This window comes from Nitrobacter sp. CN101 (assembly GCF_055390255.1).
Map to the genome: position 1 here is coordinate 3314556 of NZ_AP038833.1, position 57671 is coordinate 3372226.

General features: G+C 61.3%; 43 protein-coding genes (2 of these 43 cut by a window edge). 14 read left to right on the forward strand and 29 right to left on the reverse strand.

The window, feature by feature from the left end:
• Together ACZ5IL_RS16690 and ACZ5IL_RS16695 are read left to right on the forward strand one after the other, a co-directional pair.
• Window positions 1–547, forward strand: the 3' end of a protein-coding gene (locus ACZ5IL_RS16690) for an SGNH/GDSL hydrolase family protein (RefSeq protein WP_464593218.1). It extends 1493 nt beyond the left edge of the window; the window shows 547 of its 2040 coding nt (coding positions 1494–2040); the start codon falls outside the window, past its left edge; its stop codon occupies window positions 545–547.
• Between the two features lie 229 nt (window positions 548–776).
• Window positions 777–2135 (forward strand): hypothetical protein, encoded by a 1359-nt coding sequence (locus ACZ5IL_RS16695; protein WP_464593220.1) that lies wholly within the window; start codon window positions 777–779, stop codon window positions 2133–2135.
• 375 nt (window positions 2136–2510) lie between these two features.
• On the opposite strand, the gene ACZ5IL_RS16700 is transcribed toward ACZ5IL_RS16695, so the two are convergent.
• The 3 genes from ACZ5IL_RS16700 to ACZ5IL_RS16710 all read right to left on the reverse strand — a co-directional run bounded on the left by ACZ5IL_RS16700 (window position 2511) and on the right by ACZ5IL_RS16710 (window position 4592).
• A complete protein-coding gene (locus ACZ5IL_RS16700; RefSeq protein ID WP_464593222.1) occupies window positions 2511–3539 on the reverse strand; it encodes an NAD(P)/FAD-dependent oxidoreductase in 1029 nt (342 codons plus the stop codon).
• 231 nt (window positions 3540–3770) lie between these two features.
• The gene (locus ACZ5IL_RS16705) at window positions 3771–4091 is read right to left on the reverse strand and encodes a 2Fe-2S iron-sulfur cluster-binding protein (protein ID WP_079446138.1); all 321 of its coding nucleotides are present in this window, start codon (window positions 4089–4091) and stop codon (window positions 3771–3773) included.
• Window positions 4092–4214: 123 nt separating this feature from the next.
• On the reverse strand, window positions 4215–4592 hold the full coding sequence (locus ACZ5IL_RS16710) for an Hpt domain-containing protein (protein WP_464593224.1): 378 nt from the start codon (window positions 4590–4592) through the stop codon (window positions 4215–4217).
• 378 nt (window positions 4593–4970) lie between these two features.
• Here ACZ5IL_RS16710 and ACZ5IL_RS16715 point away from each other — a divergent pair, with 378 nt between their 5' ends.
• From ACZ5IL_RS16715 to ACZ5IL_RS16725, 3 genes are all read left to right on the forward strand, one after another.
• Window positions 4971–10367, forward strand: a complete 5397-nt coding sequence (locus ACZ5IL_RS16715) for an apolipoprotein A-IV repeat region-like domain-containing protein (RefSeq protein WP_464593226.1) — start codon at window positions 4971–4973, stop codon at window positions 10365–10367.
• 382 nt (window positions 10368–10749) lie between these two features.
• Window positions 10750–11745 (forward strand): N-acetyl-D-Glu racemase DgcA, encoded by a 996-nt coding sequence (gene dgcA / locus ACZ5IL_RS16720; RefSeq protein ID WP_464593228.1) that lies wholly within the window; start codon window positions 10750–10752, stop codon window positions 11743–11745.
• A gap of 191 nt (window positions 11746–11936) precedes the next feature.
• Window positions 11937–13028: a hypothetical protein gene (locus ACZ5IL_RS16725; protein WP_464593230.1), complete on the forward strand. Its 1092-nt coding sequence runs from the start codon at window positions 11937–11939 to the stop codon at window positions 13026–13028.
• Window positions 13029–13058: 30 nt separating this feature from the next.
• On the opposite strand, the gene ACZ5IL_RS16730 is transcribed toward ACZ5IL_RS16725, so the two are convergent.
• From ACZ5IL_RS16730 to thiD, 3 genes are all read right to left on the reverse strand, one after another.
• The gene (locus ACZ5IL_RS16730) at window positions 13059–14108 is read right to left on the reverse strand and encodes a glycosyltransferase family 4 protein (RefSeq protein WP_464593232.1); all 1050 of its coding nucleotides are present in this window, start codon (window positions 14106–14108) and stop codon (window positions 13059–13061) included.
• Window positions 14109–14921: a UDP-2,3-diacylglucosamine diphosphatase gene (locus ACZ5IL_RS16735; protein ID WP_464593234.1), complete on the reverse strand. Its 813-nt coding sequence runs from the start codon at window positions 14919–14921 to the stop codon at window positions 14109–14111. It abuts the gene before it with no gap.
• A gap of 63 nt (window positions 14922–14984) precedes the next feature.
• The gene (gene thiD, locus ACZ5IL_RS16740) at window positions 14985–15791 is read right to left on the reverse strand and encodes a bifunctional hydroxymethylpyrimidine kinase/phosphomethylpyrimidine kinase (protein WP_464593236.1); all 807 of its coding nucleotides are present in this window, start codon (window positions 15789–15791) and stop codon (window positions 14985–14987) included.
• Between the two features lie 171 nt (window positions 15792–15962).
• Here thiD and ACZ5IL_RS16745 point away from each other — a divergent pair, with 171 nt between their 5' ends.
• Window positions 15963–16208: an Lrp/AsnC ligand binding domain-containing protein gene (locus ACZ5IL_RS16745; protein WP_464593238.1), complete on the forward strand. Its 246-nt coding sequence runs from the start codon at window positions 15963–15965 to the stop codon at window positions 16206–16208.
• A 79-nt stretch (window positions 16209–16287) separates the two neighbouring features.
• A complete protein-coding gene (locus tag ACZ5IL_RS16750) occupies window positions 16288–16713 on the forward strand; it encodes a CHRD domain-containing protein (RefSeq protein ID WP_464593240.1) in 426 nt (141 codons plus the stop codon).
• Window positions 16714–16732: 19 nt separating this feature from the next.
• Here ACZ5IL_RS16750 and ACZ5IL_RS16755 read toward each other — a convergent pair whose 3' ends face one another.
• The 6 genes from ACZ5IL_RS16755 to ACZ5IL_RS16780 form a co-directional block, all read right to left on the reverse strand.
• The gene (locus ACZ5IL_RS16755) at window positions 16733–19024 is read right to left on the reverse strand and encodes a xanthine dehydrogenase family protein molybdopterin-binding subunit (protein WP_464593242.1); all 2292 of its coding nucleotides are present in this window, start codon (window positions 19022–19024) and stop codon (window positions 16733–16735) included.
• An 88-nt stretch (window positions 19025–19112) separates the two neighbouring features.
• On the reverse strand, window positions 19113–20639 hold the full coding sequence (murJ, locus tag ACZ5IL_RS16760) for a murein biosynthesis integral membrane protein MurJ (RefSeq protein WP_464593244.1): 1527 nt from the start codon (window positions 20637–20639) through the stop codon (window positions 19113–19115).
• A 43-nt stretch (window positions 20640–20682) separates the two neighbouring features.
• A complete protein-coding gene (locus tag ACZ5IL_RS16765; protein WP_464593246.1) occupies window positions 20683–21831 on the reverse strand; it encodes a DegT/DnrJ/EryC1/StrS family aminotransferase in 1149 nt (382 codons plus the stop codon).
• Between the two features lie 16 nt (window positions 21832–21847).
• A complete protein-coding gene (locus ACZ5IL_RS16770) occupies window positions 21848–22915 on the reverse strand; it encodes a Gfo/Idh/MocA family oxidoreductase (protein ID WP_464593248.1) in 1068 nt (355 codons plus the stop codon).
• Between the two features lie 231 nt (window positions 22916–23146).
• Window positions 23147–24589: a mannose-1-phosphate guanylyltransferase/mannose-6-phosphate isomerase gene (locus tag ACZ5IL_RS16775; protein WP_464593250.1), complete on the reverse strand. Its 1443-nt coding sequence runs from the start codon at window positions 24587–24589 to the stop codon at window positions 23147–23149.
• Between the two features lie 219 nt (window positions 24590–24808).
• A complete protein-coding gene (locus ACZ5IL_RS16780) occupies window positions 24809–25828 on the reverse strand; it encodes an NAD-dependent epimerase (RefSeq protein WP_464593252.1) in 1020 nt (339 codons plus the stop codon).
• 191 nt (window positions 25829–26019) lie between these two features.
• Between ACZ5IL_RS16780 and ACZ5IL_RS16785 the strand changes: the two genes are divergently transcribed.
• Complete coding sequence (locus ACZ5IL_RS16785; RefSeq protein WP_464593254.1) at window positions 26020–26979, forward strand: lysylphosphatidylglycerol synthase transmembrane domain-containing protein; 960 nt, start codon at window positions 26020–26022, stop codon at window positions 26977–26979.
• A 9-nt stretch (window positions 26980–26988) separates the two neighbouring features.
• On the opposite strand, the gene ACZ5IL_RS16790 is transcribed toward ACZ5IL_RS16785, so the two are convergent.
• From ACZ5IL_RS16790 to rfaD, 3 genes are all read right to left on the reverse strand, one after another.
• Window positions 26989–28932, reverse strand: coding sequence for an SDR family NAD(P)-dependent oxidoreductase (locus ACZ5IL_RS16790; RefSeq protein WP_464593256.1), 1944 nt, complete (start codon window positions 28930–28932; stop codon window positions 26989–26991).
• Window positions 28933–29091: 159 nt separating this feature from the next.
• Entirely contained in the window at window positions 29092–30561 is a 1470-nt protein-coding gene (gene rfaE1, locus ACZ5IL_RS16795; protein ID WP_464593258.1) for a D-glycero-beta-D-manno-heptose-7-phosphate kinase, read from the reverse strand.
• A 124-nt stretch (window positions 30562–30685) separates the two neighbouring features.
• Complete coding sequence (gene rfaD, locus ACZ5IL_RS16800) at window positions 30686–31666, reverse strand: ADP-glyceromanno-heptose 6-epimerase (RefSeq protein WP_464593260.1); 981 nt, start codon at window positions 31664–31666, stop codon at window positions 30686–30688.
• Between the two features lie 346 nt (window positions 31667–32012).
• Between rfaD and waaF the strand changes: the two genes are divergently transcribed.
• The 3 genes from waaF to ACZ5IL_RS16815 all read left to right on the forward strand — a co-directional run bounded on the left by waaF (window position 32013) and on the right by ACZ5IL_RS16815 (window position 34405).
• Window positions 32013–33083 (forward strand): lipopolysaccharide heptosyltransferase II, encoded by a 1071-nt coding sequence (gene waaF / locus ACZ5IL_RS16805; protein WP_464593262.1) that lies wholly within the window; start codon window positions 32013–32015, stop codon window positions 33081–33083.
• Between the two features lie 177 nt (window positions 33084–33260).
• Window positions 33261–33854 (forward strand): D-sedoheptulose 7-phosphate isomerase, encoded by a 594-nt coding sequence (locus tag ACZ5IL_RS16810; protein ID WP_464593264.1) that lies wholly within the window; start codon window positions 33261–33263, stop codon window positions 33852–33854.
• Complete coding sequence (locus ACZ5IL_RS16815) at window positions 33851–34405, forward strand: D-glycero-alpha-D-manno-heptose-1,7-bisphosphate 7-phosphatase (protein WP_464593266.1); 555 nt, start codon at window positions 33851–33853, stop codon at window positions 34403–34405. Before ACZ5IL_RS16810 ends, ACZ5IL_RS16815 begins: the two co-directional genes overlap by 4 nt.
• On the opposite strand, the gene waaC is transcribed toward ACZ5IL_RS16815, so the two are convergent.
• Window positions 34402–35346 (reverse strand): lipopolysaccharide heptosyltransferase I, encoded by a 945-nt coding sequence (waaC, locus tag ACZ5IL_RS16820; RefSeq protein WP_464593268.1) that lies wholly within the window; start codon window positions 35344–35346, stop codon window positions 34402–34404. The two genes, ACZ5IL_RS16815 and waaC, sit on opposite strands and share 4 nt — an antisense overlap.
• Before the next feature lie 190 nt (window positions 35347–35536).
• Between waaC and galE the strand changes: the two genes are divergently transcribed.
• The 3 genes from galE (at window position 35537) to ACZ5IL_RS16835 (ending at window position 39245) form a co-directional block, all read left to right on the forward strand.
• Window positions 35537–36547: a UDP-glucose 4-epimerase GalE gene (gene galE, locus ACZ5IL_RS16825; RefSeq protein WP_464596925.1), complete on the forward strand. Its 1011-nt coding sequence runs from the start codon at window positions 35537–35539 to the stop codon at window positions 36545–36547.
• 120 nt (window positions 36548–36667) lie between these two features.
• Window positions 36668–38476 (forward strand): ABC transporter ATP-binding protein, encoded by a 1809-nt coding sequence (locus ACZ5IL_RS16830; protein WP_464593270.1) that lies wholly within the window; start codon window positions 36668–36670, stop codon window positions 38474–38476.
• Window positions 38477–38540: 64 nt separating this feature from the next.
• Entirely contained in the window at window positions 38541–39245 is a 705-nt protein-coding gene (locus ACZ5IL_RS16835; protein ID WP_464593272.1) for a fumarylacetoacetate hydrolase family protein, read from the forward strand.
• Between the two features lie 38 nt (window positions 39246–39283).
• On the opposite strand, the gene ligA is transcribed toward ACZ5IL_RS16835, so the two are convergent.
• The 13 genes from ligA to murD all read right to left on the reverse strand — a co-directional run.
• Complete coding sequence (gene ligA / locus ACZ5IL_RS16840; RefSeq protein ID WP_464593274.1) at window positions 39284–41434, reverse strand: NAD-dependent DNA ligase LigA; 2151 nt, start codon at window positions 41432–41434, stop codon at window positions 39284–39286.
• Window positions 41435–41440: 6 nt separating this feature from the next.
• Window positions 41441–43126, reverse strand: a complete 1686-nt coding sequence (recN, locus tag ACZ5IL_RS16845) for a DNA repair protein RecN (RefSeq protein ID WP_464593276.1) — start codon at window positions 43124–43126, stop codon at window positions 41441–41443.
• Window positions 43127–43299: 173 nt separating this feature from the next.
• Window positions 43300–44196: an outer membrane protein assembly factor BamD gene (locus ACZ5IL_RS16850; protein WP_464596926.1), complete on the reverse strand. Its 897-nt coding sequence runs from the start codon at window positions 44194–44196 to the stop codon at window positions 43300–43302.
• Between the two features lie 354 nt (window positions 44197–44550).
• The gene (gene lpxC / locus ACZ5IL_RS16855; protein ID WP_464593278.1) at window positions 44551–45507 is read right to left on the reverse strand and encodes a UDP-3-O-acyl-N-acetylglucosamine deacetylase; all 957 of its coding nucleotides are present in this window, start codon (window positions 45505–45507) and stop codon (window positions 44551–44553) included.
• A 338-nt stretch (window positions 45508–45845) separates the two neighbouring features.
• Window positions 45846–47636, reverse strand: a complete 1791-nt coding sequence (gene ftsZ, locus ACZ5IL_RS16860) for a cell division protein FtsZ (RefSeq protein WP_464593280.1) — start codon at window positions 47634–47636, stop codon at window positions 45846–45848.
• Between the two features lie 91 nt (window positions 47637–47727).
• On the reverse strand, window positions 47728–49050 hold the full coding sequence (gene ftsA / locus ACZ5IL_RS16865; protein ID WP_079446112.1) for a cell division protein FtsA: 1323 nt from the start codon (window positions 49048–49050) through the stop codon (window positions 47728–47730).
• Window positions 49047–50051, reverse strand: coding sequence for a cell division protein FtsQ/DivIB (locus ACZ5IL_RS16870; protein ID WP_464593282.1), 1005 nt, complete (start codon window positions 50049–50051; stop codon window positions 49047–49049). The genes ftsA and ACZ5IL_RS16870 overlap by 4 nt, the downstream gene beginning before the upstream one ends.
• A 357-nt stretch (window positions 50052–50408) precedes the next feature.
• Window positions 50409–51398, reverse strand: a complete 990-nt coding sequence (locus ACZ5IL_RS16875; protein WP_464593284.1) for a D-alanine--D-alanine ligase family protein — start codon at window positions 51396–51398, stop codon at window positions 50409–50411.
• 103 nt (window positions 51399–51501) lie between these two features.
• A complete protein-coding gene (murB, locus tag ACZ5IL_RS16880) occupies window positions 51502–52422 on the reverse strand; it encodes a UDP-N-acetylmuramate dehydrogenase (RefSeq protein ID WP_464593286.1) in 921 nt (306 codons plus the stop codon).
• Between the two features lie 88 nt (window positions 52423–52510).
• The gene (gene murC, locus ACZ5IL_RS16885; RefSeq protein ID WP_464593288.1) at window positions 52511–53914 is read right to left on the reverse strand and encodes a UDP-N-acetylmuramate--L-alanine ligase; all 1404 of its coding nucleotides are present in this window, start codon (window positions 53912–53914) and stop codon (window positions 52511–52513) included.
• Between the two features lie 153 nt (window positions 53915–54067).
• Window positions 54068–55180, reverse strand: a complete 1113-nt coding sequence (gene murG / locus ACZ5IL_RS16890) for an undecaprenyldiphospho-muramoylpentapeptide beta-N-acetylglucosaminyltransferase (protein WP_464593290.1) — start codon at window positions 55178–55180, stop codon at window positions 54068–54070.
• Between the two features lie 69 nt (window positions 55181–55249).
• A complete protein-coding gene (gene ftsW, locus ACZ5IL_RS16895) occupies window positions 55250–56398 on the reverse strand; it encodes a putative lipid II flippase FtsW (protein WP_464593292.1) in 1149 nt (382 codons plus the stop codon).
• Window positions 56399–56607: 209 nt separating this feature from the next.
• Window positions 56608–57671: the 3' portion of a UDP-N-acetylmuramoyl-L-alanine--D-glutamate ligase gene (murD, locus tag ACZ5IL_RS16900; protein ID WP_464593294.1), read on the reverse strand. The gene runs 337 nt beyond the window's last position; only the last 1064 of its 1401 coding nucleotides appear in the window; its start codon lies beyond the right edge, outside the window; its stop codon occupies window positions 56608–56610.

Sequence of the window (57671 nt, forward strand, 5' to 3'; positions counted from 1 at the left end):
ATCCGGCGTGATCTGTCGTGATCCCGCCGGCGACCGCATGACCTTCGTCGAGGCGCATCAGGCGGCTTTCGCCGATCACGGATTTTGCGCGCGCGCTGGCAGCGATCCCGAATTCGACCGCGAATGTTTCTCGCCTCAAGGCAACAGCTTCGTCAGCAACATCGTCGAGGCGCCGCAGCAGCCTCTCGCCTGCGGCCGTGAGGCAAGCGCGTTCCGCGCCTATCTGCCCCGCGCGCGCTGGATACGCGACGCCAACGACAGCTACTTCACCGCGATGACCTACCCGCAAGCGCAGTCTTCATCGATGCAGCCCTCCGACATCCATGACGCGACATGGGGACTGCTCTCCGCGGTGTACGGCGGCGCGATCCATCCAACCGCCGAGGGTCATGCCGCGATGGCGGACGCCACGCTGCCGGCGGCCGAGGCGCAACTGCATCTCAACGCCGCCGATGGAAGCAATGTGACAGGCGAACCGCTGCCGCCGTTGGCGTTGCCAACGTCGCCAGCACCCACCCCGCCAGCGCCGATGCAACCGGATCAATAGCACGTGGACAAGATGGCCCAGGGTGCTTCGCATCATCGGAATGAGGGCGACATCTTCCTTCGCGATGACGATTCCGGTTGTGCTCGTGCCACTACATTTTTTTAATCCTAGTGCTCACTGTAGGTAAGCTAGTCAGCATGCTGTCGTCCAGTGTCCGACAGAAGAATGCGGCTCTGCGCCGGGCTTCTCGCTTCGGCGCAGAGGACAATTAGACGACATAGAGGGAGCAATGCATTCGCTTTTCGACCGAAAGGCGTGGACCGAAAGACTGCAGCGGTTGAACTTTTATCGCATTGTGGTTGTCGTCCTCATGCCACTCGTTTGGCTGTCATTTTTCGCGATTGGACGGCGTCAGTCGTATTTCCAGCGTATTCTTTCGAACTGCGAAGTTGCCTGTTTTATCGAATGCTGGACTGTTGCCGCCAAGGGCAAACTAATTGACACGGAATCGCCGCTCGCCAGCGAGATTAACAACGCAACCGACTACTATCTCAGACGAGCGGTTTATGAGCGCGGCGAGTTTGGCAAGTGCGAACTGCTGATCCTCCGCATTCCGCATGCATACTGGTTTACGCGCAACGTCAACAAAGCCGACGAGCGGCGCGCACTAGACTTTGCAGGAGAGCACCACCTCGCACCGATACTTGAGAAGTATGCAAACCTCTACAACTATGTGTGCTTCGCAGCGTCGAAGGAAATTGAAAAGATGGAGGTTCGGACGAAAGAACCTGCCAGCGTGAACTACTGGCGGTCTAAAGTTCGCTTCGACCGATTGCCGAAACCATTGAATGATAAAACCAAGGCGAGAGCCATTCAGAAGTTCTTGGCCGAATGGGTTAGAGAACTCAAACTTAGCTTTGCGCGAGCAAGCTACATTAAAATCGACTTCGCGCTTTCCGACTTGACCTCTTTGGCCACGCTCTGTGGCGCTCTTCTGCTATTCTTAGGATACACTCGAATTTTCATTCTTGGAGCCTATTTTGGCTTTCCCTTCCAGAATTACTTCGGCATTGCCGACTACCTGACGACCAGCCTCAACCTAACAGGACAAGTTATGGTCGGAGGTATTCTATCTGCAATTTTAACTTATGGTTTAGTCGCCACGGCGAACTCGTATTCGGTTCAGCAAACGGAGTTGCAAACAAATTCTTCTCAAGCAAAGCGACTGAGATTTATCTACCATTTCACAGGCATTTCGGCGCTTGTTGCCGCAGTAATCACATACGTTCGGCTCGGCTACATCGACGACACTGCCGCGCTTGGCGCGCTCGTCTACGTCGGCGTGTTCGCAATAGCCAGAGCGAGCGTTGCTATATTTGAGAATCCTTTGAAAGCCTATATGGCGCTGGGCTTCGTCTACTTCAGCTTTGTCTCTACGCTGACCGGTGCAGTTCGCGAAATTCAGCGCCTAAATCAACCTCCCACCGGCTCGCCCACGAGGACATTGCAGTTCGAGGATGCGCGGTACGACGAAAAGGAATGGCAACTAGTCGCGATCACGACCGATTACGTGATCATTCGGAATAGGCAAACCAAGCAGCTACTTGTCCGGTCGCGAAATGAGTTAAAGTCGATAGAGGCCATTTAGCAAAGTCGAGCAACGCACAATAATTCCTTGGTCTCAATTCACTCGCCGCAACGGCAGGCTCGGCAAGTCGACGACCTTGTTGCCGCTACTGCTCCAGATGCGGCGATCCGTCACCGGGGAAAACTATCCCCGTGTTGCCTAGCAAGTTCGTGTCGCCGCCTGCCGCAGAGCCATGTCAGTCGCGGCGAAATCTAGGAATATTTGCGCATAAGCGCGGCGTTTTGGCGACGGCGCGTCTGCCGCGTTTCCGCCACCGCGAAACCGCCGTCCGGTCGCAACGAATGAGGCGAAAACGCCGTTGCCCTGGGTTTGCCGCAAGAGTTCTCGCGAACAATCCGGAGGCTTTCGGCGTCGCGCGTTGGCGAGCCGACGCCCTCAATTCACCCCGAGCTTCTTCTGCAGGCTCGACGACGACGTCGTGTATTGGAACACCAGCCGCTTGTCCGGATAGACGTAGCGATGTGCCTTCTGCGCCATCAGCGCGCCCTCGTGGAAGCCCGAGAGGATCAGCTTCAGCTTGCCGGGATAGGTGTTGATGTCGCCGATCGCGAAGATGCCCGGAACGTTAGTCTCGAACGACGCGGTCTCCACCGGTAGGAGGTTGTTCTCAAGGTGAAGGCCCCAGTTGGCGACCGGGCCGAGCTTCATGGTCAGACCGAAGAACGGCAGCATGGTATCGCAACTGACAGTCGACATCGCATTGTCGCTGCCCTTCACCTGCGCGCCGGAGAGTTTTCCGTCCGCGCCTTCCAGCGCCGTGACCTGGCCGATCTTCAAATCCATCTTGCCGTCGGCGACCAGCTTGCGCATCTGCTCGACGCTATGAGGAGCCGCGCGAAAATCGTCGCGCCGATGCAGTAGCGTCATGCGCTTCGCCAGCGGGTGCAGGTTGAGCGTCCAGTCGAGCGCGGAGTCGCCGCCGCCGACGATCAGAATCTCCTTGTCGCGGAACTGCTCCATCTTGCGCACCGCATAGAACACGGAAGTGTTTTCATAAGCCTCGATGCCGGGCACCGGCGGCCGTTTCGGCTGGAACGAGCCGCCACCCGCGGACACCACGACGACCTTGCACTCGAACACCTGGCCAGCGTCGGTGGTGACGCGGAATCCGGGATCGCCGATTTTCTCGATGCTCTCCACCATCTCGTTGAGATGGAACGTCGGGTTGAACGGCTTGATCTGCTCCAGCAGGGCTTCGGTGAGCCCTTGACCGGTCACCAACGGAATACCGGGAATGTCGTAGATCGGCTTCTCCGGATAAAGCTCGGCGCACTGCCCGCCGATCTTGTCGAGGATGTCGACAAGATGCACCTTCATGTCGAGCAGCCCCAGTTCGAACACGGCAAACAGTCCGCAGGGGCCCGCACCGATAATCAGCACATCCGTCTTGATCGCTTCGCTCATGTCAGCTTCTTTTTCCGTTGAAATCTTTGCGCGGGCCAGCACGACGGCCGCGCCGCTGCCTGGATATTCCTGACGCGTTTCTTCCCGCGAACGCTTATCAAATTCGCTTCGCTATAACCAACCGGCCGGTTTGAGGAAAGCCATAAACTGTCGCGGCGCCTGCACCGCGTCCGGCCAGCGTCACGCCAGATGCGGCTTTGTGGGCGGGCGTCAGTCGGCCATGCGACGCGCTTAAGCCTGCCGTTCCGGTACCGTAACCACAAGGCCTTCGAGTTCGTCGCTTACCTTGATCTGGCAGGACAATCGCGAATTCGGCCGCACATCGTAGCCGAAGTCGAGCATATCCTCTTCCATCGGCGTCGGTTTGCCGACCTTCTCGGCCCACGCGTCGTCGATATAGACGTGACAGGTGGCGCAGGCGCAGGCGCCGCCGCATTCGGCCTCAATGCCGGGAACGGCGTTACGGATTGCAGCTTCCATGACGGTCGCGCCGTTATCGACGTCAACAGTGCGGGTTTCGCCGGAATGGTCGACAAAGTTGATCTTGGTCATAGGGTGCCGTGTTGCCGAACAGATTACTGGTAATGAGGAAGTTCGGCTGTCCTATAACGAAACGATCGGGCCAACGCCAGCGGTCGGCGCAAAAAGGCGACTCGCAGGGATCCGCCGGTGGCCTCAGGAGCGCCGCAGGATCGCATCAATTGCCTGGCAAACCTGATTGACGGTTTCATTCAGCGTAACCCGCGGCTCGGCCGAATCGGCACCCTTGCGAAGCGCGGTTTCCAGGTCGGCGGCGGCAGCGGCGACGTGAATGGCGCCTATCGCCCGCGCGGAGCCTTTCAGTTTGTGCGCCAGGATCGCGGCATTCGGCGGAAGTTGCGCCAGCGAGGCGGCCAGCTCGGCGGCCTGACCGGCGAACATTGCCAAAACCTCCCGTTCAAGACTGTCATCGCCAAGTGTCATGCGATGGAGATGGTCGAAATCGATCGGCCCATCCTCCGGAACCAACGGTGGCGACGGCATCCAGTCGACCTGTCCAAGAGAAAACGACATTGCTGCTATCCGGGCATCCGCTGCGACGGCGAGGTTCCCCCGCAGAATCCGACCCTACCAATCATGGAACTGGTTAATGGAACGTTTCAGGTACGAAACTGACCTTCCGTATGTTTGGAGACCAATTTCGACCTACCGCCCCATGACTTTCGAGCCGCGCGAGCGGTCGGCGCCGCCAGCCGTTAACGATGATTAAGATTGTGTTAATCACGACCATTTCATTCGAGACGCCAAGCCAATAGGATGTTGGGGGGAAGTGACCGACAACGGGCGGTGGCGATTGCCGCGCCTGGGACCGGCTTGGGGCTCGGGTCGGCGACCGGACTTGCAGCGGCGACGCGAACTTGCGGTTTGCGTAACACGAGGGCGTGGACTGAGATGGCGAACAATCCCAAGAAAATCAAAGATCCGACAGAGGTCGCTCTCTCCGCCATACAGGAGGCGCTGAGCATCGGTGAGGCATCCGCAGCAGACCTTGATCAGGCTGTGGCCCGTCACGATGTCGCCCCGCCGGTCCCACCCGCTGGCCATGGCGAGGAGTGGCCCGGCATCCATGCAGATCGATCGATTCTTGAAGCCGCTGAAGGACCGCACTTCACGCGACGCCCTGCCAACGACGACCGTGAAACGATCGGGCAAATCCTTCAGTCACTCCAAAAGAGCGGTCCTTCCCGCAACATCTACACGCTGGCGACGCTGTTCGCCGGTATCTGGATTCTCGGCGCCGGTCTTCTGACGATCAGCTTTTTGCCGTCGCTTCAGGCTGCCCTTGGTCAGGGTAGCGGCGGCACGCTCGCCCTCACCGGTCTGATTGCCGTGTTTTTCGCCCCTGTGCTGCTGTTCTACTTTTTGGCCAATATGGCGTGGCGCGGACAGGAATTGCGCATGATCGCGCAGTCGATGGCCCAGGTGGCGATCCGGTTCTCCGAGCCGGAAGGCTTGGCGAGCGATTCGGTGGTGACTGTGGGACAGGCGATCCGGCGCGAAGTCGCCGCGATGGGCGACGGCGTCGAGCGTGCCATCGCCCGAGCCGGCGAACTGGAAGCCTTGGTCGCCAACGAGGTCGCCGCGCTGGAACGTGCCTATTCTGATAACGAGGTGCGGATTCGCGCCTTGCTTCAGGATATCGCGCATCAGCGGGACAACCTCGTCGGCCAGGCCGAGCAGGTCCGCAATGCGATCTCGGGTGTCCAGATAGACCTGCGGCATGACATCGCGCTGATCAGTGATGCCATCGCCTCGCGCGTCGACGATGTCGCAAAAGGCATCACCGGTACGTTGGAAGAGCGCGGCGAGCACATCACAACGGCTCTTAGTAATGCCGGAGACAACATGATTTTTGCGCTCGGCGAACGGGGCGGCGACTTGCTCGACCGCCTTGAGGAAGCCAGCGCCCAGACCGCACGCGCCGTTCTCGACGCCAGCGAACGCTTGACCAGCAGCCTTAATTTCAAGACCGGTCACGTCCACGATGAATTCGTCGATCTGGCCGACCGCGTCCATGACATGCTGAACGATCGGATCGACCGGATTACGGGCGACTTCGAGCAAAAATCGGCATCCATCGTCGAAGGCATTTCGGACCGCACCGAACAAGTCCACGACGCTCTGAAAAACTCCAGCGATTCCTTGCTGGTGGAACTCGAGCTTCGCGGCGGCGACCTTGCCAGCAAGATCGATGAGGCCGGCAACCGGCTGGCAAGCCGGATTCTATCGTGCGGTGACAAGGCGAGCGAAGCACTCGACGTCACAGTCAACACACTGGTGGCCAACGTTGTCACTCAAACCGAAACCGCGCACGACACGCTTAGCCTTCAGATGAACGCGTTCGATCAACTGGTGAAAGACCAAGGCTCCGAACTCGCAGAGAAATTCGCACGCGACAGCGGCACGCTCGGCGCTCTGATCACTCGCCACATCTCGGAGTTTGATCGCACGGTGAAGACCTTCGGCGCTGAGATCGTCGATCGCCTTGGCCAGCGCACCGAAGATATCGCACAGAGTATGAGGAACTATGTCGATACCTTCGATACACGGCTGACTTCCAATGGAGGCGAGATCAGCGCCGCGCTGGATCAGCATCTGGCGAGATTCGAAACCTCGCTCCAGTCGCGCGTCACCAATCTCGATGCTTCGTTTGACGCTAAAATCAAGTCGTTCGACGAATCCGTCAACGGCCGCCTGAAAACACTGGAGCAAATCTTCGATACGCGTGCAAAATCAGTCACGGAGACAATCGACAGCCGGCTCGGCACCCTCACCTCGTCGCTATCCGATGGCGCCGCTCATGCGATCGGCTCGATCGAAAGTCGCCTCTCCCTCCTGACAACATCGCTGGCTGAAGGCGCGACGCAGGCCGTCGTGGCCCTTGAAGGGCGCATCTCGGGGGTAACTGAAGCCATCGACGACCGCAGCGCTTACCTCGCGGATACGATCACAGCGCGGTTCCAGGAAATCCATCAAGGTCTCGACGAACGTGTGGGCTTTGTCGCGACCGCGATCGACACACGGGTCGCGCAATTCGAGGATCTGCTCGGATCGCGAATTGAAGCCGTGGCAGGCCGCTTCGAATTGAGCGGGCGCGAGGCCAGCGATACACTGTTGGCACGCGCCGAGGAGCTGTCGCTCGGTATCAAGTCGCATGTCGAGGATGCGGAGCGCTCGCTGACCAATCTGATCGTCAATACAAGCGAAACCATTCAGACGGGCGCTCGCTCTGCCAAACAGTCCCTGCTTTCGATTTCAACCGATGTGGGTGCCCAGCTTCAGCTGACGTCGACGGAGGTCGAGCGCGCCTTGACCACCGCCGGAACGACGGCTGCCAGCTCCATCCTCAACAGCGCCCGCGAGGCGCAGACGACGCTGATCAACTCATCCGCAGAGACTGCAAGTCAGGCGAAATCCCTGTCAGCCGATATCGAGCGGACGCTGACTGCCGCTGGCGCCAACACGGCAGATTCAGTTCTCGCCGGCGCGCGCGCGGCGCAGACCACGCTGGTCGCCGCGTCATCGGACGCCGCAAATCAAGTGAAATCGCTCGCGAGCGATATCGAACGCACGCTCACGACTGTCGGGTCCGACGTTGAGCGCATGCTGTCCGCCACCGGCACGTCGGCCGCGGACGCTGTCCTGTCGAGTGCGAGGGAGGCCCAAACCACACTCGTCAACGCTTCGGCCGACGCCGCAAATCAGGTCAAATCGCTCGGAAGCGACATAGAGCGAGCATTGACAGCAGCGAGCGTTGATACCGCCGCCGCCATACTCAACAGCGCACGCGAAGCCCAGAGCACCCTCACCACCACGTCGGCAGAGGCCGTAAGTCAGGTCAAGTTGCTTGCAAGCGACATCGAGCAGACATTGACGACAGTGAGCGCCGGCACCGCCGCCGCCATTCTCAACAGCGCACGCGAAGCCCAGAGCACCCTCACCACCACGTCGGCCGATACCGCAAGCCAGGTCAAATCGCTCGCAAGCGACATCGAGCGGACATTGACGACAGTAAGCGCCGATACCGCCGCCGCCATTCTCAACAGCGCACGCGAAGCCCATAACACCCTCACCACCACATCGGCCGATACCGTAAGCCAGGTCAAATCGCTTACGAACGAGATCGAACAGACGCTGACGACGGTAGGCGCTGAGACCACCGCCGCGCTTCTCGGCAGTGCACGTCAGGCCCAGAGCACGCTGACCACCGCTTCCGCCGACTCGGCCAATCAGATCAAAGTGATCTCGTCGGATATCGAACGCACCCTCCACGCAGCCGCGGCAAATACCACCGAGATAATTCAGGCGAGTGCGCAAAATGCGCAAACCGCCCTTGTCTCGGCGTCGAACGAAGTCAGCATGAAGGTCAAGTCGGCCTCGACCGACGCCGAGCGCTTGATCTTCTCGGCCAGCGGCGGCTTCGGCGCGATGATCACCGGTAAAACGGACGAAATCGTCAATTACGTTCAGCAGCAGACGGATCGTCTCTCACAGGTTCTCGACACCAAACGGGGATCTCTGATCGAAGCTCTCGGGAGCAAGGCCGATCAACTCAACTCCGATATCGGCCGCGTTACCGGCGACGCCCTCAAGTCGATCGAAGCCAGAGGCCAGGCATTCTCGCAATCGATCGCGGCGAATGGCTCTGACGTGGTCCGCACAATCACCAACGCGGGCGAGCTAGCAACGGCCGCGGTCAGCAAATCATTGAAGGATCTCGAGGAGGCATCCCACTCCGCCATCGATCAGTCCCGGCAAGCATCCATCGCGGCCGTCACCGAGATGCAGGAGACCAGCAAGATATTGCGCACGGATACAGTTGCGCTGTTTGAGCGGCTGCGAGAGGGCAATATTCTTCTTCAGGAGGTCCTCACCGGAGCGCACGAAAATCTCAATTCGCTGGAGCGCACGCTCGTCACACGCGTCGCCGATTTCGTTACTACGATGAGGGATGTCACCTCGCAGAGCGGCCTCGCGACTCAGACACTTGAAGATCAACTGACGTTGTTCAACACCAAAACCTCGAAGGCTCTCGATGATCTTGGCGGCTTGTCCGCCGAGTTTGAGAATCACGGAAAAATTTTGGTCGAAGCTACAGCGCGAGTCGAACAGAGCAACCGAAGCGCCACCTCCTCCGTCGAGGAGCGTAAGTCGGCGCTGGAATCACTCGTGACAACAATCGACTTGCGGACGACCGACTTCGATCAACGGCTGACGCGTTTTACGAGCTTGCTCGATGAATCGCTCGCCGCCGCCGAAGAGCGCGCCCGCGATATCGCGCGGGTGGTGGCCGAAACCGCCGGCGCAGGATCTGCCGCGATCAACCGTCAGTTTGAAGCCGTTCGGGCTACGGCCGAGGAAGAACGCCGACTGACGTCGGAATCGATGAGCGAGATTTGCAAGAAGGCGAGCCAGGAATCTGAGTCGATGCTCAGGCAGTCCGCCGACCGCTTCGCGGCGTTGGTGCAGAGCATGAAGCAGATGTCGGCCGAGATGCATTCCGAGCTGGAGGCGACGCGCGGCGAGCTTCGTCGCGGCGTGCTTGAGATGCCACAGGAGGCGGCGGAGAGCACCGCTCAGATGCGCAAAGTGATTGTGGATCAGATCGAAGCGCTTGCCGAACTCAACCGGATCGTCGCACGCCATGGCCATGGGTTCGACGTCGTCAGCAGCGGAAGTTCGCAGCGCGAGGAAGAGCCGGTGATGGCGGCCGCTGCCAGTCGGAGCGCGGCAACGGCACGCCCTGTGGCACGTATGCGTGACAACGGCAGTGCATCGAACCTGCCGACACCGGACCTTGGCATTCAGTCAGCTCGCCGCACCGATCAGCCAGCCAAACCGCCAGGCGCTGACGATGAGGGTGACGGTTGGCTTTCGGATTTGCTGAACCGCGCCGATACCGGAAGCGGCGACATTCCACGCGGACGACCAGCGCCGCCGACGGCGCCCGTAAATCCGCTGGATTCACTGTCGCTCGATATCGGCCGCCTGATGGACCGCAAGCTTGTCGGCGAGATGTGGGACCGCTATCAGCGTGGCGAACGCAAGGCCTTCACTAAGCGGCTCTACACGCCAGGCGGTCAAAAGGCCTTTGACGAGGTGGCCCGCAAATACCGTACGGACCGCACTTTCAAACAGACGGCGGATCGCTACATTGCCGAATTTGAACGGTTGCTGGACGAGGTCGCACGCGACGAGCGAGAACCCTCGGCAATAAGCGACCATCTGACATCAGAGACCGGGTTGGTCTATACCTTGCTCGCGCATGCGGCGGGGCGGCTCGCATAGCGCTTCACCGGCTGAAAAACGGAGGTTTAAACCTCCGTTTCTTGGCTTTTGATACCGACGAAGACCAGATCGCACCCGGAATATCGCAGCCCTTTCAATTCAAGGGGTCGCAGCGGGCACAAGATCGCGCTACGCAGCATGCTCCTTCCGCCCCTTTAGAAGGCCAGCCGACAACGCGGGAGCCGTGCGTTGCCGCCAACGTTTGGCCAGCGCCAGACCGGTCGCCTTGCGCAACCGGGTTCAGTGTGGGATCGTTGGCCGACATTCCGCGCAGTGGTCTCTGCCGACATGAAGCGGAACGTCAACACGGGGACGCTGGCTCGCGGATTTATCCCTCCTAACGTGACCGGCTTGCGTTGCATTCGGACCTGTCAATTTGGAAATGTTGTCGAACGACGCAATCACGCTTCGGTGCCGCATCGAACGCTGGCCGATCGCCGGGAGTTTCACGATCAGCCGCGGCGCCAAAACCGAAGCCGTCGTGGTCGTCGCCGAAATCAGCCGGAGTGGCCACACCGGACGCGGGGAATGCGTTCCATACGCTCGTTATGGGGAGACGCCGGAAGGGGTTCTCGCTGCCATCCTCGGAATGCAGAAGCCTCTCGCAGCAGGCCTGGATCGCCAATCACTCGCGTCCGCCATGCCAGCTGGCGCGGCGCGGAACGCACTGGACTGCGCGCTCTGGGATCTCGAGGCTAAATGCAACGGCCGGCGGATATGGACATTACTGGATCGTCCGACGCCCTCTCCTCGCTCCACGGCCTACACAATCTCACTCGGCTCGCCTGAGGCGATGGCGGCAGCGACCGCCAAAGCCGCGCATCGGCCCCTCCTCAAGATCAAACTTGGTGGCGACGGCGATCCTCAGCGCATAGCCGCTGTGCGCAAGCAGGCTCGCGAATCGGAACTGATCGTCGACGCCAACGAAGCCTGGACGCTTCATAATCTCGAGCGGAACCTGGCGGCTTGCGAGGCCGCCGGCGTCACACTCGTCGAGCAACCCCTCCCCGCAGGGAGCGACGACGCGCTGGCACGCATTCGCAGACCCATTGCTGTCTGCGCCGATGAAAGCGTTCATGACCGGGCATCGCTCGACGGCCTTCGCGAACGCTACGACGCCATCAACATCAAGCTCGATAAGACCGGCGGTCTGACCGAAGCGCTGGCCATGGCGGATGCGGCTCGCGCGTTGCGTTTCGAAATCATGATCGGGTGCATGGTCGCAACTTCGCTGTCGATGGCGCCCGCCATGCTGATCGCGCAGCAAGCCCGCTTCGTCGACCTCGATGGTCCGCTGTTGCTGGCAGACGACCGTGACAACGGTCTTCGCTACGACGGCAGCACGGTCTATCCGCCGGACGCGGCGCTCTGGGGCTGATCCCGCAGGCTCTCACGGAACGTTCTCAGGGATGGTGCGCCGGCAAGCTCACGGGCGACCGCGAACCACCTGCTCTCCAGAACGCGGCGAATGGGGATTTCCGATTCGGATTGCGTCAATTCAATTGCGATTCGGGCTGAATCGTGTTGATCGTTACAGCAACGCGCAATGATTTACGCGACGAGTTTGCCATGGCCGATGAAGCTTTTGCCCTGTCGCCGATTTCCGCCAGCGCTGCGCCTCTCAGCGAGACCGACTTCGACGCCATTCGTGAAGCCTTTATGGAGACGTCGAGAGGCCGGTGGTTTCTTGCCGAGTACGCCAAGCGCAACCGCAGCGCCGACACTGCGATGGTGCTCGATGCCGTTGCGCGCATCGAGCAAACTATCGCGACTCAACAACAGGCAGCGCCCGCCGACACATTGCCCAACGCGCTCACCGCGATCAGGAGAAGTCTCGTTGAAGCCAGAACCGCCACAATGGCGGCATTCGACAAGCGGGTCATAAACGATGCACTCGTCCCGATTCAGAATGGCGTACGCATCATTCGTGAAATCTCGTGGCGTTGGCGCGAGATCGGCGGGGACAGCCGTATTTGCGATATCCTCGAGTCGCAGGCCGGCGCGATCGAGAAAGCTCATTCACAGCTTGCCGCCAGAGACGACGTGGCGACGCTGCATTCAGCGTTCAGTCTGATCGAGACAACACTCGACGGGTTGTGGGACTCGCCGAGCTCGAAGGCTTCTCCGTCCCCACTCAAAACCGAATCCCCGACGACGAGCGACGAAGCCGTCACCCTACCCGAAGAAGCGGCATCTCACGAGCAGGCAATGGCGGAAGCTGCTGTCGTTGAGCCAGAAACGGTCACCGCTACTGTGCGCGACGCGCCGATCGCAGCCGCCGATGGAGTGACGACGGCAAACCATATCGAACGCGAACCCGCCGCCGAAGTGAGTGAACAGGACATAGCGCACGACGACGCGGTGCTCGACATGATCGCGCTCGAAATGGGAGCGCCTGATTTCGAAGAACCCACGACGGACGATGCTAATATTGACAGACCGGAAACCGTCGAGCTAGCGCCAACTGCCGAGCCGATCGCAGACCACTCTGACGCGCGTATTGATTCTGAGACCGAGTCAACGCCCGAAATTGCCGCGCCACCTTCACTCGGCGTCTCGCTGCTGGAGAGCGGAATCGTCCCGCGAATCACGCCGCGTTCCGATCCGATGGCTCCGTTCAGGCGCATGACTCAAGCGGAAAAGATCGCGTTCTTTTCCTGATCATCCGTCTCCCATTGCAGCTTTGCAAGATCAGGCGACGAAACGCGGGTTGGCGATGTGAGAACTTGCCGTTCTCGTCTCAGCTGCGCAAGCCTCAACTATATTGGTGACGAAAGCGCGGGCTGACTTCTCCCATGTCCGGCTAGCGGCAAACTCAAGGCAGGCCTCGGGCGCGATTTTCAGCGCCGCCAGGGACGCCAATCGTAAATCCTCATCGAGGACGCCGACGGGAGTATCACCGATGACATCGCGCGGGCCGGCCGCAGGGAAGGCCGCGACCGGAACACCGCTCGCCAGCGCTTCGAGAAGAACGAGGCCGAACGTATCGGTGCGACTCGGGAACACAAACACGTCGGCGGCGGCATATGTTGCTGCCAGTTGTTCGCCTGCTCGCGCGCCGAGAAAGACCGCGTCCGGATAGGTCCGCTCGAGCGTTGCGCGAGCCGGTCCATCGCCGACGACAACCTTGGTGCCGGGTAGATCGAGGCCGAGAAACGCATCGAGATTTTTCTCGACCGCAATGCGTCCGACCGACAGAAAAATCGGGCGCGGCAGGCGGAGATCGGTCTCTCGCGGATGAAACAAGCCGACGTCGACGCCCCGCGGCCACAGCACCACATTGCGGAAGCCACGCTGGCGCAACTCGTCCGCAAGCGCTGGGGTTGCTGCCATAACCGCTCGGCTAGCACTATGAAACCAGCGTAGCGCGGCCCATATCCAGGCTTCGGGGATCGGCGCGCGCGCCGAAATGTAATCCGGAAAACGGGTATGGAAGCTCGTCGTGAACGGCCTTACATGCTTGCGACAATAGCGACGCACCAAAAGGCCGATCGGCCCCTCGGTCGCGATGTGAATGCTGTCGGGATTGGCCTCTGCGATCAGCGCGGCGATCCTGGTCGGCTCGGGCAGTGCGACGCGAATTCCAGGATAACCCGGCAGCGCAACAGTCCGGAACGACTCCGGGGTCAGAAAGCGGATATCGACGCCAAACGGCTTGGCGGCGGCGGCAGTCATCGTCAGTGTCCGCACTACGCCATTGATCTGCGGATGCCAGGCGTCGGTAGCGATCAGTATACGCATCTACGCCGCACGCGCGCTTATAGGCACCACAGACGGCGAATGGCGCAACGGATCGGCCCATGTGATGATCTCAAATCGACCGTCCTCATGTTCGGCAAGCGCGGTGCAACTCTCCACCCAATCGCCGCAGTTCATGTAGCGGATGCCCTGCTCGTCGCGGATCGTGGCGTGGTGAATATGGCCGCAGATCACGCCGTCGGCGCCGTGACGACGCGCCTCGCCGGCCAGCGTCTGCTCGAACGCGCCGATGTAGTTCACTGCGTTCTTGACCTTGAATTTCGCCCATTTCGATAGCGACCAGTACGGGAATCCGAACGAGCGGCGGAACGCGTTGACGATGCGATTGGCCCGGATGGCGAAGTCATAGGCTTTGTCGCCGAGGTGGGCGAGCCACCGTGCGTTCTGAACCACCAGGTCGAAGATATCGCCATGGATAACGAGATAGCTCCGCCCGTCTGCGCCGTTATGAATCGCGTTCTCGACGACCTCGATCCCACCGAAATGCGTTCCGTAATAGGACCGAAGGAACTCGTCGTGGTTGCCGGGCACGTAAATGACTGTCGTGCCTTTGCGCGCCTTGCGCAGCATTTTCTGGACGAGGTCGTTATGCGATTGCGGCCAGTACCAGCTCGACTTCAGCGCCCAGCCATCGATGATATCGCCGACGAGATAAATCGTCTCTGCATCGTGATACTTGAGGAAGTCCAGCAGCTGGCCGGCCTGAGAGCCGCCCGCACCCAGATGGACGTCGGAGATGAACAGAGCCCGGAAACGGCGATCTGGATTGCCTTCATTCATCACGTCGCTGCCCATGGTAGCGCAGCTACCATGCCGTCATGACAGAGCAATGACGGACACAATCCGACGGCGACACCATCAGCCGCGATCGAACCCGTGAAAATGATGAACAGGTCCATGGCCGCGACCGACGTTTAGCCGGTCGGCGGCTGCGATCGCCGCCGTGATGTAATCTTTCGCTTTGCGCACAGCGGTTTCCATACCGTCGCCCTTGGCCAGACCTGCAGCGATAGCCGACGACAGCGAACAGCCAGTGCCGTGGGTATTTTTCGTGGTGGCACGCGGAGCGGCCAGCTGAAGCGTTCCTTGGCGGGTGACAAGATAATCGACGCTTTCGGGACCATGCATGTGCCCGCCTTTGATCAAGACCGCAGCACAGCCTAGCTCCAGCAACCGCTGGCCCTGCCGCACGATATCGCTTTCGCTCTCCGCAACGGGTTCGTCGAGCAGCATTGCGGCCTCCGGCAGGTTTGGCGTCATCAGTTGCGCTCGCGGAGCAAGTGTTCTCCGTAATGCCTCAACCGCATCAAACTCCAATAGGCGGCCCCCTGAAGTCGCAACCATCACCGGATCGAGCACCACATGCGCGGGCGTCCAGCGCAGCAGGCCGGCGACGATGGCATCGATCGCGGCGGCTTGAGCGACCATCCCGATCTTAAGGGCTCCGACATCGAGATCGCTGAACACCGCGTCGATCTGCGCGGTCACGAAATGGGCCGGAACGTGGTGGATTCCCATGACGCCTTGCGTGTTCTGCGCAGTCAGCGCCGTAATGACCGACGCTCCATAGACGCCAAGCGCGGCGAATGTCTTGAGATCGGCCTGGATTCCCGCGCCGCCGCTGGAGTCCGAGCCAGCGATGGTCAAGGCGATAGGGACTGTCATCGTCTTCTCACGTAAGCCATCAAATCAAGCCAGCATAGTCAGCGCGGCCCGGCAGGGATAGGCGGCAGGATTGGCAAGCAGGCGCTGTCGCGGCGTGCTTTCTCAAGCGTGACCGGTGTTCTCCCGACCTGAAATCGTTATATTGGAGCTTCGTCCTTCCGGAGATACGCGATGGTCCCCTTCTTCGTCCAATTCAAGTGCAAGCTCGGCCAATCCTATGCCGTCGCCAACACTCTCGCCGAAGCCGAGATCGCCTCCGAGATTTATTCCACCGCCGGCGACTACGACCTGCTGGCGAAGTTCTATGTCGATAACGACACCGATATCGGTCACTTCATCAACGAAAAGGTACAGGTCATTCCCGGCATTCAGGACACCCACACCATTATTACTTTCAAGGCGTTCGGATCGAAGTAGCTGCTGCCGGTATCGGGAACAAACTGCGGTAAGCCTCGTTTGAATTTGCACCAACTCTGAACACGATGAGGAGAAAACGATGAAAACCGCCGGGATTTCTCTCGCCGCCCTCACCCTCGCCGCTGCTATCACGTTCGCGGGTCAAGCCTCCGCTGAAAAACTGAAAGCAACCCTGAACGGCGCATCCGAAGTGCCCGCCAATACCAGCAAGGGCACCGGAACGGTCGATGCGAATTACGATCCCGCGTCCAAAAAACTGACATGGAAACTGACCTATTCGGGTCTCACCGGTCCGGTGACGGCCGCCCATTTCCATGGCCCGGCAGCCGCCGGCGAGAATGCGGGCATTGCAGTTCCGATCTCCGATGCGACGTCCAGCCCGGCCGACGGCAGCACCACGCTGACCGACGCGCAAGCCGCCGATCTCCTTGCCGGCAAGTACTATGTCAACGTCCACACCGCAGCCCATCCTGGCGGCGAAATCCGGGGTCAGGTCACCAAGTAGGATTCCGACTCGACCGTCTTCACCGGCCCCGCTGAGCGTTCCGGATCGCCGTCCAAACTCGCTCGGGCGTCGTTGGCATGTCGATGTGGTCGATCCCGTACTCCCGCCACAGGCCATCGATGATGGCATTGACCACCGCTGGGCAGGAGCCGATGGCGCCTGCTTCACCCGCTCCCTTGATCCCGAGAGGATTGGTGGCGCAGGGAACATTGTGGGTCTCGAAGGTGATCGAGACGCCGTCGGCGGCGCGCGGCAGCGCGTAATCCATCAACGTCCCGGTGACGAGCTGTCCGTCCTCACTATAGACCGCATGCTCCATCAGCGCCTGGCCGATGCCCTGCATGGTGCCGCCATGGACCTGCCCCGCAAGCAGCAGCGGATTCAACGTCACGCCGAAGTCGTCGACGACCACGTAATTCACAAGTTCGATCTTTCCGGTCGCCGGATCGATCTCGACTTCGACGAGATGGGTACCGTTCGGGTAAGTGCCGTCGGCGCTGCTGAAACTCTCGTCGGCCGTAAGCTTCGATGGGTCGGCGCGCTTTGCAAGATCGGCCAAGGAGACGGAGCGGTCCGTACCAGCGATACGGATCGAACCGTCGCTGATCTCGAGGTCGGTCGCGCTGGTTTCGAGCGCCTCGGAGGCGATCTCGCGGAGCTGCGCGCCGAGCTTGCGGGTCGCCCGCTCGACGCTGACGCCGCCGGACGGAATCGAACTCGACCCTCCGGTGCCGAGACCGGTAGCGACCACATCGGTGTCGCCCTGCATCAGGTGAACCCGTTCGGGAGGTATCCCAAACTGATCGGCAATGATCTGCGCATAGGCGGTGGCGTGGCCCTGCCCGGTTGATTGCGTACCGATCAACACGGTGACGTCACCATTGGCATCAAGCCGTACGTCCGCCCGCTCGCGTCCCATGGTGCCGCAGACCTCGACATAGGTGGCCAAACCGATACCACGAACAAAACCCCGCTTTTTCGCAGCTTCCGCCCGCTTGGGAAATTCCTGCCATTTCGCGATCTCGATCGCGCGCTTCATGTGCATCGCGAAATCGCCGGAGTCATAGATCTTGCCCGTGGCTGTCCGGTACGGCATCGCTTGCGGTGAAATGAAGTTCTTGCGCCGGATCGCGTCCGGCGTCATTCCGATCTTGCGCGCGGCGGCATCGACCAACCGCTCCACAACATAGGCTGCCTCGGGCCGGCCCGCGCCTCGATAGGCATCGACCGGCACGGTGTTGGTGAACACCGCGCGGACGCGGCAATGAAACGCCTGGATATCATAGAGGCCCGGCAGCATCCCGGCTCCGCTATAGGGAATGTCCGGACCGAAGGTCGAGAGATAAGCTCCCATATCTCCCATCAGATCGACGTCCATGCCGAGGAACCTGCCGTCGTGGGCCAGCGCCATGCGCGCGGTCGTGACGTTGTCGCGCCCCTGCGAGTCGCCAACGAAATGGTCCGACCTCTCTGCCGTCCATTTGATTGTTCTGTGAAGTTTTTTCGAGGCGACCGCGATCAATGCGTATTCGCGATAAGGAAACAGCTTGGTGCCGAATCCGCCGCCGACATCGGGACAGATCACGCGCATCTTTTCCATCGGTATCTTCAGCACGGACCGGCAAAGGATCTCACGTAGGCGATGGCTGCCCTGACTGCCGACCGTCAGTGTCAAGTGATCGCGTCCCGCGTCATATTCGCAGACTGCGGCGCGCGTCTCCATAAAGTTGGTGACGACGCGCGGATTGACGATTGAAATCTCGGCAACGGCATGCGCCCCGGCGAAGGCGGCATCGGCCGCCTTCTTGTCGCCGAGCGAAACGTCGAACAGAACGTTGCCGGCGTTATCCGGCCAGACCTGAGGCGCACCGTCTTTCACGGCATTGGCGACGCCAACAACCGAAGCAAGCGGCGTCCATCCGACCTCGATCGCCTCGAGCGCGTCGCGTGCGTGCTCGACCGTATCGGCGACAACGAAAGCGATGGCATCACCGACATGCCGCACCTCGTCCTTCGGCAGAATGGGATACGGCGGCGCGGTGAAGGGTTGGTCAGGCAAACTGAACTGGCAGGGCAAGCCCCCGAGATCGCCGACATCGGCTGCGGTGAGAATCAGGGCCACCCCCGCCAAGCCGCGAGCGCGCGAGGCATCGATCCTGTATGTTGCATGAGCATGCGGTGAGCGCAGCATCAGCGCGTGCAGCGCATCGGAAGGCGTGTGATCGTCGGTATAGCGCCCCTTGCCGCGAATAAGGGCATCATCTTCCTGGCGCCGAACGCTTTGGCCTATGCCGAACTTTACGGGAGCCATGGGATCTCCAGCTATGTTCCCCGATTACCAAGATACTGCAGCGGAACACTACCGAGCGCAATGCTCGAGCAACTGTCGGAATCGGAGACTAGACCCGCACCAAAGACCTCAACCAGCGCGGACCGAACAGCAACAAAATCGCGCCGGTATAAACGAAGGCTCCGACGATCATCAGCAATCCGAGCACCGCTTCGTCGCGCATCGCGCTCCAATCCGCAAACTGTCCAGAGGCGAAGCGCGCGGTGAACCACAGCGCCGCTGCGAGCACCGCGCCCGCGATCAGAAATTTGACGAGCGAGACTCGCAATACCCGATCGACCTCGAAGTATCCTGCCCGCATCGCAAATCCGATCACGAGCAGAAGATTGATCCAGGCCCCGACCGCGGTGGCGAGCGCCAGACCGACCTGCGCCAGCGAGCCCATCAATGCCACCTTGAGCACGAGATTGACTCCGAGCCCGGTGAGCGAGGCTTTCACCGGAGTCGCGGTATTCTTGCGCGCGTAGAACGTGGCGACCGCGCTGCGGATCAGAACAAAGGGGATGAGGCCCACCGCGTAGGCGGCAAGCGTCGCGCCGGCCGCCGCCGCATCCGCCGCGGAAAAAGCGCCGCGCGCGAACATCGCCCGCATGACCACATCGGGGACGGTCAGAAAGGCGGCCACGAACGGCACGGAAAACAGCAACGTGAAATCGAACGCCCGGCGCTGCGATGCCATTGCACCTGCAAGATCACCGCCCGTGATCCGCCGCGACATTTCCGGCAGCAGCACAGTGCCGATGGCGATACCGATCACCCCGATCGGCAATTGATTAAGCCGATCGGCGTAATACAGCGCCGACAGCGCGCCGACCGGGAGAAAGGTGGCGATGATAGTATCGGCAAACATCGCCAGTTGCGTTCCCATGGAGCCCACGGTTGCAGGTCCAAGCGCGCGAAAGAAACCACGCACGTCGGCGTCGAGCGTTGGACGTGTCAGCCGCGGCATCAGGCCGTGACACGCGGCGTCGGCCGCCAACAAAAAATATTGCAGGAAACCCGAGAGTAACACGCCCCAGGCCGCCGCGTGTCCAGCGCTCGGAAAAAAGGCCGCGAGCGCCAACGCCAACATCATTGACAAATTGAGGAAGATCGGCGCCGCGGCCGCGCTGGCAAAGCGGTGGACGACGTTCAGCATTCCGCCGTACAGCGTCACCAGCGTGATCAGAAGAAGGTAAGGAAAGGTGATCCGGGTCAGCGAAATGGCGAGCTCGCCGCGTATCGGGTCATCAGCGAAGCCGGGTGCCAGCAATGCGATGACCTGCGGCATGAACAGCCATGCGATCACCAGCAAAATCACCTGCGACAGCAACAACAGGGTGAAGATGCGGCTGGCGAACAATTTTGCGGCAGCAGGACCGCTGGCAGAGACATGCGCGTAAGCTGGCACAAACGCAGCGTTGAAAGCGCCTTCGGCAAAAATCGCCCGAAAATGATTCGGCAATCGCAGCGCCACGAAGAAAGCATCCGCGACAGGCCCGGCGCCAAGGATTGCCGCGAGCATGATGTCGCGCGCAAACCCCGTCAGCCGCGAGAGCAGCGTATATCCGCCGACGGTAAAAATACGTCCAAGCATCCGGCGTTTCTACAGGACCGCCTTGCGGCGCAAAACGGCGAAATCAGTTCGCAAGCGCGGCGCGCACAGCCTCGATGATCCTGTCCTGGGTCGATTCATCCAGATAGGGATGCATCGGCAGGCTGATGACCTCGGTCGACAGCTTTTCGCTGACGGCAAGGCCGCCGGCGGCGACCGGGAAACTTCGGTAGGCGGTCTGCTGATGCAGCGACTTCGGATAGTAGACCACGGTCGGAATGCCTTGCGCCTTTAGCGTCGATGCCAGCGCCTCACGGCCCCCATTCGGCAGCCGGATGGTGTACTGCGCCCATACCGAGGTGCAATCCGGTGCGACGCGCGGCACGATCGCAACCTGCCCGAGCCCTTCATTGTAGCGCCTGGCAACTGCATCCCGCGCCGCAATCTCGTCAGGGAATATCTTGAGCTTTTCGATCAAGACCGCCGCCTGCACAGTATCGATGCGGCCCGTGAGACCCAGCCTCACGTTGTCGTACTTGTCAGATCCCTGACCATGCACACGCACGCTGCGCAACGTTTCCGCCAGTTCGGCATCATCGGTGAAGATCGCTCCGCCGTCGCCATAGCAGCCGAGCGGCTTGGCGGGGAAGAAACTGGTCGCGGTCGCAAGGCCGAACGTACCCAACCGCCGGCCCTTGTAGGTCGCGCCAAAACTTTGCGCGGCGTCGTCCAAAACGAACAGATTCTCGGCCGCAGCAACCGCCGCAATCGCATCATGATCGGCGGGCTGACCAAACAGGTCGACGGGGATGATAGCCCGGGGCTTGAGACCCTGCCTTTTCGCGACGGCGATGCCGTTCTTGAGCGAAGCGATGTCGATATTGAAGGTTGTCTCGTCAACATCGACAAACACGGGCGTCGCGCCGAGCAGCGCCACGACCTCGCCGGTCGCACAGAATGTAAATGTCGGGCAGATCACCGCATCGCCAGGGCCGACTTTCTTCGCCAGCAGCACCATCAACAGCGCATCGGTGCCACTCGCGCAGGCCACCACATGCTTCGCGCCGCTGAAAGCCGCAAGATCGGCCTCCAGACGTGCGACCTCGGGACCGTTGATGAACTGGCAATGCGTCAGGACACGAGCTATCGCGTCATCGATACGTTTACCCAGGCGACGGCGCTGTTCGGCGACGTCGATGAATGAAATCGCCTGTGAAGGCATATGCTGCTGCATTCTGTGCTCCAGGCTATCAGCCGGCAGCGCGGCGCGCTGTCTGCACCGGCGGAGCGACGGGAGACTGGTCTTGCAGGCACTTGATCGCGATCGCGAGACTGGCGACGCCTTCGGCGCCACCCACGGCCGGAGCTTTGCCCGAACGCACCGCATCGACAAACGCGATCAGTTCAGCGCGCAGGGGTTCATCGTGGCCTACCGGAAGGTGCCGCATGGAGTAACTGCCGTCCGGCTGGAAACCGAAACATTCCGTGACCTGGCGAGTCAGCAGATCACCCATCACGTACTTGCCGCGGGTTGCGACCGTAACGTTGCGAGCCTTGAACGGCGTCAGCCAGTTCGTATTGATGTGCGCGAGCACGCCGGATGCGGTCCGGAACTGAAGCAGTGCGATATCTTCCCGCTCGGCAACCGCACAGGAGAGTTGGGGCTGGACGTCGACGATTTCGGATTCTGTAAACCAGCGGATCAGGTCGATGTCATGCACGGCGAGGTCGATCACAACACCAACATTCGACATGCGCGGCGGAAATGGCCCGACACGCGTGATCGCGATCGAGAGAATATCCTCGCCCCTAATCGCCTGCTTGATGGCGGCGACCGCCGGGTTGAAGCGCTCGACATGGCCGACCATCAGAGTCAAACCAGCACGGTGCGCTGCTGCGACGATCTTAAATCCCTCCTCGACCGTCGAGGCTATCGGCTTCTCGACCAGAACATGAACGCCGCGTGCGATACAAGCCAGCGCGAGTTCACAATGAAGATGTGTCGGCGCAGCGATAGTCACCGCGTCGACGCCAGCGGCGAGTAGCTCATCGAATGTCCCGAAGGTTCGGCACCCGGTCATCTCGGCCGCACGGGCACGGTGCCCGGGCAAGGGATCAACGATGCCGACGAGCCTAACGCCCGGAAGACCGGCCAGTACACGGCCATGATTGCTGCCCATGACGCCCGCGCCGATCACACCGACGCGCAGCAAGCGCTCCGACGCTGCATTTTTCAATGCAGGCGGCTTCAGTGCAGATGGCTTCAGTGCAGATGGCTTCAGTGCAGATGGCTTCAGTGCAGATGGCTTAGAACTCATCAGGTACCCCAAAAAAAGCGACAGCCTAGGCACCCCCGAACCCGACCGCGCGTTCTCCCTAGCACGCCATAACGAAAGAGGCGATTAGAGGAATAACAATCCCAACACGTTTTGATTCAAAGAATTACATAACATTGTGGCCGGCCGAACGAAGAACAACACCTTTGGATAGGGCAACAGTGTATCCACAGTGTGTCCACAGATTAGCCGATTCGGCGCCCGAGCCGTAGCTCAGTTTCGCCGATAATCATCCTCGATCCGAACGATATCGTCGTCGCCAAGATAGCTGCCGGTCTGCACTTCGATCAGTTCGAGGGGAATCTTGCCCGGGTTCTCCAGCCGGTGGACGGCTCCAATCGGGATATAGATCGATTCGTTCTCGTGCACGATCTTGACAACGTCATCGACCGTCACCCTCGCCGTGCCGCGCACCACGATCCAGTGCTCCGAGCGATGGTGATGTTTTTGCAGCGACAGCCGGTCGCCGGCCTTCACGGTGATGCGCTTGACCTGATGCCGCTCGCCCCTGTCGATCGACTGGTAAGCACCCCAGGGCCTATGGACCCGCAGATGTTCTTCCGTGACCTGCGGCGCAAGGCCCTTCAACTTCGCCACCAGACGTTTCAGCCCGCTGGCGTCCTTCTGACGCGACACCAGCACGGCGTCCTGCGTCGCTACCACAACGAGATCGTCGACACCTTCCAGCGCGACCAGTGCTTTATCGGTCGCGACATTGCAGTTGCGGGAATCTTCGAACACGGCGATCCCCTGCGCCGCATTGCCCTGACCGTCCTTGTCCGACAACTCCCAAACCGCATGCCACGATCCGACGTCTGACCAGCCGCAATCAACCGGCACCACGGCCGCATGAGCGGTCTTTTCCATTACGGCGTAATCGATCGAAATTGCTTGCGCCCTCGAAAATGCCTCCGGATCGAGCATGACAAAACCAAGATCCCGGCCAGCATGGGATACCGCATCGGTCACCGCGGCGACGCTGTCCGGATCGACATTGCGATATTCATCCAAAAGAACCGCTGCGCGGAACATGAAGTTGCCGCTGTTCCAGAGATACCCCGCCTCAAGGTAACTGGCGGCGGTTTGCGGATCGGGCTTTTCGACAAACGTCGTTACCACTCGCACCGCGCCCGCAATCGCCGCGCCAGGGTTGATATAACCGTATTCGGTCGCCGGCCGCTGTGGCCGAACGCCGAAAGTCACGATGCGGCCACCATTGGCGGCAGCTAATCCCTGGCGGCAGGCGGAGACAAACGCTTCGGTGTCGCGGACAACGTGATCTGCGGCGAGCGCGAGCACGACAGCTTCACTGTGACGCATCTGCGCGAAGATCGCCCCCGCAGCGATCGCCGGCCCCGAATCGCGCCGTGCCGGCTCCAGCAGAATGTCCGCTTCAAGCCCCATCTCAGCGAGTTGTTCAAGCACCATGAAACGGTAGGCGGCGTTGGTGACCACGATCGGCCGCTCGAACAGCAAGGGATCGGACACCCGTCGCAGCGTATCCTGAAACGTCGAACGCGGCCCGAACAACGGCAGAAACTGCTTCGGACGCCCCTCTCGCGAGGCCGGCCACAGCCGGGTTCCCGCACCGCCGCACATGATGAGCGGGACGATACGCTCACTCACAGGACCATCTCCGTATGCTGATTTGTCCATCCCAATTCCGACGTTCGCAGACCCTTAGAGCATGATCCCGAAAGTGGAAACCGGTTTTCGGATAAGATCATGTCAATCAAAAAGTTAAGGCCAGAGTCTGTTTCAACGCAGTTGGATCAGACGCTGGCAGCCATCTTGATGCGAACCCGGATCAAAGGAACGAGGAAAACCGTACGATGAAAGGCACTCAATCGGATCACGCAAACCCCGACGGCCGCACTAATTGACCCGATGATAACGACAATACCAGGCTGCAAAACGATGAATACCATCTTCCAGTGAAGTCGAGGGACGGAAACCGACGTCACGGGCAAGATCATCGATGTCAGCAAAAGTTGCCTGTACGTCGCCGGGTTGCATCGGCAGCAGCTCCTTTGGCACGGATCGTCCGAGAGCTTTCTCCAGAAGGGTGACGACGCTCATCAACTCTGCCGGTTTGTTGTTGCCGATATTATAGATTCGCCATGGAGCCGAACTGGTCCCTGCATCGGGAGCATCGCCCGACCAACTCGCATTAGCCTGTGGAGCATGATCGATCAGGCGGACAACGGCTTCCACCACGTCATCGACGTAGGTAAAATCCCGCTGCATGTTGCCATGATTGAACAGCTTGACCGGCTGTCCTCCGACGATCGCGTCGGCGAACTTGTAGAGCGCCATGTCCGGTCGATACCACGGGCCATAGACCGTGAAGAAACGCAAGCCCGTCGTCGGAATCCGATAGAGGTGGCTATAGGCGTGCGCCATGAGTTCGTTGGACTTCTTCGTCGCCGCATAGAGGCTGACGGGGTGATCGACATTATCATGAACGGAAAAAGGAAGCTTTGTGTTTGCACCGTAAACAGAGGACGATGAAGCAAACAGCAAGTGAGGACAGGAGCCGTGCCGACATCCTTCTAGGACATTCGCAAAAGCCGTGAGGTTGGAATCGACGTACGCATGGGGATTTTGCAATGAATAGCGAACGCCCGCCTGGGCTGCGAGATGGAGCACGACCGAAAGGCGGTGTTCAGCGAACAATGCGGCCGTCGCCTCACGATTGGCCAGGTCGGCTTTGACAAAACGAAAGTGTGAATCCTTGCGCAAGATTTCGAGCCGGCCATCCTTGAGTGCAGGATCATAATAATCGTTGAGACTGTCAATGCCGACAACCCGATGCCCCTGCTTCAGGAGTCGGCCGACGACGTGAAATCCGATGAAACCCGCCGCGCCGGTAACCAATATCGGATAATCCGACAATTTCACTCCTCAGGAACTGTGAGCCGCGGCCCACGGGGTAGCCCTGCCTCGTTATCCATGGCATCGCAGGACCGCAATACTCCGCTGTGCACGACTATTGCCAGAGGCAATCCAAAACCATACCAAGACAAGACGTCCACTTTGTCCCGAAGAGCCCGATGGCCAACTTAACCTCGGCACAGACAAGCGCAATGCGCCAAATTCTGCTTTCAACGGCAAAAATACTGATTTCGGCTGCCCTGCTTTACCTAGCGCTCCGCAAGGTCGATATCTCTGACCTCCTCTCGCGCCTTGGTTTCACCAGCGCCGGCTGGATCGCGCTCGGCATTGCCGTAACGCTATTGCAGGTGTTCGCCAGCGCCATGCGGTGGCGTGAAATCAGCGCCGACTGCGGCGCCAGCCTCTCGGTCGCACAGGCGGTGCGCTACTGCATGATCGGCTCGTTTTTCAACCAGACCCTGCCTTCATCTATCGGCGGCGACGCCATGCGGCTCTGGCTGGTCGGACGAGGTCCGGCCGGTTGGCGAGCAGCGGCCTATTCGATCTTCGTCGACCGCGCGATTGGCCTGATTGCGCTTGCCCTGCTGATCGCAGCGAGTCTGCCGTGGAGTTACCGTCTGATCGGCGATCCCCAAGGCCGGCTCGCATTGCTGTTCGTCGATCTTGTCGCGCTCGCAGCCGCCGGTGGTTTCCTGCTTCTCGGTAGATTGCATTGGCACTGGCTCGGACGTATCCGGGCCGTGCACCATCTTCGTGCCTGCTCGATCATCACGAACCGTGCCATCTTCAATCGAGAGCGCTGGTCGAAGATTGCGTTTCTGTCGCTGCTCATCCATATCCTCGCCGTGGTGATTGCATGGTGCGTTGTGAAGGCAATCGCCGCGCCAATCCTTTTCAGCGAGATTTTCTTGCTTGTTCCACCGGTTATGCTGATTACGATGCTGCCGATCTCGATCGCCGGCTGGGGCGTGCGCGAAGCGTCCATGGCCCTGACTTTCGGATATGCCGGACTGGCGACTAGCGAAGGCGTCAATGTCTCGCTGCTGTACGGCGCGGTGTTTTTGGTCGTAGGCGCGCTCGGGGGACTCGTCTGGATTTTCAGCGGCGAAAGAAGTCAGAAAGGATCGCCCTCAATCGAGAGTGCCGAATAACGCAGCGGTTCATCGCGACATATCGGGTGCGAGAGGCGAGGTTTGCGCGGCATGCGCGCCGAACTCCGGCACGGCATCTTTCAGGATCGATCGGATCGCCAGCTTGTTCTCGCTCGCGACGGCTTCCTTTAGAACCGCGACCCACTCGCGAACCGTGTCCATCGGCGGCTCGTTCGGTTTTGCCGCCAAGATCCCCGGCAAGCCGATCTCGATCGTCGGCTCCTCATTCGCAAACAGAATTTCGTTCAATCTTTCGCCCGGCCGCGCCCCGGTAAAAACAATCTCGATGTCGCGGTGAGGCTGCAAGCCGTACAGGCTGATCATCCGTTCGGCAAGATCGACGATCTTCACCGGCTGGCCCATGTTCAGGACATACACCGATACATCATGTCGTTCCGGCATCGCCGCATGGCTGGCCGCTGTAATAACGAGATCGCAGGCTTCGCGGATCGTCATGAAGTAGCGAACCATGTCCGGATGCGTGACTGTCACCGGACCGCCGGCTTCGATCTGCGCCTTGAACTTCGGCACCACCGATCCGTTCGACGCCAGCACGTTGCCGAAACGGACTGAAATCAGCCGCATCGGAACTTTGCCGGCCGCACGTGCCGCCAGCTCGCGATCCAGCGCCTGACAATACATCTCGGCAAAACGTTTGGTCAGCCCGAGCATCGACACCGGCTCTATCGCCTTGTCGGTGGAGATCATCACCATGGATTCGGCACCCGATGCCAGCGCGGCATCGGCGACGTTGACTGAACCGAAAATGTTGGTCTTGACGCCCTCGCCCCAGTCCCGCTCGAGAATGGGAACATGCTTGAGCGCAGCCGCATGAAACACGATGTCGGGCTTGAATTCGTTCATCAAGCGCATCAGCCGCTCGCGATCGCGAATGTCGGCAATGCGGCCTTCCACCACAGCGGTCCGACTGCTGTCGCCCAGTGCTTCCACGATCGCGTACAGCGCGGGTTCGGAATTTTCGACGATCAGCAGACGGCTCGCACCGAACGTTACAGCACGTTTGCAGATTTCGGACCCGATCGATCCACCGCCGCCGGTCACGACAATCGACTTGTTCTTGATCAGCCCTTCGAGCCGCTCATAGTCGATGGTACGGCTTGGACGAAGCAGAAGATCTTCAACGGCGACCGGCGTCAGGCGCGGAATCTCCCCTCCCTCCCCTAGCGAGGGCAGCCGGCTTACCTTGATGCCTAGTTTGCGGCCGTGGGCGAGCACCACTTCCGGCTGGGCATCGGGCTCGAAAGCTGAAGGCGTCATGATAATACGCTTGATCGGCCCCTGCCGCTCTGCGATGTCCGCTATCACGTCCTCGAGTTCGTCCACTCCGCCCAGGACTGAAACGCCGCGTATCGTCTGGCCGATATCGGCCGGCGACGGCGACAGCAGGCCGACAGGACGCACTTGCTTGACCGCTCCGCTCTCGACCGAGCGGAAAAGAATTTCAGCATCCGCAGCACGACCGACGACGATCGCCGGGGCCGCATCGTTGGCTTTTGCGTGAATCAGTGTTCGCCTGTAGCGGAAATATCGATAGGTAAAGCGCGTGGCCGCCAGCAGAAATATCTGTAACAGCCAGTAGAGTATGATCGTTTTCTTCCCGAGAAAGAACGCACCGTAAAACTCCGGAGCGATGGCGACATAGTCGCAAACCAGAATGACAAGCGCCAGAAGCGAGGATGCTTTGACGATATTGAGGGCGTCCAGAAGTGAAAAGAAACGCCATTTTGCCGTGGTCAGATGGAAGACATAAAAGACAACCGCAGAGATGCCCAGAAAGTAAGGAAGCGCCTTGATGAGCAGCGGCAGGCGAGCGGCAAAATCAGGAACCTCAAAACGGAAATAGCAGCTCACAAACAGAGCTGCCACGACCGTGATCAGATCATGCAGCGAGATCAAAGCGTTTCGGAACGTGAATTTTTGGCGGAAGTTCATGTGTCGTCCAGATAGCATTATAGTGTTTTCGAGCGAAGTGGATACCGATTCGCGTGAAGAAAACGCGTCAGATCGAAATCCTAGAGCATTTCGCTTTTGATTCCGCCAAAGCGGAACGGCTCTAGGATGCGGAAACGCACCGGTCGAACCAGGCTGTTCTCATGCCTGGCCCCCTGCGCGCTTCACCAGCGACGTCGTGCTGAATCCTTTCAGAGTATCGATCAGCACCACTTCCCCGCCTCGTGCAGTAACTAGCTCCTGACCGACGACTTGCTCTAGAGAATAATCTCCGCCTTTGACGAGCACATTCGGCTGGATTCGCTCGATCAGGTTCATTGGCGTGTCCTCTTCGAAAATCACAACGAGATCGACAGCCTCGAGCGCAGCCAGAACTTCTGCGCGCGCCCGCTCATTCTGGATCGGACGGCCCTCGCCTTTCAGCCGCATCACGGACGCATCGCTGTTTAATCCTACGATCAGCCGGTCGCACGCAGCGCGCGCTCCGGTCAACACCTTGACGTGACCGGGATGCAGAATATCGAAGCAGCCATTGGTGAAGCCAATTCGCAGATCTTGCTCACGCCACGCCGTCAGGTGTTGGTCAAGGTTGATCGTCGATTGCGCGATTTTCTCTTCGGCGGCCAGAGAGGCCGGCGGCAGAATATTGCGGCGCAGTTCCGCGAGTGTGACAATCGCGGTCCCGCTTTTGCCAACAGCAACGGCTGCAGCGGCGCTCGCTGTCCGCAGCGCGGTTTCCCAATCTGCGCCCGCGGCAAGCGAAACCGCGAGCGTGGCGACGACGGTATCGCCGGCGCCCGTCACGTCGCGAACCTTGACGGTGTGCGCGGGAACATGGATGACCTCACCCTCACGCGGCACCAGCGTCATGCCGTGTTCGCTTTGCGTCACCAGCACGGCCTCGCCATCGACGAGCCGCATCATTTCGCGAGCCGCTGCCGCGATGCTCGGCTGATCGTCGGCGCGGGTGCGAGTCGCATCCGCAAACTCCTTGCGGTTCGGCGTGAGCAACGTCGCGCCGCGATAGATGTTGAAATTCGCGCTCTTCGGATCGACGATCACGCGCTTGCCAAGCCGGCGTGCGGCATCGATGACGTCGCGAATTACCCGCGCTGTCAACACTCCCTTGGCATAGTCGGACAACAATACGATGTCGGCGCGTGGCAGTTGCGGCAAAATGGCATCGATCAAGGTCTGCTCCACTGCCCCAGACGCCGGGACGGCCATTTCCCAATCGGCTCGCAGCATGTGGGTCGAAAAATGCTCCGAAACAAAGCGGACCTTGCGCGTCGTCGGTCGCGCCGGATCCGAAATCAACAATGGTTCGATCAGGCGTTCCCGCGAAAGCGTGGCCCGGAGCCTCTCGCCTGCGTCATCCTCACCCGCCAATCCAACGAAGATGCAGCGCGCACCGAGCGCTGCGATATTGCGCGCCACATTGCCGGCCCCGCCGACGTTGGTTTCGCTCCGCTGAACCGCGATGACCGGGGCTGGCGCCTCCGGCGAAATCCGCGAAATTTCGCCGTACACGAACTCGTCGAGCATGAGATCGCCGACACATAGGACCGTCTGGCCGGAAAAGGCATTCGACAAGTCGTCAAAATCGATCATCAAAACCCTTCACCTGCTACTGGGGTCTGATGCAATCGCATCAACCGGACCCAAGCCCATCCTTCGGTCGAGCATGATCTTATCCGAAAACCGGTTTCCACTTTTCGGGTCATGCTCCAGCGCGTCAGCGAAAGTGATCGTCGCGATCGAGATAGCCTTTGACATAGGCATCGACGGCTTCCTCCAAAGGCGTGAAGCCTCCGTTGTAACCAGCGCCTTGCAAGCGCTCGATATCCGCTTGCGTAAAATACTGGTAAGCACCGCGAATCTGTTCAGGCATATCGACGTATTCGATATTCGGCTTCGTGCCAAGCGAGGCATAGGCCGCCATCATCAGATCGCGAAAGCTGCGCGCCTCGCCAGTTCCCACATTCAAAAGACCGTTGACCGAAGGCGTCGCAAACAACCACATCATCACACGAACGACGTCGTCGACGTAAATGAAGTCGCGGCGCTGATCGCCATCGGCGATGCCTTCACGGTGCGACTTGAACAACTGCACCGGGCGGCAGCCTTTCACATCGCTGAAGCGGCGCGCCAGCACGCTCATCATGGAGCCTTTGTGATATTCATTTGGTCCGAACACGTTGAAGAACTTCAGACCAGCCCATTGCGGCGGCAGAGCACCACCTTTGGCGGCGCGGTCCACAACGGCCATGTCGAACAGGTGTTTGCTCCAGCCGTAGAGATTCATCGGCCGGAGCGCTCGCAGCGCGGACAACGATTGATCATCGCGAAAGCCCTGCGCGCCATCGCCGTAGGTTGACGCCGACGAGGCATAGATGAAAGGCGTCATGGTCGACGTGCACCAGTCGAGCAATCGGAGCGACAGCCGGAAGTTGGTCTCGATGACGAGATCGCCATCGGTCGCTGTGGTTTCGGAGATCGCGCCGAGGTGAAAGACGGCGTCCAGACGACGGCCGTCCAGCCAACGCATCAATTCCTCGGGTGGAACGATATCCGCAAGCTGCCGCTTGGCGAGGTTGCGCCATTTGCCGTCATGTCCCAGCACATCGCACACCGCCACATCGCTGCGCCCGGCGTCGTTCAACGCGGCAACGAAATTCGATCCGATAAAACCGGCGCCCCCGGTCACCAGCAGCATGATGTCCCCGTCATGGATCTGCGACTCTTAATGGTAGTTCTAACATTTGCATCCCGGCGCGGCAGGCGTTCTTTGCAAATGTTAGAATCAAGAGACCACTAGCAACCATAAGGTTTTCCAGTGGAGTTTTGAATTTGGCAGTCCCTTGCCGGGTTTGCGGCAAAGTGTGTGGCGAATGTCAAATTCACCCACTGGTTTGCCCCACTCCAGCCCGCGAGGCAACTTAGGTGGGCCTGCCGTGTGACGATCGGGCCGTGAAAAACAGCGCGCGAGATAACTTTACCTCACGGGTCGGAGCGGATACCGAGGACCGAACATCGAACCTGGATCGCGCATCGATCAAGATATGAAAACAGATTCACCATATGGGCCGGAAATGGCCGACCCGGACGATACCCGGCCCATTCTGATCGTTCCCTACATGTGGATCGGCGACTTCGTGCGTGGCCACACGGTGGTGCGGGTGCTCAAACAGCGCTGGCCGAATCGACCGGTGGATATGCTGGTGACAACACTCTGCGCGCCGCTGGTCGACTATATGCCCGGAGTGCGCGCTGGCGTGGTCTGGGACCTACCCCGCAGCCGGCTGGCACCGACGCAACAGTGGGGTCTCGCCCGGCAATTGCGCGCGCGCGGGTATGGAACGGCCTTCGTCATGCCCCGCACCTGGAAATCGGCAATCGCGCCCGCGCTGGCCGGCATCCCGGAACGGGTGGGTTTTGTCGGCGAAGCGCGTTTCGGGCTGCTCAACCGCTGGCGTTGGGGTGAAAGAGCCCTGCCCCGTATGATCGACAGGAAGGCGTCCTTGGCAGTTCCCGCCGGGGCGGCACGGCCGCCTGAATGGCCGGCACCGCAGCTTCGGATATCCACCGAAGACGTCACCCGCTGGCGGCAGGCGCAGGGATTGGGCGCGGGACCGGCGGTGGCGCTGGCACCCGGGGCGGTCGGCTCCAGTAAGCGCTGGACCTCCTACGCCGAGGCCGCCCGAATGCTGGCCGAGCGCGGAATCGACCTTTGGGTGATCGGCGGCCCCAATGAAAAAGCAATGGCGACCGAAATCGCGGCAACCGGAGGCCCGCGAGTCCGGGATCTGACGGGTCACGACCTGCGAAACGGCATTCTGGCGATGGCGGGGGCCACCATTGCAATATCGAACGACTCCGGTCTGCTGCACGTCGCCGCTGCGATCGGAACGCCGACACTGGGAATTTTCGGGCCGACCAGCCCCTATCACTGGGCGCCCTTGAACGGGCTCGCCGCGACGATTCAGACGAAAACGCCTCTCCCGTGCCAACCATGCCATCGTCCGGTCTGCACCAGGAATGATCATCGTTGCATGCGCGATATCCCCGCAGCAGAGGTAATCGCAATCGCGGAACGGGTGCTTGCGGAGGCGGGCGCGCACGACGCACGTTGACGCGGCACGCCATGCTTGCGTGAGTATGACGCGCTCATTACCACTGCTATAGCGTTTTCGAGCGAAGTGGATGCCGGTTCGCGTGAAGAAAACGCGTTAGAACAACAATCTAGAGCTTCGCTTCTGATTCAATCAGAAGCGAAAATGCTCTGGCCATCACGGTAACAAAGGTGCGTCTTGAGCCAGAACCCGATCGCAACCCATTTTCAGCAATCGCTAACGGCCCTCCAGCGCGCAGCCAATGACACGGCGTTGCTCGCAGTCGTAGACGACATTGCTGTCACGATCATTGACGCGCTCCGCTCCGGAAATAAAGTGCTTCTGATCGGAAACGGCGGAAGCGCCGCCGACGCCCAACACATCGCCTCGGAAATCGTCGGGCGTTACAGGAAAGAACGGCCCGGCTACGCCGCCATTGCCTTGACCACCGATACGTCCGCTCTTACCGCTATCTCCAACGACTACGGCTTCGAGCAGATTTTCGCCCGGCAGATCGAGAGTCTGGGCCGACCTGGCGACGTGTTGCTGGCGCTGTCCACCTCGGGACGGTCCCCAAACATCCTCGCTGCCCTATCAGCCGCGCGACGGCTCGGACTTGTCACCGTCGGTTTTACCGGCCTCAAAGGGCAAAGCCTGCACGAGATCTGCGACCGCCTTCTCGTTGCGCCGAGCGACGACACCCCGGTGATCCAGCAGATCCACATGACCGCGGCTCACGCGATCTGCGATAACGTGGAGCGCGCCCTGGTGGACGGAGCGGGCCGCAAGTGAGCGGAGCGGAGATCGCTCAGGCCGGCAAACCCGCCGCCTTCCTGGACCGTGATGGCGTCATCAATCATGACGACAGCTATATGGGTACGCGCGATCGCATTCGTTGGATGCCCGGCGTCGCCAGGGCGATCCAGCGGCTAAACGAAGCCGGCTATTTCGTTTTCATTTTCACCAATCAATCCGGTGTCGCGCGCGGCTTCTTCAGCGAGGATGATGTTCGTAGTCTGCACCAGTGGATGCAGTCCCATCTAGCGTCGCAGGGCGCGCGGATCGACGACTTCAGGTATTGCCCGCATTACCCCGACGGCAGCGTCGCCGGATATCTGGAAGATCATCCCTGGCGCAAACCGAAGCCCGGCATGATCCTCGACCTGATGCAGCATTGGCCGGTGCGGCAGCACGGCAGCTTTGCCATCGGCGACCGCGAGAGCGATATCGAAGCTGCTGCCGGTGCGGGCATTCCGGGCTTCCTGTTTAGCGGCGGCGACCTCGACGCATTCGTCGTGCGGGTGCTTGCAGAGATATCCGGTGCAATCACGCCACGTACCTAAGCAAGCAATCGCTCCGCGGCATCGATCACCTGCCCCGCGGAAGGCGGACCGTTCTTGCCGCCTAGAACCGCCATGCGGCCGCTGCCGACAGGCCCGGTCAGACCGGGATCGGTGCTGACATAAATGCCGACGAGCGGAACGCGATACGCTGCCGCAAGATGCATCAGGCCGGTATCGACGCCGATCACCAACGCCGCATTGCCGATCATCTGCGCGGTCAGATCGAGAGTCTGGCGCGGCTGGACACGACTGCCCGCGATGTCTCCCGACAGCCGTTCGGATAACAGGCGTTCGGCCTCGGTGCCCCACGGCAGCACGGTCTGCAATCCGTTCGCACTCAGCCAGCGGCCGGTTTCGATCCAGTCCTCCGCACGCCAGGTTTTCGAGAGCCGGGAGGTACCGTGAAGCAAGACTGCATAGGGCTGACCACCCGTCCGCATGAACGGGAGCAGACCGTAATCAACGTCGTGGGACGGCGGATATCCGAGCGAGAGACCGGTCAGAATCCGGTTGCGCGTCACGGCGTGGAGATCGCGCCCTACCGTGTGCCTGACGTCGTAGAATCGCGCGGCTAAGGGTTCGCGGATGCTGCGACCGTCATAACCGTGGCGCTCGCCGCGCGCGACGCGCGCCATGATCGCCGAGCGGATCAGGCCCTGAGTATCGATCACCTTGTCGAACGATCGCTCGCGAAGCCTCGCCCGGAACTTGGCGATCTCGCGCCATGTGACGCCAGCACCAAGTTGCGAACGCCAGCGCCGCGTCGCGACAAGAATGATGTCGGCGACCGACGGGTGCAGCCGCACTAACGGCGCGAACGATTCCTCGACCAGCCACGTCAGCCGCAACTGCGGACATGCACGGGTCGCGTCGACAATCGCTGGCATCTGATGCACGACGTCGCCGAGCGAGGATGTCTTGATGATGAGAATGTCGGTCATCGACGGCCGCAGTTGCTCAAAGAAAGACCGGTTCCCGTTACAGTTTGGCAACCATAATGTCGAATCCCGAGATCAGACGGACGAAATCTGGTCGTTCACAATCATGCTATACGGCAATTCCATTCTTTTGTGGGAGACTTCGGCGACCGCGGTCGAACTCGCCGCAAAGCTTGGCACAAAAGGAGCAGATATGACCGTGCTTGTCACCGGTGGAGCCGGCTACATCGGCAGTCATATGGTGCTCGCGCTGGCTGAGGCCGGCGAGAACGTCGTCGTGATCGACAACCTGTCCACCGGATTCTCGTCGGCGCTGCCCGAAGGCGTACCGCTGTTCATCGGCGACGCTGGAGACGAAAATCTCGTCGAGAACGTCATCGCCCAGAACGGCGTCGAAAGCATCATTCACTTTGCGGGTTCCGTGGTGGTGCCCGAGTCGATGCGCGATCCGCTCGCCTACTATCGTAACAATACGATGACGACTCGCAGCCTTCTGAACGCCGCCGTCAGATGCGGGGTCAACCGCTTCATCTTTTCGTCGACCGCCGCAGTCTACGGCAATCCCGACCGGATGCCGGTCCCGGAAGAGGCGCCGACCCGGCCGCTCTCTCCTTACGGGTCGTCGAAGCTGATGACGGAGATCATGCTGCACGATGTCGCAACCGCACATGGCATGAACTACGTGGTGCTGCGCTACTTCAATGTCGCGGGCGCAGACCCACAGGCGCGTATCGGCCTCTCGACCGCGGGCGCCACGCACCTGCTGAAAGTCGCAGTCGAAGCCGCGACCGGACAGCGCGCCAAGATCGACGTGTTCGGCACCGACTATCCGACGCCGGACGGAAGCTGCATTCGCGACTTCATTCACGTCAGCGATCTGGCGCAAGCCCATCGCGCCGCGCTGACTTATCTGCAAAACGGCGGATGCTCGACCACGCTGAATTGCGGATATGGACGCGGCTATTCCGTTCTAGAAACGATCGAAGCGGTCCGCCAGGTCTGCGGTCGCAACTTCGCGGTTCACTACTCCGATCGCCGCCCCGGCGATATCATGACCATGATCGCCGACACGAGCCGGATTCGCACGGCGCTCGACTGGACGCCGCAATACGACGACCTCGCGACCATCGCCGCGCACGCGCTGGCGTGGGAAGAAAAGCTGGCGGGACGACAAGTCTCGGAGGCGCTCGCGGCATCAGCCTGACAAACCGGGCGAAACCCGGTTTTCGCTTGAAAAAGGCCGCTATTGCGGGCATTGAGTCGGAGCTTTCGCAATACCCCTGACGCGCGGGCAACCGCCGATTCACGGCGTCAACGGAACGCGATGACCGAACCTCCGAAGAAAATTACCGACGATCCCTATGGCGCAGCCGTCCTCATCCGCCGCCTGATCACGGAACAGGGCATGGCCTATTGGCGGCGCTACCTCGCCGCATTTGCGCTGATGGCCGTCTCCGCGGCGGCGACGGCGACCTCGGCCTACCTGCTCGGTGAAGTCATCAATCAGGCTTACGTAGACCGCAACGTGAGCGGCATCTTCATGCTGTCCACAGTGGTGCTCGTCATCTTCGTGGCCAAGGGCGCGGCGACCTACGGCCATTCCGTGATCCTGTCCCAAATCAGCAACGCGATCCTTGCCAATAATCAGCGCCGCCTGTTCGCCAAGCTGATGAGCGAGAGCATCGGCTATTTCTCGCAACGACATTCATCGGAATTTCTTGCGCGGCTCACGGCCGGCGCGACCTCGGTGACACAGGTGCTCAGCCTGCTGATCAACGCGGTGGGTCGCGATCTCCTGTCGTTGATCGGGCTGGTCACCGTGATGGTGATGCAGGATCCGTATATGTCGCTGTTTGGCGCGCTAGTGGCGCCGCCCGCGATGATCGTGCTGCGCAAGCTGGTGAAGCGCATCAAGGGACTGGCGCACAGCCAGTTCCATGGCACCGCCGACATTATGGAGACGATGCAGGAGTCGCTGCAAGGCATTCGGACCGTCAAGGCGTTCACGCTCGAACAGACCATGCGCGAGCGGATCGACACCAGCATCGCCGCGGTGGAGCAGACCAACAACAAGATGGCGCGGGTTTCGAACCGCGCCAGCCCGCTGATGGAAACGCTTGGCGGTTTCGCCATCGCGGGCGCGCTGATGTATGGCGGCTATCGCGTCGTCGCCATGGGCGCGACGCCAGGCCAGTTCTTTTCGTTCCTCGCAGCGTTTCTCTTGGCTTATGAGCCGGCCAAGCGGCTGGCCCGTCTCAACATCGAACTCAACAGCAGCCTGATCGGCGCGCGCAAGCTGATTGAAATCGTGGACAGCCCCGCCAGCGAGCCCGACGATAGCGACAAGCCCGCTCTGCAATTGACTGACGCGCGCGTCGAACTGCGTGATGTCACGTTCGCCTATCGCGCCGATGAGCCCGTGCTCAAGCGCATGAGCTTCGTCGCCGAACCGGGCAAGATGACAGCACTGGTCGGCCCGTCGGGCGGCGGAAAATCCACCGTGCTGGCGCTGCTGCTGCGCCTGTATGAAGTCACTGACGGCGACATCCTGATCGATGGGCAGGTCATCTCCGGCGTATCGCGCACATCGCTGCGCCAGCAGACTGCCTATGTCGGCCAGGACGTTTACCTATTCCGCGCCACCATCCGCGAGAACATCGCGTTCGGCCGCCCCGGCGCCAGCGAGGACGAGATCGTCGCGGCAGCGAAAGCCGCCTGCGCTCACGACTTCATTATGAGCTTTCCTCTCGGCTACGATACCCCTGTGGGCGAGCACGGCACCCAGCTCTCCGGCGGGCAACGCCAACGTATCGCCGTGGCGCGCGCGCTCATCAAGGACGCACCGATCATCCTGCTGGACGAGGCCACCGCCGCACTCGATTCGGAATCCGAAAAGCAGGTGCAGGAAGCAATCGAGCATCTGTGCCGCAATCGCACCACGATCGTGATCGCGCACCGCCTGCACACCATCATGCATGCCGACGCCATTCTTGTGGTCGAGAACGGCGAGATCGTCGAGCGCGGGCGCCACGACGACCTGCTGCGGAGCGGCGGACGCTATGCTTCGTTCTTCCGCCTGCAGCATCGTGAGACGGCGCCGCTGACGCTGGCCCCCCTGAGCGCGTCGGCGTAAGCTCATTGCGATTGTCCGCAATGACGATCTCGTCGCGCCAGCGCAGGCAGAGCGGAGAGCCAGCATGAGCGTATCGTCGTTCGTGATTCCACAGCCGCCCCAACCCGTCATTGCGGTCGCAGGCGAGGACAGATTTTTTCCAGTCCGCCGCATCTGGTGCGTCGGCCGCAACTATCTCGACCATATCCGCGAGTTGGGCCACGACGAGCGCGCGCCGCCGTTCTTCTTCGCCAAGCACGCCGACATGATCGAGGCTGACGGCGCGGTTATCCCCTATCCGCCCCTCACCCAGAATCTGCATCACGAAGTCGAACTGATCGTCGCGATGAAAAGCGGCGGCTTGCGCATCCCCGCCGACACAGCGCTCGATCACGTCTACGGCTACGCCGTCGGCATCGACCTCACCCGGCGCGACCTGCAAAACGCTATGCGCGAAAAGAAGCAGCCCTGGGAGATCGCAAAATCGTTCGATCACGCCGCGCCCAGTAGCGCGCTGCAACCCGCCGCCAGGATCGGACACCCGTCGAAGGGCCACATCTGGCTCGCGGTCAATGGCAGGGAAACCCAATCCGGAGATCTCGCGCAGATGATCTGGAATGTGCCGGAGATCATCGCGCGGCTCTCGCAACAGGTCGCGCTTAACGCCGGCGACATCATCATGACCGGCACGCCAGCCGGCGTCTCCCCCCTTCAGCCGGGCGACCACGTCGAATGCGGCTGCGACGGCGTCGGTACGCTGACAGTGACGATCGGCCAGCCAGCAGCTTGAGCGCCGTCACGTCCTCAACGCTCCACTCGGGGAATCGCTTATCCCTCGATCAGTTGCAGCCACTCGTCTTCCGAAATCACCTTCACGCCGAACTTCTCGGCGTCCTTGAGTTTTGAGCCAGCTCCGGGACCAGCGACGACAATGTCGGTCTTCTTTGACACCGAACCCGAGACTTTCGCGCCCATCCTCTCAGCCGATGCCTTAGCCTCGTCGCGCGTGAATTTTTCCAGCGAACCCGTGAACACAACAGTCTTGCCGGCCACGGCCGAGTCGCTACGGGCCTGCGCGACCGGCAGCACCTCGATCTCGTCGAGCAGATCGTTCAGCGCCTTGACGTTGCGCGTCTCAGCGAAGAACTCGACCACCGCGTCGGCGACGATATCGCCGATGCCTCCGATGTTGTTGAGGTCGGCATAGGCTTCGGAATCATTGCCCGCTTCTGTCTGCGCCGCAGCGGCCTCCGCCATGGTGCTGCGAAAATTCTCGATGCTGCCGTAATGCCGCGCCAGCAGCTTGGCGTTGCCCTCACCGACATGGCGGATGCCAAGCGCGAAGATCAGCCGGTTCAGTTCGATCTTGCGGCGAGCGTCGATCGCAGCGAACAGGTTGCGCACTGAGACCTCACCATAACCTTCGCGATCACGCAGCTTCTTTGTCGCGCGCGCGTCGCGCTTCTGCAGCGTGAAGATGTCGACCGGATGCATGATGAGGCCGTCGTCATAGAATTCCTGAATTTGCTTTTCGCCGAGACCGTCGATGTCGAAGGCAAGACGCGAGACGAAATGCTTGAGACGCTCCACCGCCTGCGCCGGGCAGATCAGTGCTCCGGTGCAGCGGCGCACCGCCTCGCCCTCCTCGCGCACGGCGTGACTGCCGCAGATCGGACACTTGTGCGGAAACGCATACGGCTTGGCGCTCGTTGGCCGCTTGTCGATGACAACACTGACCACCTGCGGAATCACGTCACCAGCGCGCTGCACTACCACGGTGTCGCCGACGCGAAGATCAACACCGTCGCGGATCGGCTGGCCGTCATTTCCGATTCCTCTAATGTAATCCTCGTTGTGCAGCGTCGCGTTTTGCACCACAACGCCGCCAACGGTGATGGGCTCAAGCCGCGCCACCGGCGTCATCGCGCCGGTGCGGCCGACCTGAATGTCGATGCCCTTGAGGATTGTGATTGCCTGCTCGGCAGCGAACTTGTGCGCGATCGCCCAACGTGGGCTTCGCGATACGAAGCCGAGCCGCTCCTGCCAGTCGAGCCGGTCGATCTTGTAGACGACGCCGTCGATGTCGTAGCCGAGCGTGGCGCGCTGCTCGCCGATGCGGCGATAAAACGCCAGCACCTCCTCGACGCTATGACACAACTCGATCAGCGGATTGACGACGAATCCGACGTCCCTGAGCCACTCCAGCATGCCGTATTGGGTGCCGGCGGGCCGGTCCGTCATCTCGCCCCAGGCGTAGGCGAAGAATTTCAGCGGTCGCGACGCGGTGATCGCGACATCCTTCTGCCGCAACGAACCGGCGGCCGAATTGCGAGGATTGGCAAACACGGTATCGCCAGCCTCTTGCTGTTTCTTATTCAGCGCGAGAAAGTCCTCTTTCAGCATATAGACTTCGCCGCGCAACTCGCAGGCGGCAGGAACAGCAAGAGCCTTCAGCGTGTGCGGCACATCCTTGATAGTACGGACATTGGCGGTGACATCCTCACCCGTGAAGCCATCGCCGCGCGTCGCCGCGCGCACCAGTTCGCCGCGCTCGTAGCGCAATGATAGCGACAGGCCATCGATCTTCGGTTCGGCGACAATGGCGGGGAATTCGTCCGGGGCAAGTTTCAGAAAACGCCGGATGCGTTCGACGAATTCCGCGACCTCAGCGTCGCTGAAGGCATTGCCGAGCGACAGCATCGGCACCGCGTGCTGCACCTTCGCGAAGCCGCGCGCGGGGGCAGCTCCGACGGTCTGCGTGGGCGAGCTTGCAGTGACGAGGCCCGGAAAGCGGGCCTCGATCGCTTCGAGCCGCTGCCGCAGCGCGTCGTAGGCGGAGTCTGAGATCGTCGGCGCGTCTTTTTGGTAATAACGTTCGTTATGCGTCTCGATCTCAAGCGAAAGCCGCTTGTGCTCAACCCGGGCCTGCGACCTGGTGAGGAGATCGACGGGCGGAGGCGTTTTGGGCTTCGCCGCCACAGCGACTTACCCTGCCGCTTTCAACAGCCGGTCCGCGGCGGCGCGAGCCTCAGCGGTGATCTCGGCGCCGGCAAGCATCCGCGCGATCTCCTCGCGGCGGTGATCCTCAGCCAGCGTCGCAACACGCGTGGCGACGCGCTTGCCGCGATCCAGCGCATCCTTTGAAATGAGCAAATGCTGATCGGCCCGCACCGCGACCTGCGGCGCGTGCGTCACCGCCATCACCTGCACCTTGCAGGCCAAGCGCGCCAGCCGCGCGCCGATGGCGTCGGCCACCGCACCGCCGACTCCGGTGTCGATCTCGTCGAACACCAGCGTCGGCGCCGAGCCCTTGTCGGAGAGCACCACCTTCAGCGCCAGCAGGAAGCGCGACAGTTCGCCTCCCGAGGCGACCTTCATCAGCGGCCCCGGTCGCGTGCCGGGATTGGTCTGCACCCAGAACTCGACGCGGTCGAAACCTTGCGGTCCCGGTGCCGACGGGTCGGACTCGATCTGCGTGGAAAATCTGGCGCGCTCGAGTTTCAGCGGCGCAAGCTCGACGTTGACCGTCTTGTCGAGTTTGTCAGCAGCCTTCGTGCGCGCGGCCGAGAGTTTCGCCGCTGCCGCTGTATAGCGTTTGTCGGCGTCGGCCGCCTCTTTTTCCAGAACGGTCAATCGATCCGCACCGGCATCAATCAGCGCGACTTCCGCGGCGTATTTCTTGGCAAGCGCAGCCAGGCCGTCGACCGGCGTCGCATATTTGCGCGACGCCGCGCGCAGCGCGAACAGCCGTTCCTCGATACGCTCCAGCTCGGCCGGATCGAAATCGGCGGCAACGAGCGCCGCCGCGAGATGCTGGTCCGCCTCCTCCAGCGCGTTGATGGCGGCATCGATGGCCCTGACCGCCGGCTCGACCAGTTGCGGCGAATTCGCAGCTCGCCGTTCCAGCCGCCGCACCGCAGCCGCCAGCACGCTCACCGGTGAGCCATGACCGCTGACGACGTCCTGCGCCTCGCGCAGGTCGGTTGCGATCTTTTCGCCCGCCATCATCGTGGCACGACGTTCGGCAAGCGCGGTTTCCTCGCCGTCCTGCGGTGCGAGTTGTGTTAACTCGTCGGAGGCATGCCGCTGAAACTCGGCCTCTCGCGCGGCGCGCTCCACGCCGGCGCGATGATCGTCAAGCGTCGCGCGGGCGCGGCGGCGAGCTTCCCACAACACCTCCAGCGCGGCGACTTCGGTGTCCAGCCCCGCAGAGGCATCGAGCAGCCGGCGGTGGGTCGATGCATCGACCAGCGCCCGCTCGTCATGCTGGCCATGAATCTCCACCAGCGTAGCGCCTACCGCCTTCAAGGTCTGCACGCTGATCGCTTGATCATTGATGAAGGCTCGGGTGCGACCGTCGGCGAGTTGAACCCGTCGAAGAATCATCTCGCCCGAATCTTCAGAAATAGAACCGTCGATGCCATTGGCGGTAAGGATGACGCAGGCCGGATGGTTCTTGGGAACATCGAAGGTGGCCGTGACCTGACCCTGCTCCGCGCCGTGACGGACCAGCCCGGCATCGCCGCGACCGCCGAGCGCCAGCGCAAAGGCATCAAGCAGAATGGATTTTCCCGCGCCGGTCTCGCCGGTCAGCACCGCAAGACCGGAGGCGAACTCGATGTCGAGCCGCTCGATCAGGACGATGTCGCGGATCGAAAGGCGCGCAAGCATAGGAGGCCGGTTCCTGCCGAAAGTCGTTGAGAGATGCAGAGAAGCGTGGCACGGAGACTAGCGAAGTTCGGATCGCGAAACCAGAGCCGCGGATTGACTACGGCATCGGCAGCCCAAGGGTGCCCTTCGATTCCGCATTCGCAACAGCATTCGCTGAAACGGCTTGGGAATGTCTAGCCAAGCCCCACTTTCCTGAACGCCTTGCTAATCCACGAGCTTTTATTCTCGCTGGGCTGGCTTCCCCCTGACGTCACGAGATTGTAGGCGTCCTTGTACCAGCGACTGTCCGGAAAGTTGTGGCCGAGCACAGCCGCGGCGGTCTGCGCCTCGGCAACGATTCCAATCGCCATGTAGGCTTCGGTCAGCCGCGCCAGCGCTTCCTCGACATGCCGCGTGGTCTGGTAGCGCGTCACCACGGCCTTATAGCGGTTGATGGCGCCCGTATAATCACGTCGCTCCATATAATAGCGGCCGATCGCCATTTCCTTGCCGGCGAGTTGATCGCGCGCGGCCTGAAGTTTCTTCTTAGCTTCGCCGGCATATTCGGACGTCGGATATTTACGGATCACCTCTTCCATGGAGTGCATGGCTTTTTCGGTGCGAGCCTGGTCGCGCGAGACATCGGGGATCTGGTCGTAGTTCGAGACGGCGATCAAATATTGCGCATAGGCGGCGTCCGAGGTGCCCGGATGGAGCGTCACGTAGCGCGACGCGGAGCCGATGCACGTATCGTAATCGCCCGCCTGATAAGATGCATAGGCCGACATCAACAACGACTTCCGCGCCCATTCCGAATAGGGGTGTTCGCGGTCGACCTCGTCGAATTTCTTCGTGGCCGCCTTGAGGTCACGCTCCTTGTTCATCAGGAACAAGCCCTCATTGTAGAGCTTGTCCGCCGGGTCATCGCTGAAGGTCTGTTCGTCCTTTGCCGTGAGCTTGTCCAAGAGCGGTCCGGTCCCGCAGCCAGCCACGGTAACGGCAACAAGTGCAAGACTGGCGGCGAGCCGGAGTTTCCCGCCAAGCCGATCAAGAGCGGCGCGATCCCTGAACTCGCTCAGTCCGAGCGCCATACGCTTAGCCAACATTGATGAAAATCCGACGTCCGTGATACGGCGATCCAAGCACGAGGCAAACAGGACGCGCTGCCTTTTCCCGCGACCCGTTTAGCCGAAAAGAATCCGTCCACCAACGGGGTAAGCAGGTATTTCGCCAGGATTAAGGCGGGAACACCGGGCGCGGTCCCGAGCGGAAATCACTTTTCGGACAAGATCATGTTCGATCGAAAGTAAGGCTTTGGTCCGATTCATCCGGATCTCGCCTGTCCATACTGCCGCCCAAGCATTTCGCGTGAGACTGCGGAGCCGTGCAGGATCAGGGCGCGCTATCGAGCAGAATGGATGAAAGCGTGCGAGTCCGGACAGAACTCAGGACACGTTGGGACCATAGGCCGCAACCATGCCGCCCACCATTCCGCCGACCACTTCGCCCTGACTGCGCGGACGCGGAGCCGGCTGATCCTCAACCACCCGCCACGCAGTCCGATCGGCCATCAGGGCCGTGAGTACCGCGTGGTTGAGCTTGTGCCCGCCACGCACCGAACGATAGCCGCCGATCAGCGGAAACCCTGCGAGAGCCAGATCGCCGATCGCATCGAGAGCCTTGTGTCGCACACACTCGTCGGCGTAGCGCAGACCGCCGGTATTCAACAGGCGCTCGTCATCGAACACCATGGAATTTTCAAATGACGCGCCCAACGCAAAACCCGCGCTCCGGAGTCTTTCGACATCGTTCATGCAACCGAAGGTTCGGGCCCGGCTAATTTCGCGACGAAAACTTTCGGGATTGAGATCGATGGAATAATCCTGATGGCCGATCACCGGATTGGCGAAATCGATCTCGATGTCGATGCGAAAACCGCGCCTGCGCGGTCGCAGTTCGCCGAACGCCTCGCCCTTCTGCACCCGGACCGTTTTCAGAACCTGGATGAAGCGGCGCGCTGCCGACTGCTCGACAATACCAGCCTGATCGATCGCGGCGACGAACGCCGCCGAGCTGCCATCCATAATCGGCACTTCAGGTCCGTCGAGTTCAATGGTTGCATTGTCGACCCCAAGGCCTCGCAATGCAGCAAGAACGTGTTCGGCGGTGGATACAAGCGAGCCTTGCTGGTCGCCCAGGACAGTGGCAAACTGGGTCGAGGTCACGGATTTTACCGCAGCTCGCACCCGACGTTCGGTTCCATCGGGACCGATACGGACAAAAATAAAACCCGCATCGATCGAGGCAGGCCCAAGGGTCAAATTGACTGGTAGTCCGGAATGAACGCCGACACCCGTCACGGTGGCTCGCGAACGAAGCGTCGTCTGGCGGTTGAATCTCATAAAGTCTTTGCCCAAGTGACTAATCCCGAAAGCCGATGTCTCCGCCTGCAAAGGCGACGAATCGATTCGTGATCCCCAAAGTCACGCCTAGAACATACCGGTTGCCCCAAAGCGCGCCAACTCACGCTTCTTTACCGATTGTTACCCCATCTCCGCCGCAATAACGCCGCCCCTTAACCAAATTTTCCGTCGGAGCGTGACCTTCTACGAAAATCCGAAGACACTAATTTTCTATTAATTTCAGTAAAATACGCAGAAAAACTAGATACCGTATAAAGAGAGAAAGGGCTCCGGCCTACAAGGTCGGAGCCCTTTCCAATTTTCAATTGTTACAGACTTCAGTGGGCCTGACGGCGAAGAAAAGCGGGGATATCCAGGTGATCATCGCCTTGCGGAGCGGGCGTAACGGGAACCGGACGGCCGTGAGAATCCAGTCCTTGAGGCGACGGACGGCGCGCGTACTCTGATACCGGCTCGTTACCCATCTGCTCGGCAACGCTGCGCTGCGGCCGGCGCTCCGGCAATGGCGGCATCTGAGCCATGGCTGGCCCGGCCTCGCGACCCGCGAGAGGAGGCTCGGCGTCCTGATCGCGCCGGCCGAGACCAACATTGGCCAGACGTTGCAATAGCGACAGCCGATTCTTCTGCGGATGCTCTCCGTCGACCTCGCCCCGGGCCTGTCGGATTTCATTCTGCGCTGGCATCGGTAGTTCCTCCATCCTCGGCATCCGAGGAACGCGGACCGGGGCACGCTCGGCCGGCTGCGGGATGAAGTTTTCCGGCGGCGGCGTCTCATGCTGCTCGCGCGGCGCGGGATCATGATCCGGGAACAGCGTCGGCTTCTGCGCGATCGGCCGAACAGTAACGTCGCCGTACGAGGCCGGCTGCACGGGAGCCGGAGCAGGCGGTGGCGTTGGCTCGGCAACCGCAGCGGCAATCGCTTCCAACGCTGCACGCTCTACATTAGCGGCGGGTTGAGCGGTCGGAGCCTGAGCTGGCTGCATTGGCTGGGCGGCAGGCCGTGGCTCGATGGGCTTCTGAGCGAGATTAGCGGAAGCACGCTTGTTGTCCTCACGGAGCTTTGCAGTCAATTCGGCCGCACGGGGGTCGAGCGCAGCGGATACCGTCTTCGCGGCCGGGGTGGCCGCAGCACGCGCAATCGTGCCCTGGTCGATGCCGGTCGCGACCACCGACACCCTGATGATGCCGTCGAGACTCTCATCGAACGTAGCGCCGACGATGATGTTGGCGTCCTGATCGACCTCCTCGCGAATCCGCGTGGCGGCTTCGTCGACCTCGAACAGGGTGAGATCCTTGCCGCCGGTGATCGAAATCAGGAGCCCCTTGGCGCCCTTCATCGAACTGTCGTCGATCAGCGGGTTGGCGATCGCCGCTTCGGCGGCGGTGAGCGCGCGCTTCTCGCCGGAAGCCTCCCCGGTGCCCATCATCGCCTTGCCCATCTCGCGCATCACGGCGCGGACGTCGGCGAAGTCGAGATTGATCAGACCTTCCTTCACCATCAGGTCCGTGATGCAGGCCACGCCCGAGTAAAGCACCTGATCGGCCATCGCGAAGGCGTCGGCGAAGGTGGTCTTCTCATTAGCCACCCGGAACAGGTTTTGATTGGGAATGATCAGCAGCGTATCGACCACCTTGTGCAGCTCGCCGATCCCCGAGTCGGCGGTGCGCATCCGGCGCTGGCCCTCGAAGTGGAACGGCTTGGTGACGACGCCGACGGTCAGGATCCCCATTTCGCGCGCGGCCTTGGCGATAACGGGCGCAGCACCGGTGCCAGTGCCGCCGCCCATTCCGGCGGTGACGAACACCATGTTCGCCCCCGAGAGGTGATCGCGAATTTCGTCGATGACTTCCTGCGCCGCGGCAGCGCCGACATCGGGCTGCGAACCGGCGCCGAGCCCCTGGGTGACCTGCGTGCCCATCTGGATAATGCGCTGCGCCTTGGACATGGTCAGCGCCTGCGCATCGGTGTTGGCAACCACGAAATCGACCCCGACCAGTCCGGCCGTGATCATGTTGTTGACCGCGTTGCCGCCAGCGCCGCCGACGCCGAATACAGTGATCCGCGGCTTCAGCTCGTGAATGTCGGGAACGTTGAGATTGATGGTCATGGTTGCCTCTCGATTACACGCGCGGTGTCGCTATGCCGGCGGTCGTCGACCGCGGGAATTGATGGAAATCTGCAAATTGGCGGAAAATTCATCAGAAGCCCTCCCGGAGCCATCGTCCGACCTTTCCGAAATAACCGTCTGTCCCTGTCCGGACCTGCCGCGTGCGCCGCGGCTCCACATGTTCCAGATGCGCGTATTGCGGATACACCAGCAGCCCGGTCGGAACGGCGAACGAAGCGCCTTTGGCCTCATTGGGCAGGCGGCCGAAGCCGAGCGGGCGGCCGATGCGGACCGGGCGACCGAGGACGCGTCGGGCGAGTTCGGGAATGCCAGTAAGCTGAGACGCACCGCCGCTCAACACGACCCGCGCACGCGGCTCGGCGGCAAATGGGGAATCCGCGAGCCGGTCCCTGACCATCTCAAAAATCTCCTCAACACGCTGACGAACGATGTTGGCGATGGTCGCACGCGACACGACCTGCGGCGCATCACTGTCACTGTCTCCGGCTGCCGGAACCGTCATCAGTTCGCGGACATCCGAGCCGCCCGTTAGCACCGTGCCATATAACGTCTTGATTCGCTCGGCATCCGCAATGCACGCCCCCAATCCGCGCGCGAGGTCCATCGTGACGTGATGTCCGCCGATGGCAAAACCGCTGGCATGAATAAAGCGCCCAGCCGAATAGATCGCGATCGTGGTGGTTCCCGCCCCCATCTCCACGACCGCGGCGCCGAGATCGACCTCGTCGTCGGTCAATACCGACAAGCCAGCAACATAAGGGCTGGCAGCCATGGCTTCGACGGTGAGATGGCAGCGCTCCACCGCCAGCATCAGGTTTTTCGCGACAGTCGCCTCCGAGGTCACGACGTTCATATCGACGCCAAACCGGCGCGCCACCATGCCGCGAGGATCGCGGATACCCTTTACGCCGTCGAGCGAATAGCCGACCGGCAGCGCATGAAGCACGGTGCGCCCGGGGGCCGTAGCGTGATGCATTCCGGTCGAAGTAACCCGGCTGACATCGGACGGGGTAACCGCGCCACCCTGAATGTGGGAGGCCGCTTCAATCAACTGTCCTTGCAGCCGTCCGGCCGAGACCGACAGCAACACGGATTCGACCCGGACCTTTGCCATTTGCTCGGCCAGTGAGACGGCTTGGCGAACCGCCTGCTCGCATTGGGCGAGATCGGTCACCGCGCCGGCCTTCATGCCACGCGACTGAATCTGGCTGTAGCCGATCAGCTCCACTGCGTGGGTTCGTCCGCGCAACGCATCGTTCGGTGCGCTGGGCCGCAGCCTTGCGATCATGCAGGCGATCTTGCTGGTGCCGATGTCCAGCGATGCCACCAGCGCGCTGCGATTGCGCTGCATCGGCCGAGTTTTCGGGGCCTGGTCGCGATCGAGGACCGTCATGCGCTGCCGGCCTTTTTGCTGGATTTCTTGGTCTGTTCTTCGCGCGCCTTTGCGGCCTCTTCCGAAAGCCGCACGGTCAGGCGATCGGGCAGCCGCAGGTCGATTGCGGTGATGTCGCGCGACAGCAACTTATTTTCCCTGTCATATTTTACGAGCGCAGCGAGCGCGAGACCGACGTCGTTCTCCGGAAGCCGGATGTCGAGTCCATCCTTGAGACGCAGATTCCAGCGCCGCTCGCCGACGAAGATCGCGGCCTTGAGTTGGCTATTCACAACAGGATAGTTCGCAACCAGCGCGAGAAAATCCTTGGCGCGGGTTTCCGCCCCCTTGCCGACCACGAGCGGCAACGACGCGAAGCGCTGCGCGACGTATGGCGTGAGCACCATTCCGTCGGCGGCGATCACCGCGAGCTTGCCGTTCTCCTGCCAAAGCGCGAAGGGGAGACGCTCGGTGATGTCGATCTGGAGCGCGCCCGGATAAAGCTTCAACACGGTCGCATCCGCGATCCACGGATTGGCCTTTAGGCTGTCACGCACGCTGGCGGCATCGAGGAACAGGAGGGATGAACGACCGTTGACGCCGCCTGCGGCCAACACCTCATCCTGCGTCAATTGCGTGCGGCCATTGATGGTAACGGATGTGATCCCGAAGCCCGCGGCGTTAGCGAGTGCATTGCGCGTGTCGTCCAGGGCCGCGATCGCTTCATCGACATGGCCGCCCGCGACCACGCCGAACGCGGCGCTGCCACCGACGACGACAACGGTCATGACCGCGCCAAGCCGGCGCGGAACGTGGCGTTCGATAAAGGCAATCGCGCGGTTGGGATTCCTGGCACGCGCATCCAGACGTTCCGCCCGTGCGCGCTTCAGCTTGTCGAGCTGTTCGCGCAGCAAGATGGCGGCACCGCTGGCGGCCAACCCGAGCAGGCCGACCTCCTTCAACAGGCCAGACTTGAACCTCGGCAATCTCAACGACCGATCGAGGTGTCCTCCACCATTCATTGCGCGAGCTCGTCACCGTTTCGCCCCGCCCCGCTTGAACCGCGGTGCTGAACGCAGAAACACGAATTTGGGAGCGCACCCAACGTTTTAGCGATACCGGGCGGGGTGCCGACCTCCGGCAGGTCCGCTGTTCCCTCGATGCGGTCGGAAGCGGAAAATTCCGCGACAGCTCGCGCCCCGGCAGCCAAAACGCCACATGCGCCGCCAGTGTTAACCTTGGGACGTCCTGGTAAACAAAAGGTAAATGCGGTGCGGACAGGCCGCATTTTGGCGCGATAAAAGAATGCCTTGCGGCTTTTCGGGATCAGCCCGTCGGATTGCCCTTCGCGGTTCCCTCAGCGCGCTGCGCCAGGCTCCTCAAATCGGACGTACTGTCTTTTCGGCAAGCACGATTTGATCACGGAGGAAATCCGCAAACCCGATCCCGTGTGCATGAAGCGCCTTCGGGTAAAGCGACGCCGCGGTCATGCCCGGGAGGGTGTTGGTCTCGAGATAGACCGGCCCCTTGCCTGTCACGATGAAGTCGGTGCGGGAATAGCCGCGGCAGGACAACGCCAGATGCGCCCGCAGTGAATGATCCATGATCTGCGTGGCTATCTCCGGCGAAAAACGCCCCGGACAAATTTCTTGCGTCGTCTTCGCCAGATATTTCGCGGCATAGTCGAACGCGCCCTCGGCCGGCACGATCTCAACCGGTGGAAGCGCGACGACCGAACCGTCGGAATGCTCCAGCACGCCGCAAGTCGCCTCGATGCCGGACACGAACGGTTCGATCACATAGTCTTCTGTCTTCGCTGCGTCGCGAACGGTGACGAGGTCCTGCGGCGCACTGATGAAGATCAGGCCATAGCTCGATCCGTCGCACGCAGGTTTAGCAACCAGCCGACCGTGTTCGGCGAACGCGCGATCGATGTTCTCAAGCAAGATGTGCGCCGGCGTAATGACACCGGCCAGGGCCACGAACCGCTTGGCCGCAACCTTGTCGAACGCAAGATGAGAGGCGGCCGAGCCCGACCCCGTAAAGGGAATGCGGCGGAGTTCGCACATCGCCTGCAGTTCGCCATTTTCGGCGCGGCCTCCGTGAAGGCCGAGCACCAGAAGGCGACTCTCGGCCTTCGCTCGATCCAGCGCCCGTTCAAGCGGCGTGCCGGCGCCGGCAGGGACGAACTCGTCCTCGAACGGCCGCGCATGATTTCTCAGCGCGTCGGGTCGCACGCCGATGACTTCGTCGCGATGGTTCCAGAACCAAAGATCGGCCTCCGGCAAAGCGTGATGCAGCGCCTGCGCGCTCGCGACCGAAACGAGACGCTCTTTGTTGCTGCCGCCGAACAAAATGGTGATGCGCATCGACCTTCTCGAGAGCCTGATCAACTGCGTTGAACCAACTGCTCGCCTTATCTTTATGATCGAACATGATCTTATCCGAAAGCCAGGCTTCCTTTGTCGGGGGTCATGCTCCAACCCCGATCCGCTTGATTTCCCACTGCAGTTCGATACCGGAATGCTGTTTTACCCGTTCGCGGACGGATTCGCCCAAGGTTTCGATGTCACGCGCCGTGGCCTCTCCAGTATTGATGAGAAAATTGCAGTGCATTTCCGATACCTGCGCGCCGCCGACACGATGGCCGCGCATCCCGGCGGCATCGATCAATTTCCAGGCACTCTGGCCCGGCGGATTCTTGAACGTCGAACCACCGGTCTTTTCGCGGATCGGCTGCACCGTCTCGCGGTGAGTCTGCACGTCGTTCATACGCGCGCGGATTGTTTCCGGCTCGGCGATACGGCCACGAAATATCGCGCCGGTAAAGATGACGAAGGGATCGACTCTGCTGCTGCGATATTCGAACGCCATGCCGGAATTATCGAAGACCATCTTTTCGCCACGGCGGCTGACTGCGCGGGCTTCGAAGAGAACATCTTTGGTCTCGCTGCCGTTGGCGCCCGCGTTCATGCGCAGCGCGCCGCCGACGGTGCCGGGAATGCCAAAATAGAATTCAAGCCCGCTAATATTCGCCGCAGCCGCAGCTTCCGCGACACGCTTGTCGAGCGCGGCCGCGCCGGCGCGCACGATGTCGCCATCGGTCGTAACGTCGCCGAATCCGCGTGGAGACAGGCGGATCACCACGCCCGGCAAGCCGCGGTCGCGCACCACAACGTTGGAGCCGACGCCGATGCAGTAGACCGGGATATCTTCCGGCAGATGGAGCAGGAAATAGGCGAGATCGTTTTCGTCCGCAGGCGCAAACAGCACCTGCGCCGGGCCACCGACGCGAAACCATGTCAGCGGCGCCAGCGACTCATTCGCCAGCAGCCGCCCGCGCAACTCCGGCATCTGCGATTTCAGTTTTGTCGTGATGTCGGGGAAGGTCATTGAAACCACGCCCGACGCTATGACTCAAAAGACGTGGATGGCCGGGACAAGCCCGGCCAAAACGGACGCAAACTCGGTGCGCGCGTGCTCATCTCAGGGCCTTGAGTTCACCGGGCAGCGCGTAAGCCCATTGCGTGATGTTGCCGGCGCCGAGGCACACGACATAGTCATCCTGCTTCGCAAGACCCGCAATAACACCCGCGAGCGCCGCGGACTCCTGCAGCGGTACCACCTCACGGTGGCCGTGGGCACGCAGACCGAGTACGAAGTGATCGCGGTCGATGCCCGCGATCGGCGCCTCGCCCGCCGGATAGACGTCCGCGACGACAACCGTGTCGGCGTCGTTAAAGCAGGTGCAGAATTCCTCAAACAGCGCTTGTAACCGCGTATAGCGATGCGGCTGCACCACGGCGATGACCCTGCCGCCGGTAGACTCGCGCGCCGCTTTCAGCACTGCTGCGATCTCGACTGGATGATGACCGTAGTCGTCGATGATGGTGACGCCGTTCCACTCGCCGGTCTTGGTAAAGCGCCGCTTGACGCCGCCGAACCCTGCAATGGCGCCGCGGATTGCCGCGTCGGGAATGCCGAGTTCGTGCGCCACCGCGATTGCCGCTGTGGCGTTGAGCGCGTTGTGACGACCCGGCATCGGCAGCACCAGATCGGAAATCTCGTGGGCGGCATCGGTCTTGCGATTGCGGAATACCACCTTGAAATGCGAGCCGCCGCCGTTCGGTGCGAGATCGATCAGCCGCGCGTCTGCTTGCGGATTTTCGCCGTAGGTAATGATGCGGCGGTCCTCGATCTTGCCGACCATGCTCTGCACGACCGGATGATCGATACACATCACCGCAAAGCCGTAGAACGGCACGTTCTCCACGAACGAGCGGAATGCATCTTGGACTGCATCGAAAGTCTTGAAGTGATCAAGATGCTCGGGATCGACGTTGGTGACGATAGCAACGTCGGTCGGCAGCTTCAAAAAGGTACCGTCGCTCTCGTCGGCCTCCACCACCATCCACTCTCCGGCCCCCAGCCGCGCGTTGGTGCCATAGGCGTTGATGATCCCGCCGTTGATGACTGTGGGATCGAAATCGCCGGCGTCGAGCAGCGCTGCAACCATTGATGTCGTCGTCGTCTTGCCGTGAGTGCCGGCGATAGCGACGCAGCTTTTCAGCCGCATGAGTTCCGCGAGCATCTCGGCGCGGCGCACGACCGGAATGCGCTGCGCGCGCGCCGCCATCAACTCGGGATTGTCGCGCTTGATCGCGGTCGAAACGACCAGCACGTCAGCACCGTTTACGTTCTCGGCCTTATGACCAACCGTGACCTTGACGCCCTTCTCACGGAGACGCACCACATTAGCGCCTTCGGAAGCGTCCGAGCCCTGCACCGTGTAGCCGAGGTTGCACAGTACCTCGGCGATGCCACTCATGCCGATGCCGCCGATGCCGATGAAGTGGATAGGGCCGATTTCGCGCGGCAATCTCATGGGTCGTCTTCTCGCAAAAGTCCTGATGCCCGCTTACCCGGCACTCGCCGGCACATGGCTTTATCACGGGTATCCACGTCTTGCTTTCGAACCGATTCATGCAAAACGCGGATGGCCGGAACAAGTCCGGCCATGATGGCAAATGTCAAGCCGTCACGCTGGCGAATCAAGTCGCGCCACCTTCATCACCAGATCCGCCAGCCGCTCGGCTGCGTCGAGGCGGCCTACCTTGCGTGCCGCCGCCGCCATGGCCGCGAGCCGCGACGGTTCCTCCGCGAGCGCGGACAATTCCGCCGCGAGCCGGTCTGGAGTGAAGTCGGACTGCACGATGCGGATCGCTCCACCGGCATCGGCGAGCACGCCGGCATTGGCGAACTGGTCCTGATCGATCGCGCCGGGCAGCGGCACAAGAATGGAGGGGCGTCCGATCGCACCGAGTTCAGCCACCGTACCCGCCCCCGAGCGTGATACGACGATGTGACTCGACGCCAGCCGCGCCGGGAGGTCGGCAAAGAACGGCGCAAGCTCCGCTTCGATCTTCAGCCGGTCATAGACCAGGCGCACCCGCGCCACATCTTCGTCGCGCACCTGCTGGGTCAATATCAATCGCTGCCGCAGCGCCGGTTCGAGTCTCTCAATTGTATTCGGCACGATGTCGCTCATGACGCGCGCACCCTGGCTACCGCCAACCACGAGAACACGCAAAGGATCGTTCGAGCCTGGTGCTGCGAACGGCACAATGGCGGCAGCGAGAATCGCAGGCCGCATCGGCGTACCGGTCGTCGTGGTCTTGCCGATCAGCGACGGTTCCTTGTCGAGCACGCCCGGCAGCGAGGTGGCGATGGCGCTGACGCGCTTGGACAGAAAGCTGTTGGCGCGGCCCATGACCGCGTTGGAATCATGGATCAGGGTCGGAATGCCCTTGAGCTGCGCTGCGATCAGCGGGGGCAAGGTCGGATAGCCACCGAATCCGACTACGGCCGCGGGCTTCAGAACGCGCATCAGATTGAGAGCGACGGCTGTGCCGACCGCGAGCATCAGGCCGGTACGCGCCAGCGCCAGCGGCGAGCGGCCGCGCACCGTCTCGCTCGGGACCACGTCGGTCATGTCTTTCGAGAACAGCCCACTATAACGCAGGGCACGCGCATCCGTCACCAGCCGCACGCGCAAGCCGCGCTTCATCAGCTCGACGCCGAGCGCCTCGGCGGGAAACAGGTGACCCCCGGTTCCGCCAGCGGCGAGCAGGATGAGAGGCGTGGTGGTCATGAGATTTGCGTTCCGAACGTCATTGCGAGCGTCGCGAAGCAATGACGAAGTTGCTTCAGCAGGACCAGGTTACGCATAGCTCGCGGCGGCAGTGGCGTTTATTGATTCCATTTCCGTGCGCGGCCGTTCGCGCGTCAGCGCCAGCATCAAGCCGACGCCATAGGCGAGCGAGACCATCGACGAGCCGCCATAGGAAATGAACGGCAGCGTCATGCCCTTGGCGGGAATCAGATGCAGGTTGACCGCCATATTGATGGCGGCCTGCACGCCGAACATGATCGCGAGCCCGGACGCGGCAAAACGCGAGAACAGATCCTCCGACGCATAAGCGCGCGACAGCGTGCGCATGACGATGAAGGTGAACAGCGCCAGCAGCCCGAGGCACATGATGATGCCGAATTCCTCGGCGCCGACCGCGAACACGAAGTCGGTGTGACTATCCGGAAGACTTCGCTTGGCGATGCCCTCGCCGGGGCCGAGCCCGAACCATCCACCGTTGGCGAAAGCGTCCATCGCGGTGTCGACCTGGAAGGTGTCGCCGGAGGCCGGATCCATGAAGCGCCGGATACGGAGCGCGACGTGCGGCACCATCATGTAGGCCGCGAACAAGCCGGCAATCGCCGCGCCTGCGAGACCGAATACCCAGACGATGCGCATGCCTGCGATGAAGAACAGCGCTCCCCATACCATCAGGATCAGCATGGTCTGGCCGAAGTCCGGCTCCATCACCAGCAGTGTGACGAGTCCCAGCAGCAGCGACAGCGCCATCGAGGTCGCCGGCATCTCAGGCTTGCGCGCGGATTCCGAAAACAGCCAGGCCGCCAGTACGACGAAAGCGGGCTTCGCGGATTCTGAGGCCTGGATGTTGACGCCGAGGATCGTGATCCAGCGTTTCGCGCCCTTGACCTCCGGACCGAACCCGAGCGTGGCGACGATCAACACGACGCTGAGCCCGAACACGATCAGCGCCGAGCGGCGGATCTGACGCGGCGACAGAAACGACACGCCGACCATCACGACGATCGACGGTAGCAGAAACAGCACATGACGATGAAAGAAGTGAAATGGATCAAGGCCGATCCGGGTCGCCACCGACGGGCTCGCCGCCAGCGACAGCACCACGCCGGTGAGCATCAGAAGCACCATACCCGCCAGCAGCAACCGATCCACGGTCCACCACCATTCCGAGAGCGGTGTGCGTTGTTCGCGTGAAATCATGGCGGGTCCTGCGGGCGGAGATAACCCATTGGTCCCTCATCGTGGTTACCGGAGAGTTAAGGCTGTTGCTATATCTTCGTCATCGCTCGCCAAAAGCGCGAAGCACGTCTTCGCGCAAAGGGGCAACCCATACCTCTTTGCAAATTCACGAAGTTCGATGGATGTCAGGATCAGGTCCCGGCATGAGGCCGCATTTGCGGCGGCACGAGCTACACGACGGGTGTGACGCCCGGTAACGCCCGAACCAGTTCGCGAAAACGATCGCCGCGGATCTCAAAATTGCGAAACTGATCGAACGAGGCGCAGGCCGGCGATAACAGCACCACGGCGTCCGCAAGGCCGGAGGCTTCCGCATCACGCGCCGCGGCAGGCACTGCGGCCTCCAGCGTGGCGCTGATCTCGTAAGCCGCCTTGCCTTCCAGCGTTGCAGCGAAATCCTGCGCCGCTTCTCCGATCAGATAGGCTTTCCGGATGCGCGGAAAGAACGCGTCGAGCGAGGCGATGCCGCCGCTCTTCGGTCTGCCCCCGGCGATCCAGAAGATATTGGTGAAGGACGACAACGCCTTCTCGGTGGCGTCGGCATTGGTGCCCTTGGAGTCGTTGACGAACAGCACGTGAGCCTTGCGCCCCACCTGCTCCATGCGATGCGCGAGACCGGGGAAACTGCGTAAATCCTGCTGCAGGATCTCCCGGCTGACCCCGAGCGCCAGCGCCGCCGCCGAAGCGCACGCTGCGTTCTGCGCGTTGTGCCTCCCGCGCAGCGACCCGATTCCACCAATGTCAGCGATTTCGCTGCGCGCACCACCAGACGCAAGAACGATCCTATCTTGTTCGACGCTGATACCGTACGCCAGCGGCCGCTTCACCGACACCCGCACGACGTTGCGGCCGGCCTGCTCCTGACGGTCGGCGACTGCTCCACACCAGCGATCGTCAACACCGACGACGGCCGTGCCCTGCGGCTGCACACCGGCGATGAGTCGCTCCTTCACCTCCGCATAGTGCTCGATGCTGCCGTGACGATCGAGATGATCGGGACTGACATTGAGCAGAATGCCGACGGTCGGATCGAGCGAGGGGGCAAGGTCGATCTGGTACGACGACATCTCGATCACATGCACGCGTCCTCTGCGCGGAGGCTCCAGCGACAGGATCGCGGTGCCGATGTTGCCGCCCATCTGCACATCGTGCCCGGCCTCGCGCATCAGATGCGCGACCAGCGCTGTGGTGGTGGATTTGCCGTTGGTGCCGGTGATGGCGACGAAGGGCGCGT

Bases quoted from the DNA above. Each gene is read 5' to 3' on its own strand.
- ACZ5IL_RS16695 (WP_464593220.1), top strand. From the start codon at position 777: ATGCATTCGCTTTTCGACCGAAAGGCGTGGACCGAAAGACTGCAGCGG.
- ACZ5IL_RS16700 (WP_464593222.1), bottom strand. From the start codon at position 3,539: ATGAGCGAAGCGATCAAGACGGATGTGCTGATTATCGGTGCGGGCCCC.
- ACZ5IL_RS16705 (WP_079446138.1), bottom strand. From the start codon at position 4,091: ATGACCAAGATCAACTTTGTCGACCATTCCGGCGAAACCCGCACTGTT.
- ACZ5IL_RS16710 (WP_464593224.1), bottom strand. From the start codon at position 4,592: ATGTCGTTTTCTCTTGGACAGGTCGACTGGATGCCGTCGCCACCGTTG.
- ACZ5IL_RS16715 (WP_464593226.1), top strand. From the start codon at position 4,971: ATGGCGAACAATCCCAAGAAAATCAAAGATCCGACAGAGGTCGCTCTC.
- dgcA (WP_464593228.1), top strand. From the start codon at position 10,750: ATGTTGTCGAACGACGCAATCACGCTTCGGTGCCGCATCGAACGCTGG.
- ACZ5IL_RS16725 (WP_464593230.1), top strand. From the start codon at position 11,937: ATGGCCGATGAAGCTTTTGCCCTGTCGCCGATTTCCGCCAGCGCTGCG.
- ACZ5IL_RS16730 (WP_464593232.1), bottom strand. From the start codon at position 14,108: ATGCGTATACTGATCGCTACCGACGCCTGGCATCCGCAGATCAATGGC.
- ACZ5IL_RS16735 (WP_464593234.1), bottom strand. From the start codon at position 14,921: ATGGGCAGCGACGTGATGAATGAAGGCAATCCAGATCGCCGTTTCCGG.
- thiD (WP_464593236.1), bottom strand. From the start codon at position 15,791: ATGACAGTCCCTATCGCCTTGACCATCGCTGGCTCGGACTCCAGCGGC.
- ACZ5IL_RS16745 (WP_464593238.1), top strand. From the start codon at position 15,963: ATGGTCCCCTTCTTCGTCCAATTCAAGTGCAAGCTCGGCCAATCCTAT.
- ACZ5IL_RS16750 (WP_464593240.1), top strand. From the start codon at position 16,288: ATGAAAACCGCCGGGATTTCTCTCGCCGCCCTCACCCTCGCCGCTGCT.
- ACZ5IL_RS16755 (WP_464593242.1), bottom strand. From the start codon at position 19,024: ATGGCTCCCGTAAAGTTCGGCATAGGCCAAAGCGTTCGGCGCCAGGAA.
- murJ (WP_464593244.1), bottom strand. From the start codon at position 20,639: ATGCTTGGACGTATTTTTACCGTCGGCGGATATACGCTGCTCTCGCGG.
- ACZ5IL_RS16765 (WP_464593246.1), bottom strand. From the start codon at position 21,831: ATGCAGCAGCATATGCCTTCACAGGCGATTTCATTCATCGACGTCGCC.
- ACZ5IL_RS16770 (WP_464593248.1), bottom strand. From the start codon at position 22,915: ATGAGTTCTAAGCCATCTGCACTGAAGCCATCTGCACTGAAGCCATCT.
- ACZ5IL_RS16775 (WP_464593250.1), bottom strand. From the start codon at position 24,589: ATGGACAAATCAGCATACGGAGATGGTCCTGTGAGTGAGCGTATCGTC.
- ACZ5IL_RS16785 (WP_464593254.1), top strand. From the start codon at position 26,020: ATGCGCCAAATTCTGCTTTCAACGGCAAAAATACTGATTTCGGCTGCC.
- ACZ5IL_RS16790 (WP_464593256.1), bottom strand. From the start codon at position 28,932: ATGAACTTCCGCCAAAAATTCACGTTCCGAAACGCTTTGATCTCGCTG.
- rfaE1 (WP_464593258.1), bottom strand. From the start codon at position 30,561: ATGATCGATTTTGACGACTTGTCGAATGCCTTTTCCGGCCAGACGGTC.
- rfaD (WP_464593260.1), bottom strand. From the start codon at position 31,666: ATGCTGCTGGTGACCGGGGGCGCCGGTTTTATCGGATCGAATTTCGTT.
- waaF (WP_464593262.1), top strand. From the start codon at position 32,013: ATGAAAACAGATTCACCATATGGGCCGGAAATGGCCGACCCGGACGAT.
- waaC (WP_464593268.1), bottom strand. From the start codon at position 35,346: ATGACCGACATTCTCATCATCAAGACATCCTCGCTCGGCGACGTCGTG.
- galE (WP_464596925.1), top strand. From the start codon at position 35,537: ATGACCGTGCTTGTCACCGGTGGAGCCGGCTACATCGGCAGTCATATG.
- ACZ5IL_RS16830 (WP_464593270.1), top strand. From the start codon at position 36,668: ATGACCGAACCTCCGAAGAAAATTACCGACGATCCCTATGGCGCAGCC.
- ACZ5IL_RS16835 (WP_464593272.1), top strand. From the start codon at position 38,541: ATGAGCGTATCGTCGTTCGTGATTCCACAGCCGCCCCAACCCGTCATT.
- recN (WP_464593276.1), bottom strand. From the start codon at position 43,126: ATGCTTGCGCGCCTTTCGATCCGCGACATCGTCCTGATCGAGCGGCTC.
- ACZ5IL_RS16850 (WP_464596926.1), bottom strand. From the start codon at position 44,196: ATGGCGCTCGGACTGAGCGAGTTCAGGGATCGCGCCGCTCTTGATCGG.
- lpxC (WP_464593278.1), bottom strand. From the start codon at position 45,507: ATGAGATTCAACCGCCAGACGACGCTTCGTTCGCGAGCCACCGTGACG.
- ftsZ (WP_464593280.1), bottom strand. From the start codon at position 47,636: ATGACCATCAATCTCAACGTTCCCGACATTCACGAGCTGAAGCCGCGG.
- ftsA (WP_079446112.1), bottom strand. From the start codon at position 49,050: ATGACGGTCCTCGATCGCGACCAGGCCCCGAAAACTCGGCCGATGCAG.
- ACZ5IL_RS16870 (WP_464593282.1), bottom strand. From the start codon at position 50,051: ATGAATGGTGGAGGACACCTCGATCGGTCGTTGAGATTGCCGAGGTTC.
- ACZ5IL_RS16875 (WP_464593284.1), bottom strand. From the start codon at position 51,398: ATGCGCATCACCATTTTGTTCGGCGGCAGCAACAAAGAGCGTCTCGTT.
- murB (WP_464593286.1), bottom strand. From the start codon at position 52,422: ATGACCTTCCCCGACATCACGACAAAACTGAAATCGCAGATGCCGGAG.
- murC (WP_464593288.1), bottom strand. From the start codon at position 53,914: ATGAGATTGCCGCGCGAAATCGGCCCTATCCACTTCATCGGCATCGGC.
- murG (WP_464593290.1), bottom strand. From the start codon at position 55,180: ATGACCACCACGCCTCTCATCCTGCTCGCCGCTGGCGGAACCGGGGGT.
- ftsW (WP_464593292.1), bottom strand. From the start codon at position 56,398: ATGATTTCACGCGAACAACGCACACCGCTCTCGGAATGGTGGTGGACC.